This window comes from Rahnella sp. P4_A8, from assembly GCF_056402435.1.
This window is the reverse complement of the sequence record NZ_JBFUHK010000028.1, coordinates 1-52427: the sequence shown is the minus strand read 5'-3', so window position 1 is coordinate 52427 and position 52427 is coordinate 1. Positions and strand designations below refer to the sequence as shown.

Sequence of the window (52427 nt, the reverse complement as noted above, 5' to 3'; positions counted from 1 at the left end):
ATATTACGGTTGTTAATCGGGCTGCCGTGGGCATCAGCGGGAGCCATCCCGGGTCATCTGAAGCATTTTTACAGCAACGCAGCGATGCTAAAGCTGCCCTCGAGGCGTGAGCGTGAATATGCGAGGGAAGTGAGAGAAAAAAGGTCAAAATATCCCTTAAAAAACAATGCCGGTCACCTTAAGTGACCGGCATTAACCTTCGGGTCGCTTTTTTTATGACTGAAAATCCGCGCGGGCAGGCTGTGCTCAGGATTTTTTCCAGACATTGCCTTCACGTACAAAACCGCAGGCCAGCATAAATGCATCCAGCACGGGTTCCGGATCCGCTTTCATCGTCCAGCTTTCCACCTGCGGCAGTTGCGCCTGCACATCTTCCATCAGATACAATCCGACACCGCGACGGCGCGTGATTTCGCGCACCAGCAAATCACTCAGTTCAGCCTGATTACCGTCGAGCCTGATTTTCACTGCGCCCAGAATGCGTTCATTAAACACCGCAGCGAACAGCGCGCGGTTATTTTGCAGGCTGGCTTGCCAGTCACTTTCAGTTTGCTCCGGCCAGATTTTTGCCAGGTCGATCAGGTCCTGCACGCTGAGCGACGTCAGTTTTTGGATAGTTAATTTCATGATGCGCAAGGTCAGAAAAAGGGAGCGTCAGTGTAGCGGAATCCACCAGAAATCGGGCGTAACTTTTTTTGTACAGTAACAGGTCGAAAAGTTTTTTAGTGATCTCTGCATAAGCGATAAATGTTGGCTTTAATCAATAAAGCCAGTGTTAACGACTGATTGTTTAAATCTACACCGCCTTTTCAGCCAAATAAAATTCTGTTTACACCTCATATTTCTGATTGTGCTATTTGATTTGCAGAAGAAAATTCCTGTTTAATGATATGAATTATAAAGTCTTATTCGAAAATAAGACGAAATAAGCCGGTAACTCGTTATTACTTATACTAAATTTCCTAAGTGATGATGTTTTGAACAGGCAACAAAGAGCAAACCACAACACACACATGAACGGGGTAATCGGATGAAAGTAACAAAGGGTAAGATCTGGCTGGCAGGGTGTATTGCATTAGCAATGAGTCAGGCGGCGTTCGCAAAAGACATCAAAGTCGCCATTGTCGGTGCTATGTCAGGTCCGGTCGCCCAGTACGGTGACATGGAGTTTACGGGGGCAAAACAAGCGATCGCTGATATCAATGCCAAAGGCGGCGTGAAGGGCGACAAACTGGTTGGCGTGGAATATGACGATGCCTGTGATCCGAAACAAGCCGTTGCGGTTGCCAACAAAGTGATCAACGACGGTATTCGTTACGTGATCGGTCACCTGTGTTCTTCTTCCACTCAGCCCGCTTCCGACATCTATGAAGATGAAGGCGTGCTGATGATCACCCCGGCGGCGACTAACGCTGACCTGACCACCCGTGGTTATAAAATGGTGATGCGCACTACTGGCCTGGATTCTGATCAAGGCCCGACCGCAGCGAAATACATCCTCGACACTATCAAACCAAAACGTATCGCCGTGGTGCATGATAAACAGCAATACGGTGAAGGCCTGGCCCGTTCTGTACAGGATGCGCTGAAAAAAGGCGGCGGCAACGTTGTCCTGTTTGAAGGYGTGACCGCAGGCGACAAAGACTTCTCCACACTGGTGGCGCGTCTGAAGAAAGAAAACGTCGATTTCGTTTATTTCGGCGGCTATTACCCGGAAATGGGGCAGATCCTGCGTCAGTCAAAACAAGCCGGTCTGGCAGCTAAATTCATGGGCCCGGAAGGTGTGGGCAACTCCTCACTGTCTAACATTGCCGGTGATGCTTCTGAAGGCATGCTGGTGACCCTGCCAAAACGTTATGATCAGGTACCGGCTAACCAGCCAATTGTGGATGCCCTGAAAGCCAAGAAACTGGATCCAACCGGTCCGTTCGTCTGGACGACTTACGCCGCATTGCAGGCGCTGACTACCGGTATGGAACGCAGCGGCAGCATGGAACCGGCAGATATCGCCAAAAACCTGAAATCAGCGCCAGTGGATACCGTGATGGGCCCGCTGAGCTGGGATGCAAAAGGTGACCTGAAAGGATTCGAATTCGGTATTTTCGAATGGCATAAAGACGGCACGTCTACCCCAATCAAATAAAACCGCACCAAAGTGGTTCTCCGCTCCCTCCCCTGCGAAGGGGAGGGCTGGGGTGGGGTATTAATGGCAACGGCGTTGTTTGCAAAACCCCCTCCCAACCTCCCCCTTCGCAGGGGGAGGAGTAGCACAAGTTATCAAACCCTTGATTAATAAGGATAGGGTATGTCAGAGCAGTTCCTCTATTTCATTCAGCAGATGTTCAACGGTGTCACGTTGGGCAGTACTTATGCGCTGATCGCCATTGGTTACACCATGGTTTACGGCATTATCGGCATGATCAACTTCGCCCACGGCGAGGTGTATATGATCGGCAGTTATGTCTCCTTTATTGTTATCGCCGCCCTGATGATGATGGGTATCGACGCCAGCTGGTTGCTGATCGGTGCCGGTTTTATCGCCGCGATTGTAATTTCCAGTGCCTATGGCTGGAGTATTGAACGCGTGGCGTATAAGCCGGTGCGTAACTCCAAGCGGTTGATTGCACTGATTTCTGCCATCGGGATGTCAATTTTTCTGCAAAACTACGTCAGCCTCACGCAGGGCTCACGCGATCTCGCCTTACCGAGTCTGGTGACCGGCCAGTGGAAACTGGGTGAAACCAACGGCTTTGCGGCGACCATCAGCACCATGCAGCTGATTATCTGGGTCGTCACGTTTGTCGCGATGCTGGCGCTGACGCTGTTCATCCGTTATTCGCGTATGGGTCGCGCCTGTCGTGCCTGCGCCGAAGACCTCAAAATGGCCAGCCTGCTGGGGATCAGCACTGACCGCGTGATTTCGCTAACCTTCGTCATTGGCGCGTTAATGGCGGCCGTAGCGGGCGTTCTGCTCGGTCAGTTCTACGGCGTAATCAATCCGTATATCGGCTTCATGGCCGGTATGAAAGCTTTCACCGCCGCGGTTCTTGGTGGGATCGGCAGTATTCCGGGGGCGATGATCGGCGGCCTGATTCTGGGCGTGGCTGAAGCGCTGACCTCAGCGTATCTGAGCACCGAATACAAAGACGTGGTTTCCTTTGCACTGCTGATCGTCGTGTTGCTGGTGCTGCCGACCGGTATTCTGGGTCGTCCGGAGGTTGAGAAAGTATGAAGCGCCTGAATCTGTTAAATGCGCTGGTCTCCGCTTTCGTCCTGCTGGTGCTGGCCGCATTCATCATGGGATTGCAGCTGAGCCTCGACGGCACAAAACTGGTGGTCAACGGCGCCGGTGAAGTGCGCTGGACGTGGATTGCCATCGGCTGCGCCATCGTGTTCGTATTCCAGCTATTCCGCCCGATGGTCAGCAGCGGCCTGAAAAAAGTCTCAGGTCCGGGCTGGGTTTTGCCCAGCTTTGATGGCTCGACGCCGAAACAAAAACTGCTGGCGCTGGTGCTGATTATCGCCGCTATCGCCTGGCCGTTTATCGTCTCGCGCGGCACGGTGGATATCGCCACGCTGACGCTCATCTACATCATGCTCGGCCTCGGTCTGAACGTGGTGGTCGGATTGTCCGGCCTGCTGGTGCTGGGTTACGGCGGCTTTTATGCCATCGGCGCTTACACCTACGCGCTGCTCAATCACTATTACGGCATCGGATTCTGGGAGGCCTTACCGCTGGCTGGTCTGGTATCGGCGGCGTTTGGTTTCCTGCTTGGATTCCCGGTTCTGCGATTGCGGGGTGACTATCTGGCGATTGTGACGCTGGGTTTTGGGGAAATCGTCCGCATCCTGCTGCTCAATAATACCGAACTGACCGGCGGACCGAACGGCATCAGCCAGATCCCGAAACCCACGCTGTTCGGGCTGGAATTCAGCCGGACACCGCGCGACGGCGGCTGGGATACCTTCAGCAACTTCTTTAATGTTACGTATGATCCCAGCGACCGCATTATTTTCCTGTACATGGTGGCGCTGTTGCTGGTGCTCGCCACATTGTTCATCATCAACCGTTTGCTACGTATGCCGCTCGGCCGTGCATGGGAAGCCTTGCGTGAAGATGAAATTGCCTGCCGTTCACTGGGCCTGAACCCGACCCGCATCAAACTGACCGCGTTCACCATCAGCGCTGCGTTTGCCGGTTTTGCCGGTACGCTGTTTGCGGCGCGTCAGGGCTTTGTCAGCCCGGAATCCTTCACCTTTGCGGAATCCGCCTTCGTGCTGGCTATCGTCGTGCTCGGCGGGATGGGCTCGCAGTTTGCAGTCATTCTGGCGGCTATTTTGCTGGTGGTTTCCCGCGAACTGATGCGTGATCTCAACGAGTACAGCATGTTGCTGCTCGGCGCATTAATGGTGCTGATGATGATCTGGCGTCCGCAGGGCTTACTGCCGATGAAGCGCCCGCAACTGAAACTGAAGCTGTCTAAGCAACAAATCGCGGATCAGGGGGAAAAGGCATGAGTACGCAACCTCTGTTAGCGGTTGAAGGGTTGATGATGCGTTTTGGCGGCCTGCTGGCGGTCAACAATGTGGCGCTGAACCTCAATCAGGGCGAAATTGTTTCGCTGATCGGCCCGAACGGTGCCGGTAAAACCACGGTATTTAACTGCCTGACCGGTTTCTACAAACCGAGCGGCGGCACCATTAAACTGCGTGATCAGCATCTGGAAGGTTTACCGGGGCAGAAAATTGCCCGCATGGGCGTGGTACGTACTTTCCAGCACGTGCGTCTGTTCCGTGAAATGACGGTGATCGAAAACCTGCTGGTCGCGCAGCATCAGCACCTGAAAAGCGGCGTGCTGGCTGGGCTGTTCAAAACGCCGGGCTTTCGTCGCGCTGAAGCCGATGCTTTGGATCGCGCTGCTGACTGGCTGGAACGTGTCGGATTGCTCGAGCTGGCAAACCGTCAGGCGGGTAATCTGGCTTACGGCCAGCAACGCCGTCTGGAAATTGTCCGCTGCATGGTGACGCGTCCTGAAATCCTGATGCTCGACGAACCGGCTGCCGGTCTTAACCCGCGTGAAACCGAAGAGCTGAACCAGCTGATTGCCGAATTGCGTAACCAGCACAACGTGTCTGTTCTGCTGATTGAGCACGACATGAAACTCGTAATGGGTATTTCCGACCGCATCTACGTAGTGAATCAGGGCACGCCGCTGGCACAAGGCACACCGGCTGAAATTCGTAATAATCCTGACGTGATCCGCGCCTATTTAGGCGAAGGTTAATGGGCGAAGGCTAAGGGACAGAACAAGATGTTGTCATTTAATCAGGTATCCGCCCATTACGGCAAAATTCAGGCGCTGCATGAAGTCAGCCTGAGTATTAATAAAGGGGAAATCGTCACGCTGATCGGCGCGAACGGCGCGGGTAAAACCACACTACTTGGCAGTTTATGTGGCGAACCACGTGCGACGAATGGCTCGATTATTTTCGAAGGGAAAGACATCACGCAGTGGCAGACCGCCAAAATCATGCGTGGCGATATCGCGATTGTGCCGGAAGGCCGCCGCGTGTTCTCACGCATGACGGTGGAAGAGAATCTGGCGATGGGCGGTTTCTTTGCCACACGCGATCAGTATCAGGAACGGCTGGAGCGCGTGTTTACGTTGTTCCCGCGCCTGAAAGAGCGTCGTGTGCAGCGGTCAGGCACCATGTCCGGCGGTGAGCAACAGATGCTGGCGATTGGCCGTGCGCTGATGAGCCAGCCACGTTTGCTGCTGCTCGATGAGCCGTCGCTGGGGCTGGCACCCATCATCATCCAGCAGATTTTCGACACTATCCAGCAATTGCGCGAAGAAGGAATGACCATCTTCCTGGTCGAGCAAAACGCCAATCAGGCGCTGAAACTCGCTGATCGTGGTTACGTTCTGGAGAATGGCCATGTGGTGCTGGAAGATACCGGTGCGGCATTGCTGGCGAACGAAGCGGTGCGTGCGGCCTATCTTGGCGCATAAATTGGCATCGGATTTTAAAAATCTGTGTTAAATCTAACAAACCGCACGGCAAGCGCTTTGCGGTTTTTATTTTGTCTATAAATTAACATCTCTTACATTCGTATAACTTTGCACATCATCAGGAACATGTCATGAACACAGAAGGTTTACTCGCCGCCCGTATGGTCAGGCTTAAAAGTTCAGCCATCCGGGAATTGCTGAAACATAGCAAGATGGAAGGCGTTATTTCGCTGGCGGGTGGTATTCCTTCTTCGGCGCTTTTTGATTTCGACGGCCTGCGTGAAGCCACACATCTGGCCATTACTGAACAGCCGGAACATGCGTTCCAGTATGGTCTGACTGAAGGCAGTTATACGCTGCGTGAGCGTATTGCTGAGCTTTGTCAGGAGCGTGGTGTGGTTGCGCAGCCTGAAGATATCGTGGTCACTGCAGGCTCCCAGCAGGCGCTGGATCTGGTGATGCGCGCCGTGGTGAACCCCGATGATGTTTTCGTGGTGGAGCGCCCGACCTATCTGGCGGCGTTACAGACCCTGGAACTGGCCGAAGCTAAACTGCTGTCCGTCGGTTCTGATGGCGACGGCATGATTGTTGATGAGCTGGCGGAACGCCTAAAAACGCAGAAGATTAAAGGCGTGTATCTGGTGCCAACGTTCGGAAACCCGAGCGGCGTAACCCTGAGCCGTGCCCGTCGTGAGCAACTGGTGAAACTGGCAGCACAGCACGAATTCCTGATTGTAGAAGATGACCCGTACGGCGAACTGCGTTTCACCGACGAACGCCAGCCGACGCTGTTTGAGCTGTCGAAAGCGATGTTTGGTCACGCGGATAACATCATCTATACCTCAACGTTTTCCAAAATTCTGGCGCCGGGCCTGCGTCTGGGCTGGGTCATTATGCCAGACTGGTTGCTGCATAAAGTCGCCATCATCAAACAGGCCGCAGATCTGCATGCCAGCGCGCTGTCGCAGACCATTGCGGAATATTATCTCGGTCTGGGTCGTCTGCCGAAGCAGATCGAAACCATCCGTGCGGCGTATAAAAATAAATGCCAGATCATGGCCGGACTGCTGGAACGCGAGCTGGGCGATGTGCTGACGTTTGAATATCCGAAAGGCGGCATGTTCCTGTGGGCGCGTTTCCGCGAGCCGCGTAACTGCGCTGACTGGATGAAAAAGACGCTGGAGCAGGGCGTGGTGTTTGTCCCGGGGGAATTCTTCTATGCCGATAATCCGGATCACTCGACCTTCCGTCTGTCATTCGCCACCGCGACCGAAGAGCAAATGTACGAGGCAGTCGCCCGTTTGAAACGCGCCCTGTAATCCCTCTTTTTTCGTATTCCCTGAGGCGCATTGTTAACCCGATGCGCCTTATTTTTTGCCATCTGTCCGTCACCTGCATTTAACGCTGCTGTAACTTCATTGTCATTTAACGGTTATTTTTCTGTCACTTAACCGTGTCATTTTACCTCCCGACTCTACCCGGCTTACTTCAGGCTGCACTTGCAGCACACCAGCAGAATTCAGGAGACAGGCATGTTCATCAACCTCAAAAAAACGGTCATTGGCACCGCGCTGACGCTGGCTTTCAGCGCCAATGCTTTCGCTGTGACAGAAATCCCTTTCTGGCACTCTATGGACGGCGAGTTAGGCAAAGAAGTGAACTCGCTGGCGGACCGTTTTAACCAGACGCACCCTGATGTCAAAATCATGCCTGTCTACAAAGGCAAATACGATGAAAGCCTGGCGGCCGGTATTGCCGCGTACCGCACCGGTAATGCGCCGGCGATTTTGCAGGTTTACGAAGTGGGCACCGCGACCATGATGGCCAGCAAAGCCATCAAACCGGTTTACGAAGTGTTCAGCGATGCGGGCATTAAAGAAGACGTTTCCCAGTTCGTGCCGACCGTTTCCGGTTATTACTCCGATTCCAAAGGCCGTCTGCTGTCTCAGCCTTTCAACAGCTCCACGCCGGTGCTGTATTACAACAAAGATGCCTTTAAGAAAGCCGGTCTGAACCCGGATCAGCCGCCGAAAACCTGGCAGGATATGGCTGCGTACACCGAGAAATTGCGTGAAGCGGGCATGAAATGTGGTTACGCCAGCGGCTGGCAGGGTTGGATCCAGATTGAGAACTTCAGTGCCTGGCACGGTCTGCCAATCGCCACCAAAAACAACGGCTTCGATGGCACCGATGCGGTTCTGGAATTCAACAAACCAGAGCAAATCAAACACATCCAGATGCTTGAAGATATGAACAAGAAAGGTGATTTCACCTATTTTGGTCGTAAAGACGAATCCACCGCCAAGTTCTATAACGGCGATTGCGCGATGACTACCGCGTCTTCCGGTTCACTGGCTGACATCCGTCAGTATTCTAAATTCAACTACGGCGTAGGCATGATGCCTTACGACGCAGATATCAAAGGCGCACCACAAAACGCCATCATCGGCGGTGCAAGCCTGTGGGTGATGAACGGCAAAGACAAAGACACCTACAAAGGCGTTGCCGAATTCCTGCAATTCCTGACCACGCCGGAAATCGCAGCCGAATGGCATCAGAAAACCGGTTATCTGCCGGTGACGACTGCCGCGTATGAGCTGACCAGGAAAGAAGGCTTCTACGAGAAGAACCCGGGTTCTGACGTCGCCACCCGCCAGATGCTGAACAAGCCACCGTTGCCGTTCACCAAAGGTCTGCGTCTGGGCAACATGCCTCAGATCCGTACCATCCTGGATGAAGAACTGGAAAGCGTGTGGAGCGGCAAGAAAACGGCCAAAGAAGCGTTAGACACTGCAGTACAGCGCGGGAACTTACTGTTACGTCGCTTCGAAGCTTCTACTAAGTAATCCAGTTTTGCTCCCTCCCCTGCGAAGGGGAGGGCTGGGGTGGGGTATTAAAGACAACTCAGTCGCTTGCCAAAMCCCCTCCCAACCTCCCCCTTCGCAGGGGGAGGAGCCAAAAGCCAAATTCAAAACCAACCTGGTTTGCTCCCTTTCGGGGAGTCTTTTATATCAACGAGTAAACCATCATGAGTTCACACCGTCCCGGTTTTGGTTGCAGCTGGTTGCCCTACGCGCTGGTTTTGCCGCAGCTGTTAATCACCGCGATATTCTTCCTGTGGCCTGCCGGTCAGGCGCTGTGGTATTCGGTGCAGACGCTGGATCCGTTCGGCTTATCCAGTACCTTTGCCGGTCTGACTAACTTCGTGCAGCTTTTTCAGGACTCGTACTATCTCGATTCTTTCTACACCACGCTGAAATTCAGTTTTATGGTGGCATTTATCGGGCTGGCCGTTTCGCTGTTTTTCGCGGCGCTGGTCGATCACGTTGTGCGCGGCAGCCGGATTTATCAGACGCTGATGATCCTGCCATACGCCGTTGCGCCTGCGGTGGCCGCCGTCTTGTGGATGTTCTTGTTCAGCCCCGGTCTGGGCCTGATTACTCATTTCCTCGGCTCGATAGGCTACAACTGGAACCACGCGCAAAACAGCGGTCAGGCGATGTTCCTGGTGGTACTGGCATCGGTCTGGAAGCAAGTCAGCTACAACTTCCTGTTCTTCCTGGCGGCGTTGCAGTCGATTCCTAAATCGCTGGTGGAAGCAGCGGCTATCGATGGCGCAGGCCCGGTTCGCCGTTTCTTCAATCTGGTATTGCCGCTGATTTCGCCGGTCAGTTTCTTCCTGCTGGTGGTCAATCTGGTGTACGCCTTCTTCGATACTTTCCCGGTGATTGATGCTGCGACGGCCGGTGGCCCGATGCAGGCGACCACCACCCTGATTTACAAAGTGTATCGCGAAGGTTTCTCCGGTCTGGACTTGTCCAGTTCTGCCGCCCAGTCCGTGATTCTTATGCTGCTGGTTTGCGGCCTGACGTTCATTCAGTTTCGCTTTGTCGAGCGTAAGGTGCGTTATCAATGATTGAAAACCGCAGAGGGCTGGATATCTTCAGCCACATCATGCTGCTGCTCGGCGTGCTGGTGATCCTCTTTCCGCTGTACGTCGCGTTTGTGGCAGCGTCGCTGGACAACAAACAGATTTTTGACGTGCCGATGACGCTGATCCCGGGCACGCACTTGTGGGAAAACATCACCACGATCTGGACGCAGGGGGCGGGTAACAGCAGTCCGGCATTCGGACGGATGCTGATCAACAGCTTCATCATGGCGATGGTCATCACCGTCGGTAAAATTTCGGTGTCGATGCTCTCGGCTTACGCCATTGTCTACTTCCGCTTTCCGCTGCGTAACCTGTTCTTCTGGCTGATTTTCATGACGCTGATGCTGCCGGTGGAAGTGCGTATTTTCCCGACCGTCCAGGTGATCGCCAATCTGCATATGCTCGACAGTTACACCGGCCTGACGTTGCCGCTGATGGCCTCGGCGACCGCCACCTTCCTGTTCCGCCAGTTCTTTATGACCTTACCGGATGAGCTGCTGGAGGCGGCGCGTATCGACGGCGCGGGCGCGATGCGCTTCTTCTGGGACATTGTGCTGCCGCTGTCGAAAACCAATCTTGCGGCACTGTTCGTCATTACCTTCATCTATGGCTGGAACCAATATTTGTGGCCGATCCTGATCACCAGCGATGTCTCGATGGGCACGGCGGTGGCGGGGATTAAAAGCATGATTTCCTCCGGCGACGGCTCGACCCAATGGAATCAGGTGATGGCGGCCATGATCCTGACCTTATTGCCACCGCTGGCGGTGGTGCTCCTGATGCAGCGCTGGTTTGTGCGCGGTCTGGTAGACAGTGAGAAGTAAACTGAAATGGCAAATTTGAAATTACAGGCAGTGACCAAATCCTACGACGGCAAAAACCAGATTATCCAGAGTATTGATCTGGATGTCGCCGACGGCGAATTCATCGTGATGGTCGGGCCGTCGGGCTGCGGAAAATCCACCCTGCTGCGTATGGTGGCCGGGCTGGAGCGCACTACCTCCGGTGATATCTATATCAACGACCAGCGCGTCACCGAACTGGAACCGAAAGATCGCGGTATTGCGATGGTGTTCCAGAACTATGCGCTGTATCCGCATATGAGCGTGTTCGACAACATGGCATATGGCCTGAAAATTCGCGGCTTCGGTAAAGCGCAGATCCTCGCCCGCGTCGAGGAAGCGGCCCGTATTCTTGAACTCGGCCCGTTGCTGAAACGCAAACCGCGTGAGCTTTCCGGCGGGCAGCGTCAGCGTGTAGCGATGGGACGCGCTATCGTGCGTGAACCGGCGGTATTCCTGTTTGATGAACCGCTGTCCAATCTCGACGCTAAACTGCGTGTGCAGATGCGCCTTGAACTGCAACAGCTTCACCGCCGTTTGCGTACCACCAGTTTGTACGTCACGCACGATCAGGTCGAAGCCATGACGCTGGCGGAACGTGTGATCGTGATGAACAAAGGCATTGCCGAACAAATCGGTACGCCGTCTGAAGTTTACCGCCGTCCGGCAAGTCTGTTTGTCGCCAGCTTTATCGGTTCTCCGGCCATGAATTTGTTGCCGGGCCAGCTGACCACTGACGGTACATCGCTGGTAATGGAAGACGGATTCGAACTGCCGCTGCCGGTTCCACGCCCGGAATGGGGAGGCCGCGAACTGACAGTGGGCATCCGTCCTGAACATATTCATCTGACTGATGATTCGCAGAAGGGGATCCCGATGGTGCTGAATACGCTGGAACTGCTGGGCGCGGATAATCTGGCGCACGGCAAACTGGCGGACAGCGGTGTCGTGGTGCGTTTATCCCATGAAGTGTTCCCGACAGCAGGCTCGCTGTTGCGCTTGGATTTCCCGGCGAAAGCGTTACACTTTTTCGATACTCACAGCGGATTACGGATGGAATAAACATGAAAGCCTGGCCATATCCTCGCATTGTGGCACATCGTGGTGGCGGCGCACTGGCACCGGAAAATACACTGGCAGCCATCGACACGGGCGCCAGATACGGTCACACCATGATCGAATTTGACGCCAAACTGGCGCAAGGCGGGGAAATCTTCCTGTTGCATGACGATACCCTGAACCGCACCAGCAACGGCTGGGGCGTGGCCGGTGAATTGCCGTGGGAAAAACTCGAAAAGCTCGATGCCGGTAACTGGTACAGCGCCGCTTTTAAAGGCGAGAAATTACCGCTGCTGGCGCAGGTAGCCGAACGCTGTGCGCGCCATCACATGATGGTGAATATTGAGATCAAACCCACCACCGGAACCGATGAGAAAACCGGCACCGACGTCGCGCTGGCCGCCCGGGAGTTGTGGAAAGATCAGGCCGTTCCGCCGTTGCTTTCCTCGTTTGAATTCGACGCGCTGGTTGCCGCCAAAAAAGCCGCACCGGAATTACCGCGTGGCTTGCTGATCGACGAATGGCACGAAAACTGGAAAGCGCTGACTGACGAACTGGAATGCGTTTCCCTGCATCTTAATCACAAATTGCTTAACGAAGAACGCGTTAAAGCCATCAAAGACGCCGGGCTGCATATTCTGGTGTACACGGTGAATAATCCGGCGCGTGCCCGCGAATTGCTGGGCTGGGGCGTGGACTGTATTTGTACCGATAAGATTGATGTGATCGGGCCGGATTTTATCTGACAGGAATAAGGCGCGGATCCCGCGCCTTAATTATTTTACCGCTGAGAATACTCAGTGTTTGAGCAGGCGCGGGAGTTGGTTATCCAGTTCCAGCAGGCAGGAATCCATATATTTCTCTGTGGTTTTGGTGACCAGCGCATAGTTATTTGCCTGCCAGTCAGCAAGCGGGGCGGTCACGACAGTTGGCGTACATTCTGCAATAACCCATGCGGAGAACATATTCGCATCTTCAGGCTTTTTATAGAATTTAATGGTGTAACGCAACTCGTAGTCCGAGTTGGCGCTGGAGAGGTCTTTATAAACCAGTAACCACTGTGCAGCCACAATATTCAGATTGTTTTTATACTGATAGCCGTTGCCATTTTTTTGCAGCCAGTTTGTGATGAGCGGCCTGGCCCGGGGTGTCAGATAGTTTTTCGTCGGTTCAGGCAGGGTTTTGATTTCAGACCCTTTCAGGTTTTCCTTACTGAAGGTATTCACGGCGATACCGCCGGCAAGCACAGAAGTCAGGACATTAAGTCCAACGCCCGCAGCGGTGTAAGAGGGCGTGACTTCACGCAAATACACATCAGGCGAGCGGTTATTATTCATATCTGCCGAGGCAAAGCCTGAGTACAGGCCAATAGTGCTGCCATTGGCGGCAGAGATCTTTTCAGATTGGGTCGTCGCACAGGCGGATAATAATAAACTGGCAGCAACTACGGTAATCCCTGTTGAAACTTTCATGCAATAATTTCCCTTTTAATTTTATAAAACACTATTAATGCGTCTTCAGGTGCGGATCCTGTTTTATTAGCCGCGCTGATTCAGGGGCAGAAAGACTTTATTCTTATCGGTCGGGAATAATAAAAGCATTAATAATAAATGCAAGGGGAGGGATATTTTTATTGTTTCTGGTGGTGATATTACCGGAGGTAAATAGTCAGTACAGCATTACGGCGATGAGGAATTTAAGAGGCACTGAGTGCCTCCCGGAATATTAAGGTGTCTGATTCAGCTTCTGCCCCAGCGTTTGATTATTCTGCTGGATCTGCAATCGTTGCTGATTGCTCTGGATTTGCGACTTCAGCTTGAGCTGCTGTTGTTGCTGGCTGGTGCGTAAATCCTGCTCCTGCTGACGTTTCTGCATTTGCTGATTGTTTTGCTGTTGTTGTTGCATGCGCTGTTGCGACGGATTGGTCAGCAACGGATCGTTAGGGTTCGGCACCTTTTCGACTGCACTGGCGGTCTGAACCGCAAACAGCAGCGGCAGCGCGGCGAGCATTCCATATAAACATTTCATCAGTTCATCCTCCGTTTCCAGTCATACGTTAAGTGTATGCCATCATGCCCCCGGACGGGGTATTTGAGCGCACGTTTCCCTCAAAGCGTGGTATTGCTCTCGTTTGCTCTATAATTGAACAGATGTAAACCACCTTCGCACTTCGTGGTTTTCCCCATTCCGTTACAATCGTGCATCTTTCACACTTATCACTGACAACAGGGCTCAATTGCCGTGCCTTTACTCATAATCACCACTATTTTGTGGGCTTTTTCCTTCAGCCTGATTGGCGTGTATCTGGCCGGACAGGTCGACAGCGTATTTTCTGTGTTAGTCCGTTTAGGGCTGGCGGCGCTGGTTTTCCTGCCGTTCCTGCGCTGGAAAGGCCATCAGCTTACGACCATTCTGTTGTATATGGCGGTGGGGGCAATGCAGCTCGGGATCATGTATCTCATCAGCTTCGAGGCGTACCTGTATCTGTCTGTGCCGGAATTCCTGCTGTTTACGGTCATGACGCCGCTGTACGTCACGCTGATTTATGACCTGATCAGTGGCCGCAAAATCCGCATCGGTTATGCGCTCAGTGCGTTACTGGCGGTGGCGGGTGCAGCGATTATCCGTTACGACCACATCAGCGAACATTTCATTATTGGCTTATTACTGGTGCAGGCGGCGAATATCTGTTTTGCCATCGGACAGGTGGGCTATAAACGCCTGATGGAAACCCGGCCGATGCCACAGCACACGGCGTTTTCCTGGTTCTATATCGGCGCGTTGCTTTGCGCGGTGGTGGCGTGGTTCCTGTGGGGCAATCCGCAAAAACTGCCGACCACTGACCTGCAATGGGGCATTCTGGTGTGGCTGGGGATCGGCGCTTCAGGGCTGGGATATTTCATGTGGAACTACGGTGCGACGCAGGTCGATGCGGGAACGCTGGGGATTATGAACAACTTTCACGTCCCGGCCGGGCTGCTGGTTAACCTGGCCATCTGGCAACAGCAGCCGCACTGGCCGAGCTTTATTATCGGTGCCGCTGTGATTATGTCCTCACTGTGGGTACACCGGCGTTGGGTCGTGCCGCGTCGCGCACAAACGGCAGATGATCGCACGCGTGCTGCCGCGCCGAACGAATAAAGGCTTCCGTCACCGGCTGGCGCTGTTCGCCGTCACGTACGGCGGCGTACAGGCGGCTCCATAAGCCATCGCCCAGGGTTTTGGTCACCACCAGACCCTGGCGCTCAAAACTCTCTACTACCCAGTGCGGTAACGCTGCAATTCCCATTCTCGCCGACACCATCTGAATTAATAACAACGTGTTATCGACACTTTTCAGTGACGGGCTGACGCCTGCCGGTTGCAGGAAATGACGCCAGATATCCAGACGCTGGCGTTGCACCGGATAAATCATCAGCGTTTCAGTGCTGAGATCTTCCGGCGTGATCACCGTTTTGGTCGCCAGCGGATGATCCGGTGCCAGCACCAGACGCACTTCAAAATCGAACATCGGGGAATAGTGCAAACCGCTGCGCGGCAGGATGTCAGAGGTTAATACGATGTCCAGCTCGCCCTGTTGCAGGGCGGGCTGCGGGTCGAACGTCACGCCGGATTTGAAATCCATTAACACCTGCGGCCAGTTCTGATGGAAGTTATCCAGTGCAGGCGTCAGCCACTGAATACAACTGTGGCATTCAATCGCGATACGCAGTGAAGTCTGGTGCGGCTCATTGCATGCCTGCAATGCCTGTTGAATTTGCGGCAGCACCTGTTCTGCCAGATTCAGCATGATTTCGCCCTGCGGGGTAAAACGCAGAGGCTGGCTTTTTCGCACGAACAATCTGAAACCGAGGCGTTGCTCAAGGTCACTGAACTGGTGCGACAGGGCCGATTGGGTCTGATGAAGCTGCGAGGCGGCTGCGGCCAGTGACCCGGTGTTGCGCAGTGCTTGCAACGTTCGCAGGTGTTTCAGTTCGATCATGAGAGTCCTTCACTGTGTCATGAATAATTTGCGCTTGTGGAATATACACTACCTGCGGATTATGGATGTGTAAACATCTGGATGGCTAAACAGGAATTTAAAAGATGACGATACTGAATCACACTCTGGGTTTTCCACGCGTTGGTCTGCGTCGTGAACTTAAAAAAGCACAAGAAAGCTACTGGGCAGGCAATTCCACTCAGGAAGAACTGCTGGCAACCGGACGTGAACTGCGCGCCCGTCACTGGAAGCAACAAGCTGAAGCAGGCGTGGATTTGGTGCCGGTGGGCGATTTCGCCTGGTACGATCACGTATTGACCACCAGCCTGTTGCTGGGTAACGTACCGGCCCGTCATCAGAATGCCGATGGCTCTGTTGATCTCGATACTTTATTCCGCCTTGGCCGTGGCCGTGCGCCGACCGGTAAACCGGCTGCCGCGGCGGAAATGACCAAATGGTTTAACACCAACTATCACTACATGGTGCCGGAGTTCGTGAAAGGTCAGAAATTCAAACTGGCCTGGACACAACTGCTGGAAGAAGTGGACGAAGCGCTGGCGCTCGGCCACAAAGTGAAACCTGTTCTGCTGGGGCCGCTGACTTATCTCTGGCTCGGCAAAGTGAAGGGCGAACAGTTTGACCGTCTTTCCCTGCTCAACGATATTCTGCCTGTTTATCAGCAGGTTCTGGCTGAACTGGCAAAACGCGACATCGAATGGGTACAGATCGACGAACCGGCTCTGGTTCTGGAACTGCCGCAGGAATGGCTGGATGCGTACAAACCGGCTTACACCGCGCTGGAACAGAGTAAAACTAAACTGCTGCTGACCACTTATTTCGACAGCGTCGGGCACAACCTCGACACCATTCGCCAGTTACCGGTTCAGGGTCTGCATATTGATGCCGTCGCCGGTCGTGACGATCTGCAAACCGTCATCAACGCGCTACCAAAAGACTGGCTGATTTCTCTGGGGGTCATCAATGGCCGTAACGTCTGGCGCGCGGATCTCAGTACCTGGTTTGACCGTCTGAAGCCACTGGTTGAAGACCGTAAAATCTGGATCGGCAGCTCCTGTTCACTGCTGCACAGCCCGATCGACTTAAGCGTCGAAAGCCGTCTGGATGAAGAAGTGAAAAGCTGGTTCGCCTTCGCCCTGCAAAAATGTGCCGAACTGGCGTTGCTGACCGCTGCCCTGAACAATCCCACCGCCGAAGCGCAGCAAAAACTGGCGGAATACAGCGCGCCAATCCGCGCCCGTCGTGAATCCACCCGAGTAAACAATGCGGCCGTCGGTAAACGTGTTGCCGCGATTACTGCTGCGGATATTGAGCGTCAGCATGTTTACACCGAACGCGCCAAAGCGCAGCGTGCCCGTTTCAACCTGCCGGCATGGCCGACCACAACCATCGGTTCATTCCCGCAAACCACTGAAATCCGCGGCCTGCGTCTGGACTTTAAACAAGGCCGTCTGGATAACACTAAATACCGTACCGGTATCAGTGAGCATATTAAGCAAGCCATCAAAGAACAGGAACGTCTGGGTATCGACGTGCTGGTTCACGGCGAAGCTGAACGTAATGACATGGTGGAATACTTCGGTGAACATCTGGACGGTTTTGTGTTCACGCAAAACGGCTGGGTACAGAGCTACGGTTCACGTTGTGTGAAACCTCCGGTCATTATCGGCGACGTCAGCCGCCCGCAAGCGATCACCGTAGAGTGGGCGAAGTACGCGCAGTCTCTGACCGAAAAACCGGTGAAAGGCATGCTGACCGGCCCGCTTACGATCCTGTGCTGGTCGTTCCCGCGTGAAGATGTCAGCCGCGAAACGATCGCCAAACAAATCGCGCTGGCACTGCGTGATGAAGTCGAAGATCTGGAAAAAGCCGGTATCGGCATCATCCAGATTGACGAACCGGCACTGCGGGAAGGCCTGCCATTGCGCCAGTCTGAATGGAATGCGTACCTGCGCTGGGCGGTGGATGCGTTCAAACTGAATGCCGCAATTGCCCGTGACGACACGCAGATCCATACCCATATGTGTTACTGCGAGTTCAACGACATCATGGATTCCATTGCCGCACTGGATGCTGACGTGATCACTATCGAAACCTCACGTTCCGATATGGACTTGCTGGAATCGTTTAAAGACTTCGAATATCCGAACGAAATCGGGCCGGGCGTTTACGACATTCACTCGCCAAATGTGCCCAGTGTGGAATGGATTGAAGACCTGCTGCGTAAAGCTGCAGATCGTATTCCGGCAGAACGCCTGTGGGTCAACCCGGACTGCGGCCTGAAAACCCGTGGCTGGCCGGAAACCCGCGAGTCGCTGGAAAACATGGTGAAAGCCGCCAGGCGTCTGCGTGCTGAGAAAGCCTGAGTGAACGCTCTCTAGATTTACGTTGTGTTGTTGCTGAAACGTTTGGGGCACTCCGGTGCCCCCTTTTTATTTCAGTTTTTTGCGTCCCCGTGCCATTGCCGCATCAGTCCGCCCTCTGAAAGTGACACATGCCCGTGACGCTTTACAGGTGGAACCCTTCCGCCTGAAGGCTGCACCGGATGTGCAACGCCTGGCGGGGCGGAATTTCCATCTTCTTCCGCAAATTTTGGTCTTGTTTTTCTTTCTCCGGCGCAGATTCGCTATCATGGTGTGATTCTGCTGAAAGGTAGCCTGACCATGACCCATCTGCTTTTTCCCCTTTTAACGCCAGTACTTGAACATCCGCACGGTATCCGCCAGGTGTATTTTGCCGGTGCTCAGCATTCCGTGCCTGAACTGTCCTATCAGGTCGATTTCCCCCGGCTGGAACTGATTCTGGAAGGGGAGCAGATGATGAAATGCGAGGACGAACAGGGGAACAATCAGGATGTCCGCATGCTGGCGGGCGATGTGTTGTTCGTTCCCGCTAAAGGCTGGAACAGCCCGCAATGGCAGGAACCGGTACGCACGCTGACTCTGTTATTTGGCAAGCAGCAACTGGGCTTTAGTCTGCTGAACTGGGATGGCGCGCAGTTTACGTCCGGCGAAAAAGGCAATGTGGGCAGGCGCGGGCCGCGCGTGGGGGCGTTTATGTTGCAGGCATTAAACGAACTGGCCTGGCACCGCAGCGATCAGACTACGGCGCAGTTTCTGGTGAAAGGGTTGTTGAGCCACGCGCTGGACTTGTTCAGTTCCTTTGTGAAAACTGCCTCGCGCAGTCAGGCGCTTTTTGAGGCCGTTCGCCAGTATATCGAAGAACATTACCGCGAGCCGCTGACCCGCGATTCTGTCGCTAAGGCTTTCTATATTTCGCCAAATTACCTGTCGCATTTATTCCAGAAAAGCGGCGGTATCGGGCTGAACGAATACCTGAATTATGTCCGCCTTGAACAGGCGAAGAACTTGTTGAAAGGCTACGACATGAAAGTGAGGGAAGTGGCGCACGCCTGTGGCTTTGTCGACAGTAACTATTTTTGCCGCCAGTTCAGGAAAAGCACTGAGCGTTCTCCGTCAGAATACCGGCGGCAATACCGTAGCCAGTTGGAAAATAGGACGTCGTAATCGTCAGGGCAGAACGATTTTCGTTCCCTGAGGCGAGGTGGCGAGTTTCTTTACGGCAGCCATCACTTTCTCCGGCGTGCGTAAAAAGGTGTGGATGCCGGTTTGGACGCAACGGCTGTGCGCAAATCGCTCACCGTTTTCCAGTTGAATTTCAGTGACTAAAAGCACAACATCGGCCTGAGCAATGTCGGTTTCTGACAGTGCATTTTCGAGGCCCAGCGCACCCTGAGTTTCAACTTTTACCGGCCATTTTTCGTGCTGACACAGTTTTTCCAGCTTTTCTGCCGCCATATAAGTATGCGCCACACCGCTGATACAGGCGGTTACTGCGACCAGTTTGAGCGACATAGTGTTTCCCCTGATTAAGAAAATTTATCCACCGAGCGTCACGGTATAACCGTATTTTTCGGCCATCGCATAAAACGGCGCAATAGCTGCGGCATCCGGTGCCGTCGTCTTATACATTGAATACGCTTTATCCAGTAACGGATACTTCGCTTCGCCGTATTTGTGAAAGGGCAGCAGATGGATTTCAGTTAAATTGAAGGGCTGCAGGAAATCCAGAATTTGTTGCATATTTTCAAGTGTTAACGTGAAACCGGGGATCAACGGCAGGCGGGGCAGCAGCTTAACGCCGCGTCGTGCCAGCGCCGTGAAATTCTGCAACACACGCGGCTGATCCATATTGAGCACTGCTCGTGCCTGAGCGGGATCCATTATCTTGAAGTCATACAATACCTGATCGCAGTGATCGGCGAGCGCCAACAGGTGGCCCAGCGGTGCATCGCCCGCCGTTTCGATCGCTGTCGGAATGCCTAAGGCCTGCAATTCCCTGAGCAACTCACCGGCAAATGTGTATTGCATCAGCACTTCGCCGCCGGAAAGCGTGACACCACCGCCCGACGAGCGGAAAAAAATCTCATCCTTGAGCAGGCGCGTCATTAAGTCCGGCAGCGTAATATCTTCGCCGACATACTCCATTGCACCACTCGGACATTCGTTCGGATCCTGCAAACAGGTGCGGCAGTTCAGGCATTTTGCCTGCCTTTTGATGACCTGAATGCGTGGTGACATCGATTCAGGGTTGGCGCACCACGGACAGCGGTGGGGGCAACCTTTGAAGAAAACCAGGGTACGGATACCCTGGCCATCATTGAGTGAAAAACGCTGAATGTTGAAGATGCGCCCGCGTCTTTCCGTTGCTTCCATAACAGGGATCCGCAGGTCAGAGCTGGTGCGCGGTGCGGCCGATAATGTCATCCTGGATCTCCTTTGACAGCTCAACAAAGAACGCGCTGTATCCCGCCACCCTGACGACCAGCCCCGCAAAATCCTGTGGACGTTTTTGCGCTTCACGAAGCTGCTCAGCATTCACCACGTTGAACTGCACATGCTGCAACTTCAGACGGGTGAACGCGCCGAGGAAATCGGCCAGTTTATTCAGCCCCTGCTGGCCTTCAAGCGTTGATGGCGTGAACTTCACATTCAGCAGCGTACCGTTGGAGAGCAGTGTATTGTCGAGTTTACTGACGGATTTCAATACCGCCGTTGGTCCCTGATGATCCTGGCCCAACATTGGCGAAAGTCCGCCATCTGCCAGTTGTTCACCGGCAAAACGGCCATCCGGCGTTGCACCGACTACCGCACCTAAAGGTACGTGTGCGGAAACGGTATAAGAACCCGGCGTAAACTGACCACCGCGTGGATTACGATACTGCTCGACTTCCTTACAGTAAAAACGCAGCAAATCTGCACTGATCAAATCGACTTCATCAATGTCGTTGCCATACTTCTCAAAGCGGTTGATCAGGCGGGCGCGAATGGCGCGGCCTTCCTCGCTGGCAAAATTCTCTTTCAGCGAAGCCAGTAATTCATCAAAGGTCAGGCGTTGCTGATCAAACACCATGCCTTTCAGCGCATACAGGGAATCGCTGAGGTTGGCGATGCCGATACCCTGAACACCGGAAAAATTATAACGTGCGCCGCCAGCGGTAATGTCTTTGCCGCTGTCCAGACAACCTGTAATAAAGGAGGACAGCAGCGGAACCGGTGCCCAGTCGCGGTGGCCGATATCACAGATATTGCTGCCCTGCGCCATCAGCCTGACGTAATGGCTGATTTTCCGGCGGATCTGTTCCACCAGCTCAGGATAAGTAATCGCGGTGTTTCCTTCATTTTCATGCAGCGTCAGTTCCATGACTTTCAACAGGTTAAACATGGCAATATCATGCAGCCCGTAGGTTTTGCCAGGGATGGATAATTCCACGCAGCCTACTACCGCATAATCCCGCGCATCCTCAAGGCGCACGCCACGATTGAGAAATGCCGGAACCACCACTTCATCATTAAAGATTTGTGGAATGCCGGTGCCGAGGCGGATTGTTTCGGCGGTTTTCAGCAGGAACGGGCGGTCGATCAGTTCATTGACTCTCACGCCAAGGTTAGGCTGTGGCAGACAAATACTCTGATAGGCATCCAGGCACAGGAACGACAACACATTGACGGCGCTGCGTCCGGTGTCGGTCAGACCGCCGAGTAAAATGGTGTAACCCGTCGGGAATCCGGCGAAGTAACGTGCGCTGGACGACGAACGCAGCAGCACGATGTCGTTGCATTTCACCCACAGGCTTTCCAGCAGTTCTTTAAGAAACGCCGGGGATTCGCCGTGGGACAGCGAGTGCTGATAGAACGGCAGCATGTACTGATCGAAGCGCCCGAGGGACAGCGAACTGGCATTGGATTCGTATTGCAAAATGATATTCATATACCAGAACAGCTGGCAGGCCTGATAGAAATCCTGTGGCTTATGGCCGGAAATATATCGCGAAATGCGGGCAATACGCGCCAGTTCTTGTTTTCTTGAGTTGTCCTGACAGGCTTCTGCTAACTCTTCTGCCAGCGCGGCGTAGCGCAAAATATGCCGCTGTGCTGCCTGCAGTGTAATCAGCGCTGCCTGATAAAAGGCATTATCCGGCGCGCCGGCAACGTGTTGCTGAAGTTCTGAAACTAAGTTATCCAGGCCCGAATTCAGCAGACGGGGATAATCGATAATGATGTGCCCCTGACCTTTGTCAGTCTGGTTGATACTAAAAATCTGCGTCTGAGTGGCCGCTTTCACTTCTTCCGGCATCTGGCTGTTAATGAAATCCTTCATCGAATGCGATTCCCAGTAAGGGAAAAGCTGCCTGCGGTAAATCTGTTTATCCTGCTCAGAAATGTTGAAACGGTCCTGCGGACGGGTGGGAAACGTGTCCAGCTCTTTCAGCAGCCAGCAGGGGTCCATTTCAGGGGAGATGATCCCCGCACGTGGTTTGACCGTACGGTTACCGACAATCAGCTCGTCTTCACGCAAGGCAATCTCAATGTTATCCAGAATGTATGCCGTGGCTTTCGCGCGGCGCAAAAGCGTGGGTTCGCCTTCTGTGCTGCGGTGACTTTCGGTATACAGCAGGGCACGTTCCAGCGAGATTTCACGCGGGCTGGCGAAAAGTGCGGCTTTAAGACGTTCTGTGCGGGAAGTCATCTCGTTCTCCTTGGGATCAATCCGTGACAGCAGCTTTGGCGAGATGCGCTGCGATTTTTTCCATGATGGCATCTGCGCGTTTTACGGCATCGCTGATGGCCACGCGCACCGTCACTTTGCCTTTGAAACGCTCTTCCTGTTTGATACCGATGTCTTTGGTCAGGATCACGATGTCGGCGGCCGCCACATCTTCCGGCGTCAGTTCGTTTTCCAGACCGATTGAACCCTGCGTTTCAACTTTGCATTCCCAGCCTTTAGCTTTTGCCGCACGTTCAATCGCTTCAGCCGCCATATAAGTATGAGCAACACCGGACGGGCACGCGGTGACAGCAATAATGTGAGTCATGATGTTTTCCTTTGGGTTCAGTTAATTTCGAAGTCCAGATCAAGGTCAGATTCCTGACGCGTTTTTGCCGACTGCTTTTTGGCGGCCAGATATTTCAGCGTGTTGACGCACAGTGCAGTGACAACCATGCCGACCAGCAGCGCGCCGATATACCCCAGTTTTCCCTGCACGACCGGCAGTACAATCAGCCCGCCCCAGCCGGCATAGCATTGCGCGCCAACCAGGGCGGCAGTCACCGCCGCACAAGCAGAACCGAACATGATGGAAGGAATGACACGCAACGGATCAGCGGCGGCAAAAGGTATGGCGCCTTCGGTGATACCGACACAGCCCATCAGCATGGCGGCTTTGCCCGCTTCGCGCTCTTCGGTGGAATAGTATTTACGGCCAATCAGCGTGGCAAAGCCCAGCCCCAGCGGCGGTGTCGCGATAGCCACGGCGGCAATCGCCACCACGGTATACACGCCCTGTGCCACGCAAATCAGCATGAAAGCGTAGGCCACTTTATTAACAGGTCCGCCCATGTCGAAGGCCAGCATCAGCCCAATGATGATGGCGAGCACAATAATGCTGCCCTGCTGCATGCCTTGTAGCCAGTGAGTCAGGGAGGTGGTCAACAAACCAACCGGTTCGCCCAGTCCCCACATCATGACGCCCGCAGTCAGCAGGGTGCCGATAATCGGGATCACGAAGATCGGCATCACCGAGCGCAGGATCTTCGGTACGCGGATCTTCTTAAGATAGAAAACGATAATGCCGCCCAGCAAACCGGCGATGATCGCGCCAAAAAATCCTGCGCCGAATGAGGCGCCGACCCAGGCGCCGATTGCCGAAGGGGCGAGCGCGGAACGGTCAGAGATGGAATAACCGATATAAGCCGCCAGAAAAGGCACCATCAGGGTTAAACCGGCGACGCCGATATCAAATAACTTTTTCAGGTTCGGATCGGTTGCCGCGTCCGGTACGGCACCTTTGCCATACAGCATCACCGAGACCGCCAGCAAAATGCCACCCGCGACCACAAAGGGGATCATATGAGACACGCCAGTCATCAGATGCTGGCGGGTATTTTTTAGAATATTGAGTAAGTCTTTCATGATGAACTCCACGAAAACCGGTGTCGGGCTGAAAATCGCAAATATCAGGGTTTCATTTCAAAAACCGCAGATACAGAAAGGCTATCGACCTCAACAATAGGCTGCTGGCTGTGGCGCTCATAGTGGACAAATTTGTGTTTTACTGGACTTTTGTAATGTCCTCACAAAAATGCGAGCCGGTTCAAATAACCCGAGACAATACGCGGTTTAGTGACGGTAGTGGCGCGTGAGCTGGCTCGCAAAAAACGATACACATTACATTTATCCAGTGTTTGTCATTTTTGTCTGGTAGCTATCGGATCCGCCTGACTCTTATGCTGCAAGGAGCCGGTGCATTACACCGGAATTTGGGATGAGGATTCAGAAATGGCCAAGAAGTTGAGCTTCACCTGCATGTTGGTAAATGGTGTTCACGCCCGCCCGGCCAGCCATATTGAAACGCTGTGCAACAGTTTCGGGTCTGTATTTAAGTGGCACAATGGGCGTACTGACCGCATTGCAGATGGTAAAAGTGTCCTTTCACTGATTGGTGCCGATATTCTGTTTAACGATGAATGTCACGTGACCATTGAAGGGAATGACGAAGATGCTGCGCATGCTGCGCTGGCACATTTCATTAAACATCAGCTGCCTCATTGCGATGAAGCCCTGCCTGAGCATGATGAAAATGCTGAATTTGAGCCGCTTCCTGAATCCCTGATGCATCTTTCTCCGCTGGTTTTCCGCGCCCGTTCAGTCAGTGAAGGCTGTGCGCTGGGGAAACTGGTCAGCCTGTCGAATGTGAATCTGGCGACACTCAGGGATTTACCGGAATCTCAGGGTAAAGATAAAGAACAAAGTCTGCTTTCCACCGGACTGGCACAGCTTGAAAAATCACTCGAATTACAGCTGATGGCGGACAACGGGACGATCACGGCAGTGCTGGAAGCGCACCGTTCTTTGCTGCGTGATAACAGCCTGCGGGAAGCCTTGCTGAGCCGCGTGGCGCAAGGCCGGAGCTGTGCGCAAAGCATTGTCGACACCGCCGCGCATTTCAGCTTGCAGCTCGCACAATCGTCCAGCGCCTATTTGCGTGAACGCGAGCTGGATATTCGTGATGTCAGCTTCCAGCTTTTACAGCAAATCTATGGCGAGGAGCGTTTTCCTTCCCAGCAGGCACTGAGCGAAGCCAGTATTTGTCTGGCAGATGAACTGACGCCAAGTCAATTTCTCGAACTGGATAAAACACATCTGAAGGGGCTGTTGCTCGGCAGCGGAGGCAGTACGTCGCATACTGTGATCCTTGCCCGATCGTTCAATATTCCTGCACTCGTTGGCGTTGATCCACAGCCACTTCAGGCTTATTTGCAGCAGAATGTGCAGATCGACGGCGATCTCGGGCTGATTGTCTGTGCGCTCAGCGAACCGGTGCGCCGTTATTATCGTCAGGAACAGGCGGTGCATCAGGCGCTGCGTGAACAGCAAAGTGAATATCTCAATAAACCGGGGTATACCGCTGACGGTGTGCGCCTTGAAGTGGCGGCCAATATTGCCCACTCGGTCGAAGCCAGCGCGGCGTTTGGCAATGGGGCAGAAGCTGTCGGACTGTTCCGTACAGAAATGCTGTATATGGATCGCGCCAGCGCTCCTTCCGAAGATGAGTTGTACAACATTTATTGTCAGGCTACGGATGCGGCCAACGGCAAAACCATCATTGTCCGCACCATGGATATCGGTGGCGATAAACCAGTTCATTATCTGAACATTCCTGCCGAAAACAACCCGTTCCTCGGTTATCGCGCCGTGCGTATTTATCAGGAATACCTGCCGTTATTCCATACGCAGTTGCGCGCGATCCTGCGCGCCTCGGCGCACGGATCGCTGAAAATCATGATCCCGATGATCTCCTCTATGGAAGAGATCTTATGGGTGAAAGATCAACTGGCTGAAGTCAGGCAGTCGTTGCGCAGTGAGCAAGTGCCGTTTGATGAAAAAATTCAGCTTGGGATCATGCTGGAAGTGCCGTCGGTGATGTTCATCATCGATCAGTGTTGCGAAGAGATTGATTTCTTTAGCATCGGCAGTAATGACCTGACGCAGTATCTGCTGGCGGTCGACCGTGATAACGCGAAAGTGACACGCCATTACAACAGCCTGAATCCGGCCTTCCTGCGCGGCCTCGACCACGTTGTGCGCGAAGTGCATCGCCACGGTAAATGGATTGGTTTATGCGGTGAACTTGGCGCGAAAGGCTCGGTATTGCCGCTGCTGGTCGGGCTGGGGCTTGATGAAATCAGCATGAGTGCACCGTCGGTTCCTGTGACCAAAGCACGGCTGGCCAAACTCGACAGCCGCGAATGTCGCCTGCTGCTGAACCGCGCCATGCAGTGTCGCACGTCGCTGGAAGTCGAACACCTGCTGGCGCAGTTCAGGATGGCGGTCAACGATGCCCCGTTGATTACGGCGGAATGTGTGGCGCTTAATGCTGACTGGCGCAGTAAAGAAGAAGTGATTAAAGGCATGGTGGATAACCTGATGCTGGCAGGGCGTTGCCGTTATCCGCGCAAACTCGCCGCCGATGTCTGGGCGCGCGAAGCCGTATTTTCCACCGGCCTCGGGTTTGGCTTTGCGATACCGCACACCAAATCAGAACACATTGAGCAATCGACTATCAGCGTCGCGAAACTCCCGCAACCGGTGCGGTGGGGCGATGAAGAAGCGCAGTTTGTCATCATGCTGACTCTCAATAAACACGCTGCAGGCGATCAGCATATGCGGATTTTCTCAAAGCTGGCGCGACGGATTATGCATGACAGTTTCCGTGATGTGCTGATGCATTCCACCACCGCAGCACAGATTGAAGCGCTGCTTAAACAAGAACTGGAACTCTGACAGGAGAGAATATGGAACTTTATCTGGATACGGCTGATATCAGTGCAGTAAAACGTTTATCGCGGATTTTACCGTTACAGGGTGTGACCACCAATCCGAGCATTGTGGCTAAATCGCAGACTTCCGTGTGGGAGGTTTTGCCCGGGCTTCGTGATGCATTAGGTGGTGAAGGGAAACTGTTTGCACAAGTGCTGGCGAATCAGACCGAACAGATAGTGGAAGAAGCTGAACTGCTGCATTCCCGCGTGCCGGGGCTGGTGGTCAAAGTGCCGGTCACCGCCGCCGGTCTGGCAGCGATTAAGATCTTACGTACCCGCAAAATTCCAACGCTGGGAACCGCGGTGTATGGTGCCGGGCAGGGACTCCTGTCGGCGCTGGCCGGAGCAGAATATGTCGCGCCGTATGTTAACCGGCTGGATGCCCAGGGGGGAGATGGCATTGCGATGGTGACGGAGTTGCAGCAATTGCTGTCCCTGCATGCGCCGCATGCCAAAGTGCTGGCCGCCAGTTTTAAAACGCCGCGTCAGGTTCTGGCCTGTCTGCTGGCAGGTTGTCAGTCGGTCACTATCCCGGTGGACGTAGCGGAGCAATTTATCAGTGCGCCTGCGGTACAGGCGGCTGTCGATAAATTTGAACAAGACTGGCAGGGTGCCTTTGGGCAGTTGTCGCTGTAATGGGTTAACTTCCCGTAAAAAGCCCGGCAGGAAAAACCTGTCGGGCTTTTGTCATTCTGGTCGGTGTCCTTTTACTGCACACCATACTTTTTATTACTTAACCCCATACTGCGCAAAGAAATCCAGCATCCGTTGCCAGCCGTCGGCGGCGGCTTCAGCGTGGTAACTCGGGCGATAATCGGCGTTAAACGCGTGGCCCGCTTCCGGATATACCACGATTTCCGCCGTAGCATTGGCTGCGCGAATGGCCTGACGCATGGTTTCAATGGTATCCAGAGGAATGCTGGAATCTTCTGCGCCGTATAAACCCAGAACCGGTGCATCCAGCGCGGCGGCGCGGTCAACCGGATTTGACGGGCTGGTCAGCGTTTTATCGCCGACCAGTTTGCCGTACCACGCCACGCCCGCTTTCAGCTGCGGATTGTGCGCCGCGTACAGCCAGGTAATGCGCCCGCCCCAGCAGAAACCTGTGATGCCTAATTTAGAAATGTCCCCGCCATGTTGTGATGCCCAGTGTGCAGTGTGATCGAGATCTGCAAGCACCTGCTGATCCGGCACTTTACTGACCAGTTTAGCAAAAAGCTCACTGATTTCAGTGTAGTCACGCGGGTCGCCCTGACGGAAGTACAACTCCGGCGCGATGGCCATATAACCCTGTTTCGCCAGACGGCGGCAGATATCCTGAATGTGTTCGTGTACACCAAAAATTTCCTGCACCACCAGCACGATCGGCAATTTACCGGTGAACTGTTCCGGACGGGCGAGGTAGGCGGGCATATCTTCGCCCTGCGAGGGTATGGTGGTCTGGCCTGCGTGCAGCCCGTCAGTATCGGTATGGATAGTGGTGCTGGCGACGGGAGTGACGGCAGGGGCAAAGCTGGTCGGAGCCTGTTTCAGGGTAAGCAATTCTTCTTTTTTCATTGGGGTCTCCAGGCAAGTGTCCATACGAAAATCTGTGGCTATGGATTAAAACTATAGCCGGAAAGCATGAACAGCAAGGCGCAAGAGATGTTCTATAGTTAAAAGTTAATCAGGAAAGTCATCATGGAAGATTTACAGAACGTCTACAGAACACCCGAAACCTTTGTCGAGGAGCTATGTTCAATGTCAAAATCACCCTCTAAAGTGACCAAGAAAAGCGAGTCAAAATCGGTAAGCCGCGCCCCCGCCACGGGCATTGAATCTTCACAGCCAGGCCTGGGGGATCTTGCGCCCGGCGATCGTATTTATCAGCCTTCGCCACAACCGACACCGCCAGGAAAAGAACCGACAGCGTCCGGCAGTGCGAAGAGTCCGGAAAATACCAATGCTAAACTCGATGCATTAGAACGCCACCGCAAAAATGGTGAAAAACAGCCGCTGACCACCAATCAGGGCACCAAAATCTCTGATGATCAGAACTCGCTGAAAGCCGGAAATCGTGGCCCGACACTGCTTGAAGATTTCATTCTCCGTGAAAAAATTACTCACTTCGACCATGAGCGCATTCCCGAACGTATCGTTCATGCGCGGGGCGCTGCGGCGCACGGTTATTTCCAGCCCTATCGCAGTATGAAGGCGGTGACCAAAGCCAGCTTCCTGTCTGATCCTGAAAAGAAAACGCCGGTATTTGTGCGTTTCTCTACCGTTCAGGGTTCCCGTGGTTCGGCAGATACCGTGCGTGATATCCGCGGCTGGGCGACCAAGTTTTATACCGATGAAGGCATTTACGACCTGGTCGGTAACAATACACCGGTGTTCTTTATTCAGGATGCCCATAAATTCCCTGATTTTGTGCATGCGGTAAAACCCGAACCGCATAACGAAATCCCGCAGGGAGCGAGTGCGCACGATTCCTTCTGGGATTACGTGTCCCTGCAACCGGAAACCCTGCATAACGTGTTCTGGGCGATGTCTGACCGGGGCATTCCGCGCAGTTACCGCACGATGGAAGGTTTTGGCATCCATACTTTCCGTTTCGTGAATGCAAAAGGCAAAGCCACTTTTGTGCGTTTCCACTGGAAACCGCTGGCCGGAAAAGCCTCTCTGTTATGGGATGAAGCGCAGAAACTGGCCGGGAAAGATGCCGATTTCCACCGCCGTGATTTGTGGGAAGCCATCGAAGCCGGAGATTATCCGGAATACGAACTGGGTGTGCAGTTGATCCCTGAAGAAGATGAATTCAAATTTGATTTCGACCTGCTCGACCCGACCAAACTCATCCCTGAAAAACTGGTGCCGGTAGAACTGATCGGCAAAATGGTGCTCAACCGTAACCCCGATAATTTCTTTGCTGAAACCGAGCAAGCCGCGTTCCACCCGGGGCACATTGTGCCGGGCATAGATTTCACCAATGATCCGCTGTTGCAGGGGCGACTGTTCTCTTACACCGACACGCAAATCAGTCGTCTGGGCGGGCCTAATTTCCATGAAATTCCGATTAACCGGCCGACGTGCCCTTTCCATAACTTCCAGCGTGACGGCATGCACCGTCAGGACATTGATACGAATCCGGCGAACTACGAGCCGAATTCCATCAACAATAACTGGCCGAGGGAAACACCTCCGGCAGCGTCCGGCGGTGGCTTTGAAAGTTATCCTGAACGGGTTGATGCAGAAAAAATCCGTCAGCGCAGTCCGTCATTTGCCGAATATTATGCCCATCCGCGCCTGTTCTGGCTGAGCCAGACAACAGCGGAGCAGGATCATATTATCGGCGCTTTCTCATTTGAATTATCGAAGGTGGCGCGGCCGTATATCCGCGAGCGGGTCGTGGATCTGTTAGCGCATGTTGATCAGACGCTGGCGCAGAAAGTGGCGAAAAATCTGGGTATTACCCTTTCCGCTGACACCCTGAAGATCAAGCCGCCGAAGCCCGTGAATGGGCTGAAAAATGATCCGTCGCTGAGTTTGTATGCCAGCGGTAAAGGCACGATCAAAGGGCGGCAGGTGGCGATATTGCTGGGTGAAGGTGTGAATGCGGCGGATGTTCTGGAAACCTTACAGGCACTTCAGGCCGCTGGCGTTCACCCTAAGCTGCTGGCCAGTCACTTAGGGAGTGTGACTGCCGATGATGGTTCTACGTTGCCGGTTGATGCTACGTTTGCCGGATCGCCTTCCATCACCGTTGATGCAGTGATTGTTCCGCATGGGCATATCGACGCACTGCTGATGAATGGCGATGCACGGCATTATGTGCTCGAAGCCTACAAACACCTGAAAGTGGTGGGGCTAAGTGGCGATGCACGCCGCTTCAAATCGCTGCTGGGGCTGACGGATGATGTGCCGGAAGAGGGCGTTGTGGAAGGTGAAAAAGCAGAAGGAGCGTTGCTGAAGGCGTTTCTGAAAGACATGCTCAAACACCGGATCTGGTCGCGCAGTGCGGCGGCAGATGCCGTTCCTGCCTGATTAACTGTAACTGATAAACAGGCAATCCCCGGCAGCGGAGATTGCCTGTTTAAAATTCCCTCACCCCTCCTTATTTTGTGACTTGAATCACAAAATAAATGTATGTGAAATTCCTGTTGTTACATCATAGTGACGACCGTCACGAAATAACGTCACAATGTTCAGTACAGTTGCCGGGTGTTCCTCCTGCCAATAAATGACCTTACACACAGAGGAGTTTGTTATGTCTCAGCCTGAAGTTTTCCATCTTGGCCTGGCCAAAAAAGATTTAAACGGCGCGACGCTGGCGATTGTTCCCGGCGACCCTGAGCGCGTGGAAAAAATTGCCAAATTGATGGAGAACCCGGTTCGTCTGGCTTCCCACCGCGAATTTACCTCATGGCGTGCTGAGCTTGATGGCAAATCTGTGATTGTTTGCTCAACCGGTATTGGTGGCCCTTCGACCTCTATTGCGGTTGAAGAACTGGCGCAACTGGGGATCCGTACTTTCCTGCGAGTCGGCACAACTGGTGCTATCCAGCCACACATCAATGTCGGTGACGTTCTGGTCACGACCGCTGCCGTTCGCCTTGATGGCGCGAGCCTGCACTTTGCGCCGATGGAATTCCCTGCAGTAGCCGATTTTGCCTGCACCACCGCGCTGGTTGCGGCGGCAGAAGCCGTGGGTGCCGCGACGCACATTGGCGTTACCGCCTCTTCTGACACCTTCTATCCGGGTCAGGAACGTTATGACACTTACTCTGGCCGTGTTGTCCGTCGCTTCAAAGAATCGATGAAAGAGTGGCAGGAAATGGGCGTCATGAACTACGAAATGGAATCCGCGACTCTGCTGACCATGTGTGCAAGCCAGGGCCTGCGCGCGGGGATGGTGGCGGGTGTTATCGTGAACCGCACGCAGCAGGAAATCCCTAATGCGGAAACCATGAAAAAGACTGAAAGTCATGCGGTGAAGATTGTTGTAGAAGCAGCCCGCAGGCTTATTTAGTCCCTATAAAACTAAAACAACCACATCACATCATCACATCAATGGGCTGCCTCTGGCGGCCCATTTTTTTGCCCTGCTAAGCAGATCTGTTAAGGTCATGTTAGTAATCCATCTGGAATAATTGATGAACCTCCTCCCGAATCTCTGACAAAAGGAACTGCATTTTTGACTGTTCACGACCTTCTTGAGTACACCACTACCTTCATCCGCGCCCATCAGGTGTGGGCTGCACCGATCGTTTTCTTTCTGGCTTTTGGTGAGTCTCTGGCATTCCTTTCCCTGCTGCTACCGGCAACGTTTATCTTGCTGGGACTCGGCGCGCTGATTGGCGAAACCGGTATTCCGTTCTGGCCCATCTGGGCCGCCGCCGCCGCAGGCGCTTTCCTGGGAGACTGGCTTTCTTACTGGATTGGTGCCCGTTATCAGGATCGGGTTGGCAATTTCTGGCCTTTCTCCCGCCATCCGCAAATGCTGGTTCGTGGACATGCTTTCTTTGAAAAATGGGGCATGCCCGGGGCTTTTATCGGCCGCTTCTTTGGCCCGCTTCGTGCCGTTGTGCCACTGGTTGCCGGTATCTGCGGTATGCCGCAAAAATATTTCCAGATTGCGAATGTGACGTCTGCACTCATCTGGGCTTTCGGCATCCTGGCGCCAGGTGCTTTCGGCATTCAGTGGCTGAGCCGCTGGTTTTGAATGCTGCTCTCTGTGGCTGGCTATCGCAAGGGGGCAAATACAGAGAAATTCCTTTTTGGAAGACGTCTCGCAAAGGCTCAATGCAACAGAAAATAGACTGGACATCCATACAGCCTGACATTACCTTGGCCGCAAGAGACTTTAAGAGGGAAATCGCGTGGATATCAGCATCCTGACAGCCCTGGGGGCGGGGTTAATGGGCTTACTCGTAGGTTGGCTTATCGCCAGCCTGCGCCAACAGCAACAGCAGACGGAGTATGAAACGCAGCGCCGTTTGCTGGAACAATCGCTGGAACAGGCTAAAGCGGAAAATGATACGCACAAAAGCGAGCGGCAATCAGGGCAGCAGCAACTGCGTGAGGCTGAACTTGAGCTGCGAAAACTGCATAGCCTGCAGGCGGCCAGTCAGGAAAAATTACAACTGCTTGCCCACTGGCAAAACGAGTGTGAGCAACTGAATCAGGAACTGCGTGCGCAGCGGGAAATCAACAGCGCGCAGGAAGCAGAGTTGCGTGAGGTTTCAACCCGTCTGGATGAAACCCGCATGGCGGCTGAGGAAAAGCAGCGTCTGCTGATTAACAGCGAACAGCGCCTGAGCAGCCAGTTTGAAAATCTGGCTAACCGGATTTTCGAACAAAATGGCCGCCGTGCCGACGAACAGAACAAGCAAAGTCTCGACAAGTTACTGTTGCCGTTGCGCGAGCAACTGGATGGTTTCCGTCGTCAGGTGCAGGACAGCTTTGGGCAGGAAGCCCGTGAACGCCATACGCTGGCGCATGAGATCCGCAATCTGCAGCAACTGAATGTGGAGATGGCCCGTGAAGCCGTCAACCTGACCAAGGCACTGAAAGGTGACAACAAAACGCAGGGCAACTGGGGGGAAGTGGTGCTGAGCCGCGTGCTCGAGGCTTCCGGTTTACGTGAAGGGCATGAGTACCAGACTCAGGTCAGCGTGCAGGTTGACAGCAACAGCCGGATGCAACCTGATGTGGTCGTCAGGTTACCGCAGAATAAAGACGTAGTGATTGATGCCAAAATGACCCTGGTCGCGTATGAGCGCTATTTCAACAGCGAGGATGACAGCGAGCGGGAAGCGGCACTCAATGAACATATTGCCTCGGTGCGCGGACATATCCGCCTGCTCGGGCGCAAAGATTACCAGCAACTTCCCGGTCTGCGCAGCCTCGATTATGTGCTGATGTTTATCCCTGTTGAGCCCGCTTTTCTGCTGGCTATCGACCGTGAGCCAGAATTGATTAGCGAAGCGCTCCGGCACAATATTATGCTGGTCAGCCCGACGACCCTGCTGGTGGCGCTGCGAACGATCAGTAACTTGTGGCGCTATGAGCATCAGAGTCAGAACGCCAAACGTATCGCCGACCGCGCGGCACGTCTTTACGACAAACTGCGGCTGTTTGTGGATGACATGGAGTCGATGGGACAAAGTCTCGACAAAGCGCAGGGAAGTTATCGATCCGCGATGAATAAACTCTCGCAAGGCCGTGGTAATCTTATCGGACAGGTGGAAAGTTTCCGCGCGCTGGGTGTTGAAGTTAAACGGCCTATCAGTCCGTCTCTGGCTGAAATAGCGAAAGCGGAAAATGAACCTGAAGACACCGCATCTCTGCCCGATACCTCTGATGCGGAAGAAGAACAGACGCTGAACCCGGGTGAGTTAACTCCCCACCAGCAGACATAGCGGGTCAGAGGGCCTGCACTGTATTTGTGATTCAATGCATGAATTTTTGCAATATGTTGAATCACCATCGGTGATGGGGCTTTCGAACGGGTTCTGATACACTTCTCCCCAAGAGTTCGACTGAAAAAGCAGGCATAAATAATGGAAAAGCAGACGCCGGAAACCACCCATTTTGGTTTTCGTACAGTAGCCAAAGATGAAAAACAGGAAATGGTGGCAGAAGTCTTCCATTCCGTTGCGGCAAAATATGATTTGATGAATGATCTGATGTCTTTCGGTATTCATCGCATCTGGAAACGCTTCACTATTGATTGCAGCGGTGTCCGTCAGGGACAACGTGTGCTGGATCTGGCCGGTGGTACGGGCGATCTGACCGCAAAATTTTCCCGTCTGGTGGGTGAGAAAGGCGAAGTCGTGCTGGCGGATATCAATGATTCCATGCTGAAGATGGGCCGCGAAAAGCTGCGCAATCTTGGCATCGTCGGCAACGTCAGCTACGTTCAGGCGAATGCCGAGGCTCTGCCGTTCCCGGACAACTATTTTGACTGTATCACCATCTCTTTCGGTCTGCGTAACGTGACTGAAAAAGAGAAGGCGCTGCGTTCCATGTTCCGCGTACTCAAGCCGGGCGGGCGTCTGCTGGTACTGGAATTCTCCAAACCGGTGCTGAAGCCGCTGAGCAAAGCTTACGACACCTATTCCTTCCATATTTTACCGCGTATTGGTGAGCTGGTTGCGCACGATGCTGAAAGCTACCGGTATCTGGCTGAATCAATCCGTATGCATCCGGATCAGGAAACACTGAAAGGAATGATGGCGGACGCAGGTTTTGAAAATGTGACTTATCACAACCTGACTGGCGGCATTGTGGCGTTACATCGGGGTTTCAAATTCTGATATGAGTATGCCGATGTTGTTAACGCCGTTACTGACTGCCGCTATCGAGACGCCGCTTAATTACCTGCTTTTCAGAGATCGCAGCATGAAGGCGGCGCGGACACGTCTGGCCGGTAAAGTTCTGCGTGTGGAATTGCAGGAACTGAGTACACCACTGACGTTTGTGTTCAGTGAACAGAAAATTGATGTGCTCGGGCAATGGGACGGCGCGGCAGATTGCACCGTCACCTCGAAACTGTCAGTGCTGCATAAGTTACGTGATCGCCAGCAGTTGTCGCCCATGATGCGCAGTGGCGAGCTGGTAGTTGATGGCGATATCGCCCTGGTTCAGCAGTTCTCTGCATTGCTGGATATGGCGGAAATTGAGCCTGCGGAATTTCTGGCACCCTATATCGGTGACATTGCGGCACAGGGGCTGAGTCAGACCGTGCAGGGCGTTTTCAGCTTTTTGCAAAAAGGGTTGAAACACCAGCAGAGCTATGTGGCGCAAACGCTGACTGAAGAGTGGAAAATGGCACCCGGTCCGCTGGAAGTTGTCTGGTTTAGTGATGAGGTTTCCGCACTGGTGTGTGAGCTGGATGCGCTGGATAAACGTATCAAAAAACTGGAGGACAAACCGTGACGCCTAGGGAAATGCGACGTTTATATCTGATTATCCGCATGTTTCTGATCTACGGCCTTGACGAACTGATCCCTAAAATCCGCTTAACGTTACCACTGAGAATTGGTCGTTATCTTTTTTTCTGGTTACCAAATCGTCATAAAGAAAAGCCGTTAGGTGAGCGCATGCGCCTGGCACTGGAACAGCTTGGGCCGGTTTGGATCAAGTTCGGTCAGATGATGTCTACACGCCGCGATCTTTTCCCCCCGCACATAGCCGATCAGCTGGCTTTGCTTCAGGACCATGTTCCGCCGTTTGATGGTGCGAAAGCCCGTCAGCAAATTGATGCCGCGCTGGGTGGCCCGCTGGAAACCTGGTTTGATGAGTTCGATCAGACGCCGCTGGCGTCTGCGTCTATTGCTCAGGTGCACACGGCGATCCTGAAAGAAAACGGCAAACCGGTGGTGCTCAAAGTTATCCGTCCGGATATTTTACCGACCATTGTTGCTGATATCCGTTTGATGTCGCGTCTTGCTGGCTGGCTACCGATTTTGTTACCGGATGGTCGCCGTTTGCGTCCGCGTGAAGTGGTACGTGAGTATGAGAAAACGCTGCTTGATGAACTGAATCTGTTACGTGAAGCCGCGAATGCCATTCAGCTTCGCCGTAACTTTGAAGGTAGCCCGATGCTGTATGTGCCGGAAGTGTACCCGGACTATTGCAGCGAACAATTGATGGTGATGGAACGTATTTACGGGATCCCYGTTTCTGATATTGAGGCGCTGAAAAAACAGGGCACCAATATGAAATTGCTGGCGGAGCGCGGTGTACAGGTCTTCTTCACTCAGGTTTTTCGCGACAGTTYCTTCCATGCGGATATGCATCCGGGCAATATTTTTGTGAGCTACGAAACGCCTGAAGATCCTTGCTACATAGGCATTGATTGCGGCATAGTTGGTTCGCTCAATAAGGAAGACAAGCGCTATCTGGCGGAGAATTTCATCGCGTTCTTTAACCGTGATTACCGCAAAGTAGCTGAATTGCATGTCGATTCCGGCTGGGTCCCGCGAGATACCAACGTTGAAGAATTCGAATTTGCAATTCGGACAGTGTGTGAACCGATTTTTGAGAAACCGCTGGCGGATATTTCCTTCGGTAACGTATTGTTAAATCTGTTTAATACGGCTCGCCGTTTTAATATGGAAGTCCAGCCTCAGTTGGTGTTGCTGCAAAAGACACTGTTGTATGTCGAAGGCCTCGGGCGTCAGCTTTATCCTCAACTGGATTTGTGGACAACGGCGAAACCTTTCCTCGAAAGCTGGGTTCGTGATCAGGTGGGTCTGCCGGCGATGATCCGCGCACTGAAAGAGCGTGCGCCGTTCTGGATTGAGAAAATGCCTGAACTGCCAGATTTGGTTTATCAGAGCCTGCATCAGCACAAGCTGTTGCAATACAACATTGAGAAGCTTTCCTCCCAGATCCATAACCAGAGTTCCCGTCAGGGGCAGTCTCGTTATTTGTTGGGAATGGGTGCGACGCTGTTACTGAGCGGAACCCTCTTACTGTTGGGTGGTGTTACGGTTTACCCCGCCTGCCTGATGGCAGCCGGTGTTGTTTCCTGGTTAATCGGATGGAAGCGCGCCAGCTGAGCAAATTGTTTTAAATCGAATGCCGTTTGCGGACGGCAATAAATGTCGTTCCTTCCTGTTTGAGGTGAAAATAATGGGTGGTATTAGTATTACAAAAATCCTGATCCTCGTTGTTCTTGTGGTACTGCTGTTCGGTACGAAGAAACTGCGTGGTCTGGGTTCTGATCTGGGTGCTTCCATCAAAGGCTTCAAAAAAGCCATGAGTGACGACGACAGCCAGTCAAAAACTAAAGACGCTGACGTTTCTCCCACTGATGCTGATTTCGTAGCAAAGTCTGTTGAAAGCAAGCCAGAAGCGAAAGCAGAAGACACCAAGAGCCAAAACAAAGAGCAGGTATAAGCCGTGTTCGATATTGGATTTAGTGAACTGCTGCTGGTATTGGTGATTGGCCTGGTTGTCCTCGGGCCCGAGCGTTTACCTGTAGCAGTCAGAACAGTAGCAGGCTGGATCCGTACGCTTCGTGCCATGGCTGCTTCAGTTCAAAGCGAATTGTCGCAGGAACTGAAACTCCAGGAATTGCAGGATAGCCTGAAGAAAGCGGAAGAAGCCGGTCTGAAGAATCTCACGCCAGAAATCAAAGCATCTATGGACGAGTTGAAAGAAGCCGCAGAATCTATGAAGCAGTCGATCAATTCAGGATTGAATCCTGCAGAGAAAGCTGTGGAAGAAGCCAAAGCGGAAGGCAACACCATCCACAACCCTGTTCTGGATGAAGCTGAAGCGCACCATGATGCGGGTGTGTCTCCTGCTGCTGCCGACAATGTGGTTTCTGCACCGGCAACGGCACCACAAAGTGCTGTTGATGCCGCTCTGGCCTCAAATAAAACGGCGCATGTTGCGGCTGAAAAGCTGACGGCCTCGGCGGAACACGCGGCTGACGCTTCTGTTGACGTTTCACCGGTTGTGAAAACTGCTGCTGAAGCCCCTGTGGCTGAACCCGCAGCACCGGCTAAACCGGCTTCATCAACTCAAACGACAGGCGAGCGTTAAACATGGCAGTTGAAGATACACAACCCCTTATCAGTCATCTGATTGAGCTGCGTAAGCGCCTGTTAAATGCCATTATCTGCATTATTGTGGTGTTTTTAGCGCTGGTTTATTTCGCAAATGACATCTATCAGTTGGTGGCTTCACCGCTGATCAAACAAATGCCGCTGGGCGCGAGCATGATTGCGACTGACGTCGCGTCGCCGTTCTTTACGCCTATCAAACTGACCATGATTGTCTCGGTGTTTGTCTCTGCACCGTTCATTTTGTATCAGGTCTGGGCATTTGTGGCTCCGGCGCTCTACAAACACGAACGCCGTCTCATGATGCCGCTGCTGTTTTCAAGCTCCGCGTTATTTTATCTCGGTGTGGCGTTTGCTTATTTCGTCGTGTTTCCGCTGGCGTTTGCTTTCTTTGCGAAAACTGCACCGGCTGGCGTGCAGATAGCCACCGACATTAACAACTATCTCGATTTCGTGATGGCGTTGTTTATGGCGTTTGGCGTCTCCTTCGAAGTGCCTATCGCGATTGTGTTGCTTTGCTGGAGTGGTGTAACGACACCCGAAGACTTGAAAAAGAAACGTCCGTATGTGCTGGTCGGGGCTTTTGTGGTCGGGATGTTGTTAACACCGCCGGATGTGTTCTCGCAAACATTGCTGGCCATTCCAATGTACCTGTTGTTTGAAATCGGCGTGTTCTTTGCCCGTTTCTATGTCGGAGGCCGTCGCCGGTCGGACGTCGACAACGAGACCGATCCGGATCAGCCTGCTTAAAGTTTCTTTCGTTATACATAGAAACCGCCCTGTTGGGCGGTTTCTGTTTCAGGACTCCCCATGTTTGAAATCGGTATAAATCTCACCAGCAGTCAGTTTGATAAAGATCGGCTGCAGGTAGTGGAAAGAGCCAGAACTGCCGGTCTGAGCGGCATGTTGATCACCGGAACGTCAGCGCAGGAAAGTGTCGAAGCGCAGAAAATGGCGGATGAGCATCCTGATTTTTGCTGGTCGACGGCGGGCGTGCATCCGCATCAGGCAAGTCACTGGAATGCGCAGGTTGAAGCCGGTATCCGTGAGCTTGCAGTGTTACCCAATGTTGTGGCTATCGGTGAGTGCGGGCTGGATTTCAATCGCAACTTTTCTCCGGCAGATCGACAGGAAGCGGCTTTCACGGCACAGCTGGCGCTGGCGAAAGAATTACAGTTGCCGGTGTTTCTGCATTGTCGTGATGCTGGTGAGCGCTTCGCCACGTTGCTGAAACCCTGGCTGTCCGATTTGCCGGGCGGCGTGGTTCATTGTTTCACCGGCACCCGTCAGGAGCTTGAGTTGTATTTATCTCTCGGACTGTCGATTGGTATCACCGGTTGGGTGTGCGATGAGCGTCGCGGGCTGGAATTACGTGACATGCTGCCGCTGATCCCTGCGGACAGGTTAATGCTTGAAACCGATGCACCGTATTTACTGCCGCGTGATATGGAAAACAAGCCGAAAAACCGCCGCAATGAACCGGCTTTCCTGCCGCATATTGTTAAACAGGTCGCGCTGTGGCGCGGGGAAGATCCTCAGTGGCTGGCAGATATCACGGATGACAATGCACGTAAACTTTTTGCATTGTCCGCGTGCCGCTGAACCCAATGATAAAGGCACCTTTAACGGTGCCTTTATCATTTGTACTGGGCGGAGATGCCGGTCAGATTTTTTGGAAGTGCGTATTTTCGATGCTCTGACGAACCGGCTGGTTGATGAGGTTAAGCATCAGCAGTGAACGTGCTTCGCCGTCCGGTTCAGTATAAATCGCTTCGATACCGGCAAAAATCCCGTCGGTAATCACCACCTGATCGCCTTCATATGGCGTATCAGGATCACGAATTTCAATTGTTGGTGGCTCCATCAACTGTTTGATGACATCAGGCTGGACGGTGGCCAGTTTCGCACCAAAGCGGATGAAGTGGCTGACGCCACGCGTTGCATTGATCGTCGTGGTATGGATCCGCTCAGGGTCGAACTCGATGAACATGTAATTTGGAAACAGTGGCTCGCTGACCGCAGTGCGGCGTCCGCGCACCAGTTTTTCCAGTGTGATCATCGGCGTCAGGCAGTTAACGTTCTGGCGTTCAAGATGTTCTTTTGCGCGAAGAAGCTGACCACGTTTGCAATAGAGTAAATACCAGGATTCCATAGTTTCCCACATAAAAGCGTTGAGCGGGGCAGCATACCAAAAGCCGCTCATGAGATACAGACAGTGCAAGTCTATGCAGACGTTTGCTGATTGTCGGCCCGTTATCTTTTATTATCGGAGAAAAGCGCGTTCTTATCCCCTCTATTAATCCTATTTTATCAGGAGAAATCTCATGGAGCTGTTTTTACTGAGTAACGGCAAGCTTTCAGGTGAATCTGAGTTACTGGGTTACGCTAAAACGCGCATCCAGACTATGTTTGAGGCACACAATATCACCTCTGCCGTGCTGGTCCCCTACGCCCTGATCCGCAGTGATTACGATGCCCGCGCCTTGGAACTTTCTGATACGTTGGGCATTCGCGTCAGTAGCATTCATCATGCAGAAAATCCTGCTGAAGCTATTGCCGGCGCACAATGCATTTTGATCAGCGGCGGGAATACCTGGATGCTTAATCAGATGCTGCATGAACATAGCCTGATCGTACCAATTCAGCGGGCAGTGCGTGAGCGCAATGTGCCTTATGTTGGCTGGAGTGCGGGTTGTAATGTCGCCACGCCAAGCATCCGCACCACCAATGATATGCCTGTTCGCAACTCTGTGGTTCTGCCTGCTCTCGGCCTGTTCCCGGTGCAAATCAATCCGCATTACATCGATGCCCATTTAAGCGGTCATATGGGCGAAACCCGTGATGAGCGCATTGCGGAATTCTGCGCGGTTAACCCGTCTGAATCAGTGATTGCGTTGCGTGAAGGCAGCCTGTTGCAGGTGTCCGGCAATGATCTGAGTTACTTCAGTGCTAAAAATCAGGGGTTTAAGGTTTTCCGCCACGGGCAAGACACACAGGAATATCAGGATACTCAGGCGCTCCAGCCTCTGGTGTCTTTTAACTGCGTGTGATTGTCGTCGCGATATAACTTCCGCACCGTCAGACCAAAAATACCCGGGCTGACGGTTATACTGCTTTTTCGTTATCAGACTTTACTTACCAATAAGAAATTTACTGATAACAAACTTGCTGATAACAAAAAAGCAGCAACAACTCTGGAGAGGCTCTATAATGCTCTCCTTCAACCTGGCGACTCAGAATCAGCATGAAATACCGTGATTTACGTGACTTCCTCTCGTTACTCGAAAAGAGAGGCCAACTGAAACGCATTAGCCAGTCAGTTGACCCTTATCTGGAAATGACCGAAATTGCCGATCGTACCCTGCGTGCAGGTGGTCCGGCGCTTTTGTTCGAAAATCCTAAAGGCTACGACATGCCGGTTTTGTGCAATTTATTCGGCACACCTCAGCGTGTGGCGATGGGCATGGGCAAAGAAGATGTCAGTGCGTTGCGGGAAGTCGGTGAATTACTGGCGTTTCTGAAAGAACCTGAGCCGCCACGCGGTTTTCGTGATTTATACGACAAAGCGCCGAAGTTTAAACAAGTGCTGAACATGCCGACCAAAATGCTGCATTCGGCACCTTGTCAGCAGCAGATTTGGGAAGGCGATGCGGTCGATATCACCAAAATTCCGGTGATGCAGTGCTGGCCGGAAGATGCGGCCCCGCTCATCACCTGGGGCCTGACTGTGACTCGTGGCCCGAACAAGCCGCGTCAAAATCTGGGCATTTATCGTCAGCAGGTGTTGGGTAAAAATAAAGTGATCATGCGCTGGTTGTCCCATCGGGGCGGCGCGCTCGATTTCCAGGAATGGTGCCAGCAGAATCCGGGCCAGCGTTTTCCGGTTTCCGTGGCGCTGGGTGCCGATCCGGCAACGATTCTTGGCGCTGTGACGCCGGTGCCCGATACGCTGTCTGAATATGCCTTTGCCGGGTTGTTGCGTGGTAACAAAACGGAAGTGGTGAAATGTATTTCCAACGATCTGGAAGTGCCTGCCAGCGCCGAGATTGTGCTTGAAGGGTATATCGAGCCGGGTGAAATGGCACCGGAAGGCCCTTATGGCGACCACACCGGCTACTATAATGAAGTGGATAGCTTCCCGGTGTTTACCATTACGCACATGACGCAGCGAAAAGATGCCATCTATCATTCGACCTACACCGGCCGTCCGCCGGATGAACCTGCGGTTCTGGGTGTGGCGTTGAATGAAGTGTTTGTGCCAATCCTGAAAAAACAGTTTCCGGAAATTGTTGATTTCTATCTGCCGCCTGAGGGTTGCTCCTACCGTCTGGCTGTCGTTACCATGAAGAAGCAATACGCCGGTCATGCTAAACGCGTGATGATGGGGGTCTGGTCATTCCTGCGTCAGTTTATGTACACCAAGTTTGTGATTGTGTGCGACGACGATGTGAATGCCCGCGACTGGAACGACGTTATTTGGGCGATCACCACCCGGATGGATCCCGCGCGGGATACGGTTCTGGTGGAAAATACCCCGATTGATTATCTCGATTTTGCCTCCCCGGTGTCGGGCCTTGGCTCGAAAATGGGGATGGACGCGACCAACAAATGGCCGGGTGAAACGCAGCGTGAATGGGGACGTCCGATTGTGAAAGACCCGGAAGTCACCGCGCGTATTGACGCTATTTGGGATGAACTCGCTATTCTTAATGATAAAGACGATGTGAAAAAATAATCGAATCTTTGTCCTACGCTTTGCTTTGACGACCCACAGAGGGAACGCATGACAACATTGAGCTGTAAAGTGACCTCGGTTGAGGCGATAACCGATACGGTGTATCGCGTCCGGCTGGTTCCGGAAGCGCCTTTCTCGTTCCGCGCGGGTCAGTATCTTATGGTGGTAATGGATGAGCGTGACAAGCGCCCGTTCTCGCTGGCCTCGACGCCGGCTCAACACAATGTGATTGAGCTGCACATCGGCGCGTCTGAACTGAATTTGTACGCGATGGCCGTGATGGATCGCATTTTGAAAGAACAGGCAATCACCGTTGATATTCCGCACGGCGATGCCTGGCTACGTGAAGACGGCGAGCGTCCTCTGGTGCTGATTGCCGGTGGCACCGGCTTCTCCTACGTCCGTTCGATTCTTATCACCGCACTTGAGCAGCAACCGCACCGCGATATCTCCATTTACTGGGGCGGGCGTGAACTGAAGCATCTGTACGATCTTGGTGAGCTGGAAGCGATGAGCATTAATCATCCGAACCTGAAGGTGATCCCGGTAGTTGAACAGCCGGAAGAGGGCTGGCAGGGCAGAAGCGGTACCGTGCTGAGCGCGGTTTTACAGGATTTCTCTTCACTGGCTGAGTACGACATTTATATCGCCGGTCGTTTTGAGATGGCTAAAATCGCCCGTGAACGTTTTGTCGCCGAGCGCGGTGCGCAGGAAGACCGTCTGTTTGGTGATGCTTTCTCTTTCATCTGATTGAACAATGAAAAAGCCCGCCCCTGACAGGCGGGAAAACGGCAACTAAAACAGGCAGAACACATTGATGAAAGCGGGCTAAATGCCCGCTTTTTTGCTTTTGCACAAAGAGAGAATCAGATGCGTTCGAAAACGGTCGCAATGCCCTGACCTAAACCGATACACATGGTCGCAACGCCAAACTGGACGTCGCGGCGCTCCATCAGGTTCAGCAGTGTGGTGGAAATACGTGAGCCGGAGCAGCCGAGCGGGTGACCGAGCGCAATGGCACCGCCGTTCAGGTTGACGCGATCCTCCATAGTTTCCAGCAGTCCCAAATCTTTCACACACGGCAAGGCTTGTGCGGCGAAGGCTTCGTTCAGTTCGAACAGACCGATGTCCTGCACGCTCAGTCCGGCGCGTTTCAGAGCCAGACGCGTTGCTGGCACCGGGCCATAACCCATAATGGACGGGTCGCAGCCCACCACCGCCATGGCGCGGATGCGGGCACGGGCTTTCAGACCTAAAGATTTGGCACGGGATTCACTCATCAGCAACATTGCCGATGCGCCGTCGGAGAGGGCAGAAGAAGTTCCCGCCGTGACAGTGCCATTCACCGGATCGAACGCCGGGCGTAAAGCTGCCAGTGTGGCGACCGTCGTTTCCGGGCGGATCACTTCGTCGAAATCATAACGGGTCAGAACGCCATCGGCGTTATGGCCTTCGGTCGGCACAATTTCGTTAGCGAAATGCCCGGCTACGGTGGCTGCATGAGCACGCTGATGTGAACGTGCGGCAAATTCATCCTGCATTTCACGGCTGATCTGGTGCATTTTTGCCAGCATTTCCGCCGTCAGTCCCATCATCCCTGCGGCTTTCGCTACGGTTTTGCTCAGCCCCGGATGGAAATCCACACCATGATTCATCGGCACATGACCCATATGTTCCACACCGCCGATCAGGCTGACCTGTGCGTCACCGACCATAATGGCGCGGGCGGCGTCATGCAGCGCCTGCATGGAAGAACCGCACAGACGGTTGACCGTAGTCGCGGGAACACTGTGCGGTATTTCCGCCAGCAGCGCCGCGTTACGGGCAATGTTGAAGCCTTGTTCCAGCGTCTGCTGGACGCAGCCCCAGTAAATATCATCAATATCTTTGGCGTTCAGCGCCGGATTACGGGCCAGTACGGCACGCATCAGATGCGCGGAGAGATCTTCAGCCCTGACATGGCGGAATGCGCCGCCTTTTGAACGGCCCATTGGCGTGCGGACTGCGTCAACAATGACTACGTTTTCCATGATTTCGGTCCTTATGCCTGATTACCGGTGCTGAAGTTTTCCAGCGGAGCGGCAACCGGATAGTAACTTTCATTGGTTTGCGCTTTGGCGCGTAGCCCTTCCGGTGCCTGATACATCGGCCCCAGATGTGCATACTGTTCAGTCATTTTCAGATACTCAGTGGTACCGAGGGTATCGAGATAACGGAACGGGCCGCCGTGGAAAGGAGGGAATCCGATGCCGTAGACCAGCGCCATGTCGGCTTCGGCCGGGCTGGCAATAATGCCTTCCTCAAAGCAGCGCACCACTTCGTTAATCATCGGAATCATCATGCGGGCGATGATGTCCTGTGGTGAGAAGTCAGTGTGTGCTGGTTTCAGGTTGTCGGCCAGCAGACTGATCGCCTGTTCGTCAACTTCCTTGCGCGGCTTGCCTTTGCTGTCTTCGCTGTAACGGTAGAAACCGAGTTGATTTTTCTGCCCAAAACGACGGTTATCAAACAGCACATCAACAGCGTCACGGTAATCCCGCGCCATGCGCTCAGGGAAACCGGCGGCCATCACGGCCTGGGCGTGATGCGCGGTGTCGATGCCGACCACATCCAGCAGATAAGCCGGACCCATCGGCCAGCCGAACTGTTTTTCCATCACTTTGTCGATCTGGCGGAAATCAGCGCCATCACGCAGTAACAGACTGAAACCGGAGAAATACGGGAACAGTACGCGGTTGACGAAGAATCCCGGGCAGTCGTTGACCACGATAGGCGTTTTACCCATCGCCAGTGCGTAAGAAACGATGCGCGAAATCGTTTTGTCTGAGGTTTTCTCACCACGCACGATTTCGACCAGCGGCATACGATGCACCGGGTTGAAGAAGTGCATACCACAGAAGTTTTCCGGGCGTTTGAGCGAAGACGCCAACAGATCGATAGGAATGGTCGAGGTATTCGAGGCCAGAACGGTATCGGTGCCGAGCAGAGATTCCGCTTCCGCCAGCACCGCGGCCTTCACTTTAGGATTCTCGACCACGGCTTCAACGACCACAGAGGCACGTTCGATGCCGCTGTAATCCAGCGTCGGATGAATGGTCGACAGCACTTTAGCCATTTTCAGACCGTCGAGTTTACCGCGCTCCAGTTGCTTGTTCAGCAACTTGGCAGCCTCGTTCATGCCGAGCGTCAGGGACTGGTCGTTGATATCTTTCATCACAACCGGCACGCCTTTCAGCGCAGACTGGTAGGCGATCCCGCCGCCCATAATGCCCGCGCCCAATACGGCGGCCTGTTTTGGTTTTTCGCTGTCTTGCGCCAGTTTTTTGGCTTTGCTTTTCACAAACTGATCGTTAAGGAAAATACTGACCAGTGCGCGGGCTTCTTTTGATTGTGCGAGCGGCACAAAGCTGGCGGTTTCCAGCTGCAACGCTTCATCGCGACCCAGACGGGCCGCGGCTTCTATGGTTTTCACCGCGCTCATGGGCGCCGGATAGTGTTTACCGGCATTTTGCATGACCATACTTTTGGCGACGCTGAAGCTCATCGCCGCTTCAATCTGGCTGAGTTTCAACGGCAGACGTTTAGGATCACGACGGTTATGCCATTCCAGTTTGCCGTCAACGGCGTTTCTCAGCATGCTGATGCCAGCGTCGCGCAGTTTATCGGCTTCAACCACCGCATCGACCAGCCCGACTTTCAGGGCCTCTTTTCCACTGATATTTTTACCGGCGGCGATAATTTCCAGCGCACTGTCAGTACCAATCAGACGTGGCAGACGTACGGAACCGCCGAAGCCCGGCATAATTCCTAAACTGGTTTCCGGCAGGCCAATCCGGGCATCGGCAGTGCTGATACGAAAATCTGTCGCCAGCACGCATTCGCAACCACCGCCCAGCGCATAACCGCTGATGGCAGAAATTGTCGGTACCGGCAGGTCTTCCAGCCGGTTAAAAATGCTGTTGGCGAAATCCAGCCATTCATGCAGTTTTTCGGCTGGCGCGTTGAACAGGGATAAAAATTCGGTGATATCCGCGCCCACGATAAACGCTGGTTTGGCCGAACTGAGCAGCAGACCTTTCAGGTCAGACTGTTTTTCAAGTACTGCAATGGCTTCGCCCAGGCTGGCGACAGTTTGGGTGTCGAGCTTGTTAACCGAGCCTGGAGCATCAAACACCAGCTCCGCGATACCGCCGTCGAGCCAGTGCAGGTGTAGTGTTTCGCCTTGGTAGAGCATGTGTCTCTCCTGAATCATCTGGGATGATCTGGTATGACCAGATGTTTTGGAGTGTGGTTTTTATGTTAATAATTTGCAAATGAGATGTGTTTTATTTGCAGGCAAGATCACAAACCTTCCGGGACTATGGTCGCGGTGAGGCTGTGGTAAGATGCTGCATCGTCATTCAGGTGAAAAAAGGACAGTTGGATGGAATCGCTTACTACGCTTTATAAAGAACATATCGCCACGCTGCAGACGCGTGCCCGTGAAATTCTGCAACGTTCTCAGCTTGATGCGTTACTGATTCACTCCGGTGAGTTGCTGACGACCTTCCTTGATGACCACAGTTATCCCTTCAAAGTCAATCCGCAGTTCAAAGCCTGGGTGCCGGTCACCAAAGTGCCGAACTGCTGGTTGTGGGTGGATGGCGTGAATGCGCCGAAGCTGTGGTTCTATTCTCCGGTGGATTACTGGCACAGCCATGAGCCGCTGCCGGAGTCCTTCTGGACGAAAGAGATTTCCCTGACGCCGCTGGCCAACGCTGACGATATCAAAGGCCAGTTGCCGGTTGATCTCAAACGTGTGGGTTACATCGGTTACAGTCAGGAACGTGCGATCAGCATGGGTATCCCTGCGGCGAACGTGAATCCGAAAGTGGTACTGGATTTCCTGCATTATCATCGCGCTTACAAAACAGACTATGAACTGGCCTGTATGCGTGAAGCGCAGAAAGTCGCGGTCAGTGGCCATCGCGCGGCGAAAGAAGCGTTCCTTTCCGGCATGAGCGAATTTGATATCAATCTGGCGTATCTCACTGCTACCGGTCATCGTGATACCGATGTGCCTTACAGCAACATTGTCGCGCTCAATGAACACGCTTCCGTACTGCATTACACTACGCTCGATAATCAGCCGCCTGCCGAAATGCACAGCTTCCTGCTTGATGCCGGTGCAGAATATAACGGTTATGCCGCCGATCTGACGCGTACCTATGCCGCAAAACCGGACAGTGATTTCGCAGCACTCGTGAAAGATCTCAATACGGAAGAACTTGCGTTAATTGATACGATTAAAGCCGGTGTGCGCTATACCGACTATCATGTTCAGATGCATCACCGTATCGCCAAATTGTTGAAAGCGCATAAGCTGGTGGTGGATATTAGTGAAGACGCCATGGTGGAACAGAACCTGACCGGGCCTTTCCTGCCGCATGGTCTGGGGCATCCGCTGGGGTTACAGGTTCACGATGTCGCCGGGTTTATGCAGGATGATACCGGCACGCATCTGGCCGCGCCTTCGCAATATCCCTACCTGCGTTGTACCCGTGTGATTGAGCCAGGCATGGTGCTGACTATCGAGCCGGGTTTGTATTTCATCGATTCGTTGCTGTTACCGTGGCGCGAAGGGCAGTTTAGCAAACACTTTGCCTGGGATCGCATCAATGCCATGAAGTCATTTGGCGGCATTCGTATCGAAGACAACATTGTCATCCACGATAATCGTATCGAAAATATGACACGTGATCTGAAGCTGGCCTGATGCAGCCTTATCCCGTCCCCGCTGAGCCTGTCAGTTTCAGCGAAGAAATAAAGAAGAGTCGCTTCATCACCCTGCTGGCGAGAACTGAGGGAGTTGAAGTGGCAAAGGCTTTTATTCAGGAGGTCAGAAACCAGCATCCGGCAGCGCGTCATCACTGCTGGGCGTTTGTAGCTGGCGCGCCTGCTGATTCTCAGCAACTGGGCTTTTCTGATGATGGCGAACCGGCGGGCACAGCCGGTAAACCGATCTTAAGTCAGCTGATGGGAAGCGGAGTCGGGGAGATCACCGCCGTCGTGGTGCGTTATTACGGTGGCATAATGCTGGGTACTGGCGGGTTAGTGAAAGCCTACGGCGGCGGTGTTCAGCAGGCATTGAAACAACTTATCGTGCAGCAAAAGGTTCCGCTGGCGGAGTTCGCGGTGCAGTGTGATTACAGCCAGTTACAGCTGGTGGAAACGCTGCTTTTGCAGGTTGGCGGCCATATTTTACGCAGTGAATACGGCGCGGCGGTGGATCTCGTTCTGGCGTTGCCTGCCGCAGATGCACCGGCAACCGTCAGCCATTTGTTSGATATCAGCCGTGGCACGCTAATCCTGCGTCCGGTTTCTTAAATTTTTCTATGGTTAATTCGCTGAGGAACGCACCAGCATGCATTTTCGTGCCATAACACGCATTGTGGGGGTGCTCGTCATCCTTTTCTCGGGAACGATGATTATTCCCGGTCTGGTCGCTTTAATTTACCGCGATGGTGCGGGGCGTGCGTTCAGTCAGACCTTCTTTGTCGCCCTGGCGATTGGGTTATTTCTCTGGCTGCCAAACCGGAAGCAGAAAAGTGAGCTGAAGCCACGGGAAGGTTTCCTGATTGTGGTGCTGTTCTGGACGGTGCTGGGCAGCGTCGGGGCATTGCCTTTTCTGTTCTCCGAGCGGCCGAATCTTTCCCTTACCGATGCTTTCTTTGAATCTTTCTCCGGCCTGACGACGACGGGCGCGACCACACTGGTCGGGCTGGATTCTTTGCCGAAAGCGATTCTCTTCTACCGGCAGATGCTGCAATGGTTTGGTGGTATGGGGATCATTGTGCTCGCGGTAGCCATTCTGCCGATATTGGGGGTCGGCGGAATGCAGTTGTATCGCGCCGAAATGCCGGGGCCGCTGAAAGATAACAAGATGCGCCCGCGTATCGCCGAAACAGCAAAAACGCTGTGGCTTATCTATGTGCTGCTGACCATCGCCTGTGCGCTGGCATTATGGGGCGCGGGTATGCCGGTCTTTGATGCCATCAGCCATAGTTTCTCGACTATCGCCATCGGTGGCTTCTCGACGCATGATGCCAGCATCGGCTATTTCCATAGCGGAACGATTAATACCATTGTGGCGGTATTCCTGTTGATCTCCGGCTGTAACTACGGCCTGCACTTTGCGGTGCTGAGCGGGCGAAACCTCAAGGTATACTGGCGTGATCCGGAATTTCGCATGTTTATCGGCGTGCAGTTCACGCTGGTCGTGATCTGCACGGTGATTCTGTGGATCCACAATACCTACGGCTCGCCGCTGGAAACGCTCAATCAGGCATTCTTCCAGGTGGTATCAATGGCCACCACAGCAGGCTATACCACGGACAGTATTTCCAAATGGCCGCTGTTCCTGCCGCTTCTATTATTGTGCTCTGCTTTTATCGGTGGTTGTGCCGGTTCAACGGGCGGCGGTCTTAAAGTGATCCGTATTCTTTTGCTTTATTTACAGGGTTCGCGCGAGCTGAAAAGGCTGGTTCACCCGAATGCGGTTTACACCATCAAATTGGGTAACCGCGCGTTGCCTGAACGTATCATAGAAGCGGTATGGGGTTTCTTCTCCGCTTACGCGCTGGTATTTATTGTCAGCATGCTGGCGATTGTTGCCACCGGTGTGGATAACTTCTCCGCCTTTGCTGCGGTTACCGCCACACTCAATAACCTTGGCCCGGGGCTGGGGGTGGTGGCTGATAACTTTGCTTCGATGAATTCCGTGGCGAAATGGATCCTGATCGTCACCATGTTGTTTGGTCGTCTGGAAGTCTTCACATTATTAGTGCTGTTCACGCCGACGTTCTGGCGGGAATGAGTTTTAAGAAAGGGAAACAAGTATGAAAGCGTTGATACTCTATTCAAGTCGTGACGGGCAGACACATGCTATCGCTTCTTATATAGCAAGTGAGCTGAAAGAAAAGTGCAACTGCGATGTTGTTGATCTGGTACATGCGGAACATGTCGATTTGAAAAGCTATGACCAGGTGATGATCGGCGCTTCTATACGTTACGGTCACTTTAACCCGGTGCTGGATAAGTTCGTTAAAAAACACGCCGAAACCTTGAATCACATGCCGTCGGCTTTTTTCGGCGTCAACCTGACAGCGCGCAAACCCGAAAAACGAACGCCACAGACTAATGCCTATGTACGTAAATTCCTGCTGGCATCCCCGTGGGAACCGGCAATGTGCGGTGTCTTTGCTGGCGCATTACGTTATCCGCGATATCGCTGGTTCGATAAGGTCATGATCCAACTGATTATGCGGATGACAGGTGGTGAAACAGATACCCGTAAAGAAGTGGAATATACCGACTGGCAGCAGGTGGCCAAATTCGCTGAAGATTTTGGGCAAATATCGTATAAAAAATCGCAATAATGCGGGCTTAATAGACGTTCAGGCCAAAAAGAAAGCATTCAGAAAGTTTTTTGAAATTAGGGGTTGCGGCCTTCTGAGAACTCCCTATAATGCGCCTCCACTGACCGGGAACAACGACTCCTCTAACAAGAACCAAGTCGCCCAGTCAGGAAGAATCAACCCGGTGAAAACACCGCATCTTGTAAAAGAAAATGGTTGACTCTTCAGGGAGAAAGAGTATTATCTGCCTCCCACGTTGCTGAGTTAATTCTCGCAGCGTACGCTCTTTAACAATTTATCAGACAATCTGTGTGGGCACTCACAAGACGATATCAGCCACCTCGGTGGCAAAAAATATCAAGTCTTAGAGTGACCAAGCAGTAATTCATTTAGTTGAATTATTACGAAGTAATCTCTGAGCACCGCTTCACTTGTTGAAGCAAATCGAACTTTTAATTGAAGAGTTTGATCATGGCTCAGATTGAAC

General features: G+C 53.2%; 47 protein-coding genes and 1 pseudogene. 35 read left to right on the top strand and 13 right to left on the bottom strand.

Annotation, left to right across the window (positions count from 1 at the left end; all coding sequences use genetic code 11):
• Positions 1-186: pseudogene (locus AC1DUO_RS14995) on the top strand (IS4 family transposase); the annotation flags it as partial.
• 60 nt (positions 187-246) lie between these two features.
• Here the strand turns inward: AC1DUO_RS14995 and panM are convergent.
• Positions 247-627: an aspartate 1-decarboxylase autocleavage activator PanM gene (gene panM, locus AC1DUO_RS14990; protein WP_119262173.1), complete on the bottom strand. Its 381-nt coding sequence runs from the start codon at positions 625-627 to the stop codon at positions 247-249.
• A gap of 403 nt (positions 628-1030) precedes the next feature.
• Between panM and AC1DUO_RS14985 the strand changes: the two genes are divergently transcribed.
• The 11 genes from AC1DUO_RS14985 (at position 1031) to ugpQ (ending at position 12595) form a co-directional block, all read left to right on the top strand.
• Positions 1031-2143: a branched-chain amino acid ABC transporter substrate-binding protein gene (locus AC1DUO_RS14985; RefSeq protein ID WP_013577468.1), complete on the top strand. Its 1113-nt coding sequence runs from the start codon at positions 1031-1033 to the stop codon at positions 2141-2143.
• 162 nt (positions 2144-2305) lie between these two features.
• Positions 2306-3232, top strand: a complete 927-nt coding sequence (livH, locus tag AC1DUO_RS14980) for a high-affinity branched-chain amino acid ABC transporter permease LivH (RefSeq protein ID WP_013577467.1) — start codon at positions 2306-2308, stop codon at positions 3230-3232.
• On the top strand, positions 3229-4518 hold the full coding sequence (locus AC1DUO_RS14975) for a high-affinity branched-chain amino acid ABC transporter permease LivM (protein WP_112152570.1): 1290 nt from the start codon (positions 3229-3231) through the stop codon (positions 4516-4518). Before livH ends, AC1DUO_RS14975 begins: the two co-directional genes overlap by 4 nt.
• Positions 4515-5285: a high-affinity branched-chain amino acid ABC transporter ATP-binding protein LivG gene (gene livG / locus AC1DUO_RS14970; protein WP_013577465.1), complete on the top strand. Its 771-nt coding sequence runs from the start codon at positions 4515-4517 to the stop codon at positions 5283-5285. The genes AC1DUO_RS14975 and livG overlap by 4 nt, the downstream gene beginning before the upstream one ends.
• 27 nt (positions 5286-5312) lie before the next feature.
• Positions 5313-6014 carry a high-affinity branched-chain amino acid ABC transporter ATP-binding protein LivF gene (gene livF / locus AC1DUO_RS14965; RefSeq protein WP_013577464.1) on the top strand — a complete coding sequence of 234 codons (702 nt, stop codon included), beginning with the start codon at positions 5313-5315 and terminating at the stop codon, positions 6012-6014.
• Between the two features lie 131 nt (positions 6015-6145).
• Positions 6146-7333 carry an aminotransferase-like domain-containing protein gene (locus tag AC1DUO_RS14960; RefSeq protein ID WP_119262172.1) on the top strand — a complete coding sequence of 396 codons (1188 nt, stop codon included), beginning with the start codon at positions 6146-6148 and terminating at the stop codon, positions 7331-7333.
• Between the two features lie 213 nt (positions 7334-7546).
• The gene (gene ugpB, locus AC1DUO_RS14955) at positions 7547-8860 is read left to right on the top strand and encodes a sn-glycerol-3-phosphate ABC transporter substrate-binding protein UgpB (protein ID WP_013577459.1); all 1314 of its coding nucleotides are present in this window, start codon (positions 7547-7549) and stop codon (positions 8858-8860) included.
• Positions 8861-9042: 182 nt separating this feature from the next.
• Positions 9043-9930, top strand: a complete 888-nt coding sequence (gene ugpA / locus AC1DUO_RS14950; protein WP_013577458.1) for a sn-glycerol-3-phosphate ABC transporter permease UgpA — start codon at positions 9043-9045, stop codon at positions 9928-9930.
• Entirely contained in the window at positions 9927-10772 is an 846-nt protein-coding gene (ugpE, locus tag AC1DUO_RS14945) for a sn-glycerol-3-phosphate ABC transporter permease UgpE (RefSeq protein WP_013577457.1), read from the top strand. Before ugpA ends, ugpE begins: the two co-directional genes overlap by 4 nt.
• A gap of 6 nt (positions 10773-10778) precedes the next feature.
• Entirely contained in the window at positions 10779-11852 is a 1074-nt protein-coding gene (locus AC1DUO_RS14940) for a sn-glycerol-3-phosphate import ATP-binding protein UgpC (protein ID WP_047607693.1), read from the top strand.
• Between the two features lie 2 nt (positions 11853-11854).
• Positions 11855-12595: a glycerophosphodiester phosphodiesterase gene (gene ugpQ, locus AC1DUO_RS14935; protein WP_013577455.1), complete on the top strand. Its 741-nt coding sequence runs from the start codon at positions 11855-11857 to the stop codon at positions 12593-12595.
• A gap of 51 nt (positions 12596-12646) precedes the next feature.
• Here the strand turns inward: ugpQ and AC1DUO_RS14930 are convergent, their stop codons facing one another.
• Both AC1DUO_RS14930 and AC1DUO_RS14925 read right to left on the bottom strand, forming a co-directional pair.
• On the bottom strand, positions 12647-13321 hold the full coding sequence (locus AC1DUO_RS14930) for a hypothetical protein (protein WP_013577454.1): 675 nt from the start codon (positions 13319-13321) through the stop codon (positions 12647-12649).
• A 253-nt stretch (positions 13322-13574) separates the two neighbouring features.
• Positions 13575-13877, bottom strand: coding sequence for a DUF2756 domain-containing protein (locus tag AC1DUO_RS14925; protein ID WP_013577453.1), 303 nt, complete (start codon positions 13875-13877; stop codon positions 13575-13577).
• Positions 13878-14090: 213 nt separating this feature from the next.
• On the opposite strand from AC1DUO_RS14925, the gene AC1DUO_RS14920 reads away from it, so the two are divergent.
• Positions 14091-14990, top strand: a complete 900-nt coding sequence (locus AC1DUO_RS14920; RefSeq protein WP_013577452.1) for a carboxylate/amino acid/amine transporter — start codon at positions 14091-14093, stop codon at positions 14988-14990.
• Here the strand turns inward: AC1DUO_RS14920 and metR are convergent.
• Positions 14896-15831, bottom strand: a complete 936-nt coding sequence (metR, locus tag AC1DUO_RS14915) for an HTH-type transcriptional regulator MetR (RefSeq protein ID WP_013577451.1) — start codon at positions 15829-15831, stop codon at positions 14896-14898. The genes AC1DUO_RS14920 and metR overlap by 95 nt on opposite strands.
• Positions 15832-15935: 104 nt before the next feature.
• On the opposite strand from metR, the gene metE reads away from it, so the two are divergent.
• Entirely contained in the window at positions 15936-18215 is a 2280-nt protein-coding gene (metE, locus tag AC1DUO_RS14910; RefSeq protein WP_119262170.1) for a 5-methyltetrahydropteroyltriglutamate--homocysteine S-methyltransferase, read from the top strand.
• A 297-nt stretch (positions 18216-18512) separates the two neighbouring features.
• The gene (locus AC1DUO_RS14905) at positions 18513-19376 is read left to right on the top strand and encodes an AraC family transcriptional regulator (RefSeq protein WP_013577449.1); all 864 of its coding nucleotides are present in this window, start codon (positions 18513-18515) and stop codon (positions 19374-19376) included.
• A 3-nt stretch (positions 19377-19379) separates the two neighbouring features.
• On the opposite strand, the gene AC1DUO_RS14900 is transcribed toward AC1DUO_RS14905, so the two are convergent.
• Genes AC1DUO_RS14900 through AC1DUO_RS14880 form a run of 5 tightly spaced genes read right to left on the bottom strand, consistent with a single transcriptional unit; the run spans position 19380 to position 24342 of the window.
• A complete protein-coding gene (locus AC1DUO_RS14900) occupies positions 19380-19724 on the bottom strand; it encodes a PTS fructose-like transporter subunit IIB (protein WP_013577448.1) in 345 nt (114 codons plus the stop codon).
• A gap of 24 nt (positions 19725-19748) precedes the next feature.
• Positions 19749-20636 (bottom strand): [formate-C-acetyltransferase]-activating enzyme, encoded by an 888-nt coding sequence (locus tag AC1DUO_RS14895; protein ID WP_037035395.1) that lies wholly within the window; start codon positions 20634-20636, stop codon positions 19749-19751.
• Positions 20602-22899 (bottom strand): formate C-acetyltransferase, encoded by a 2298-nt coding sequence (locus tag AC1DUO_RS14890; RefSeq protein ID WP_112197619.1) that lies wholly within the window; start codon positions 22897-22899, stop codon positions 20602-20604. The genes AC1DUO_RS14895 and AC1DUO_RS14890 overlap by 35 nt, the downstream gene beginning before the upstream one ends.
• Positions 22900-22915: 16 nt before the next feature.
• A complete protein-coding gene (locus tag AC1DUO_RS14885) occupies positions 22916-23245 on the bottom strand; it encodes a PTS fructose-like transporter subunit IIB (RefSeq protein WP_013577445.1) in 330 nt (109 codons plus the stop codon).
• A gap of 17 nt (positions 23246-23262) precedes the next feature.
• Positions 23263-24342, bottom strand: a complete 1080-nt coding sequence (locus AC1DUO_RS14880) for a PTS fructose transporter subunit EIIC (RefSeq protein WP_119262169.1) — start codon at positions 24340-24342, stop codon at positions 23263-23265.
• A 366-nt stretch (positions 24343-24708) separates the two neighbouring features.
• Between AC1DUO_RS14880 and ptsP the strand changes: the two genes are divergently transcribed.
• Both ptsP and fsa read left to right on the top strand, forming a co-directional pair.
• Positions 24709-27213 carry a phosphoenolpyruvate--protein phosphotransferase gene (ptsP, locus tag AC1DUO_RS14875; RefSeq protein WP_015690571.1) on the top strand — a complete coding sequence of 835 codons (2505 nt, stop codon included), beginning with the start codon at positions 24709-24711 and terminating at the stop codon, positions 27211-27213.
• A gap of 11 nt (positions 27214-27224) precedes the next feature.
• The gene (gene fsa / locus AC1DUO_RS14870; protein WP_013577442.1) at positions 27225-27887 is read left to right on the top strand and encodes a fructose-6-phosphate aldolase; all 663 of its coding nucleotides are present in this window, start codon (positions 27225-27227) and stop codon (positions 27885-27887) included.
• A 93-nt stretch (positions 27888-27980) separates the two neighbouring features.
• Here fsa and AC1DUO_RS14865 read toward each other — a convergent pair whose 3' ends face one another.
• A complete protein-coding gene (locus AC1DUO_RS14865) occupies positions 27981-28808 on the bottom strand; it encodes a dienelactone hydrolase family protein (protein ID WP_013577441.1) in 828 nt (275 codons plus the stop codon).
• Positions 28809-28991: 183 nt separating this feature from the next.
• Here AC1DUO_RS14865 and katE point away from each other — a divergent pair, with 183 nt between their 5' ends.
• The 11 genes from katE (at position 28992) to tatD (ending at position 40411) form a co-directional block, all read left to right on the top strand.
• On the top strand, positions 28992-31274 hold the full coding sequence (gene katE / locus AC1DUO_RS14860; protein WP_015690570.1) for a catalase HPII: 2283 nt from the start codon (positions 28992-28994) through the stop codon (positions 31272-31274).
• Between the two features lie 223 nt (positions 31275-31497).
• On the top strand, positions 31498-32259 hold the full coding sequence (gene udp, locus AC1DUO_RS14855) for a uridine phosphorylase (RefSeq protein WP_013577439.1): 762 nt from the start codon (positions 31498-31500) through the stop codon (positions 32257-32259).
• Between the two features lie 165 nt (positions 32260-32424).
• Positions 32425-32952: a DedA family protein gene (locus tag AC1DUO_RS14850; RefSeq protein WP_013577438.1), complete on the top strand. Its 528-nt coding sequence runs from the start codon at positions 32425-32427 to the stop codon at positions 32950-32952.
• A gap of 157 nt (positions 32953-33109) precedes the next feature.
• Complete coding sequence (rmuC, locus tag AC1DUO_RS14845) at positions 33110-34651, top strand: DNA recombination protein RmuC (RefSeq protein WP_119262168.1); 1542 nt, start codon at positions 33110-33112, stop codon at positions 34649-34651.
• Positions 34652-34792: 141 nt separating this feature from the next.
• The gene (ubiE, locus tag AC1DUO_RS14840) at positions 34793-35548 is read left to right on the top strand and encodes a bifunctional demethylmenaquinone methyltransferase/2-methoxy-6-polyprenyl-1,4-benzoquinol methylase UbiE (protein ID WP_013577436.1); all 756 of its coding nucleotides are present in this window, start codon (positions 34793-34795) and stop codon (positions 35546-35548) included.
• A 13-nt stretch (positions 35549-35561) separates the two neighbouring features.
• Positions 35562-36170 (top strand): ubiquinone biosynthesis protein UbiJ, encoded by a 609-nt coding sequence (ubiJ, locus tag AC1DUO_RS14835; RefSeq protein ID WP_013577435.1) that lies wholly within the window; start codon positions 35562-35564, stop codon positions 36168-36170.
• On the top strand, positions 36167-37798 hold the full coding sequence (gene ubiB / locus AC1DUO_RS14830; protein ID WP_477987763.1) for a ubiquinone biosynthesis regulatory protein kinase UbiB: 1632 nt from the start codon (positions 36167-36169) through the stop codon (positions 37796-37798). Before ubiJ ends, ubiB begins: the two co-directional genes overlap by 4 nt.
• 73 nt (positions 37799-37871) lie before the next feature.
• Entirely contained in the window at positions 37872-38138 is a 267-nt protein-coding gene (tatE, locus tag AC1DUO_RS14825) for a twin-arginine translocase subunit TatE (RefSeq protein WP_013577433.1), read from the top strand.
• A 3-nt stretch (positions 38139-38141) separates the two neighbouring features.
• On the top strand, positions 38142-38789 hold the full coding sequence (gene tatB / locus AC1DUO_RS14820) for a Sec-independent protein translocase protein TatB (protein WP_013577432.1): 648 nt from the start codon (positions 38142-38144) through the stop codon (positions 38787-38789).
• 2 nt (positions 38790-38791) lie between these two features.
• Positions 38792-39559, top strand: coding sequence for a Sec-independent protein translocase subunit TatC (gene tatC, locus AC1DUO_RS14815; RefSeq protein WP_013577431.1), 768 nt, complete (start codon positions 38792-38794; stop codon positions 39557-39559).
• A gap of 60 nt (positions 39560-39619) precedes the next feature.
• A complete protein-coding gene (tatD, locus tag AC1DUO_RS14810; RefSeq protein ID WP_119262167.1) occupies positions 39620-40411 on the top strand; it encodes a 3'-5' ssDNA/RNA exonuclease TatD in 792 nt (263 codons plus the stop codon).
• A 61-nt stretch (positions 40412-40472) separates the two neighbouring features.
• Here tatD and rfaH read toward each other — a convergent pair whose 3' ends face one another.
• Positions 40473-40961, bottom strand: coding sequence for a transcription/translation regulatory transformer protein RfaH (gene rfaH, locus AC1DUO_RS14805; RefSeq protein WP_015690568.1), 489 nt, complete (start codon positions 40959-40961; stop codon positions 40473-40475).
• A gap of 172 nt (positions 40962-41133) precedes the next feature.
• Between rfaH and pepE the strand changes: the two genes are divergently transcribed.
• The 3 genes from pepE (at position 41134) to fre (ending at position 44294) form a co-directional block, all read left to right on the top strand.
• Positions 41134-41859 (top strand): dipeptidase PepE, encoded by a 726-nt coding sequence (gene pepE, locus AC1DUO_RS14800; RefSeq protein WP_013577428.1) that lies wholly within the window; start codon positions 41134-41136, stop codon positions 41857-41859.
• Between the two features lie 194 nt (positions 41860-42053).
• Complete coding sequence (gene ubiD, locus AC1DUO_RS14795) at positions 42054-43544, top strand: 4-hydroxy-3-polyprenylbenzoate decarboxylase (protein WP_013577427.1); 1491 nt, start codon at positions 42054-42056, stop codon at positions 43542-43544.
• A 48-nt stretch (positions 43545-43592) separates the two neighbouring features.
• Positions 43593-44294, top strand: a complete 702-nt coding sequence (gene fre / locus AC1DUO_RS14790; RefSeq protein ID WP_013577426.1) for an NAD(P)H-flavin reductase — start codon at positions 43593-43595, stop codon at positions 44292-44294.
• 116 nt (positions 44295-44410) lie between these two features.
• Here the strand turns inward: fre and fadA are convergent, their stop codons facing one another.
• Both fadA and fadB read right to left on the bottom strand, forming a co-directional pair.
• The gene (gene fadA / locus AC1DUO_RS14785) at positions 44411-45574 is read right to left on the bottom strand and encodes an acetyl-CoA C-acyltransferase FadA (RefSeq protein ID WP_119262166.1); all 1164 of its coding nucleotides are present in this window, start codon (positions 45572-45574) and stop codon (positions 44411-44413) included.
• A gap of 11 nt (positions 45575-45585) precedes the next feature.
• Positions 45586-47778, bottom strand: a complete 2193-nt coding sequence (gene fadB / locus AC1DUO_RS14780) for a fatty acid oxidation complex subunit alpha FadB (RefSeq protein ID WP_119262165.1) — start codon at positions 47776-47778, stop codon at positions 45586-45588.
• 189 nt (positions 47779-47967) lie between these two features.
• On the opposite strand from fadB, the gene pepQ reads away from it, so the two are divergent.
• Genes pepQ through hemG form a run of 4 tightly spaced genes read left to right on the top strand, consistent with a single transcriptional unit; the run spans position 47968 to position 51961 of the window.
• Positions 47968-49299: a Xaa-Pro dipeptidase gene (pepQ, locus tag AC1DUO_RS14775; RefSeq protein WP_013577423.1), complete on the top strand. Its 1332-nt coding sequence runs from the start codon at positions 47968-47970 to the stop codon at positions 49297-49299.
• Positions 49299-49910, top strand: coding sequence for an IMPACT family protein (locus AC1DUO_RS14770; RefSeq protein ID WP_477987758.1), 612 nt, complete (start codon positions 49299-49301; stop codon positions 49908-49910). Before pepQ ends, AC1DUO_RS14770 begins: the two co-directional genes overlap by 1 nt.
• A 37-nt stretch (positions 49911-49947) precedes the next feature.
• Positions 49948-51399 (top strand): Trk system potassium transporter TrkH, encoded by a 1452-nt coding sequence (trkH, locus tag AC1DUO_RS14765; RefSeq protein ID WP_013577421.1) that lies wholly within the window; start codon positions 49948-49950, stop codon positions 51397-51399.
• A gap of 22 nt (positions 51400-51421) precedes the next feature.
• On the top strand, positions 51422-51961 hold the full coding sequence (hemG, locus tag AC1DUO_RS14760; RefSeq protein ID WP_112197625.1) for a menaquinone-dependent protoporphyrinogen IX dehydrogenase: 540 nt from the start codon (positions 51422-51424) through the stop codon (positions 51959-51961).
• Positions 51962-52427: the final 466 nt, after the last annotated feature.

Excerpts from the sequence above, each read along its gene's own strand:
- panM (WP_119262173.1), bottom strand. The coding sequence starts at position 627 with ATGAAATTAACTATCCAAAAACTGACGTCGCTCAGCGTGCAGGACCTG.
- livH (WP_013577467.1), top strand. The coding sequence starts at position 2,306 with ATGTCAGAGCAGTTCCTCTATTTCATTCAGCAGATGTTCAACGGTGTC.
- AC1DUO_RS14975 (WP_112152570.1), top strand. The coding sequence starts at position 3,229 with ATGAAGCGCCTGAATCTGTTAAATGCGCTGGTCTCCGCTTTCGTCCTG.
- livG (WP_013577465.1), top strand. The coding sequence starts at position 4,515 with ATGAGTACGCAACCTCTGTTAGCGGTTGAAGGGTTGATGATGCGTTTT.
- livF (WP_013577464.1), top strand. The coding sequence starts at position 5,313 with ATGTTGTCATTTAATCAGGTATCCGCCCATTACGGCAAAATTCAGGCG.
- AC1DUO_RS14960 (WP_119262172.1), top strand. The coding sequence starts at position 6,146 with ATGAACACAGAAGGTTTACTCGCCGCCCGTATGGTCAGGCTTAAAAGT.
- ugpB (WP_013577459.1), top strand. The coding sequence starts at position 7,547 with ATGTTCATCAACCTCAAAAAAACGGTCATTGGCACCGCGCTGACGCTG.
- ugpA (WP_013577458.1), top strand. The coding sequence starts at position 9,043 with ATGAGTTCACACCGTCCCGGTTTTGGTTGCAGCTGGTTGCCCTACGCG.
- ugpE (WP_013577457.1), top strand. The coding sequence starts at position 9,927 with ATGATTGAAAACCGCAGAGGGCTGGATATCTTCAGCCACATCATGCTG.
- AC1DUO_RS14940 (WP_047607693.1), top strand. The coding sequence starts at position 10,779 with ATGGCAAATTTGAAATTACAGGCAGTGACCAAATCCTACGACGGCAAA.
- ugpQ (WP_013577455.1), top strand. The coding sequence starts at position 11,855 with ATGAAAGCCTGGCCATATCCTCGCATTGTGGCACATCGTGGTGGCGGC.
- AC1DUO_RS14930 (WP_013577454.1), bottom strand. The coding sequence starts at position 13,321 with ATGAAAGTTTCAACAGGGATTACCGTAGTTGCTGCCAGTTTATTATTA.
- AC1DUO_RS14925 (WP_013577453.1), bottom strand. The coding sequence starts at position 13,877 with ATGAAATGTTTATATGGAATGCTCGCCGCGCTGCCGCTGCTGTTTGCG.
- metR (WP_013577451.1), bottom strand. The coding sequence starts at position 15,831 with ATGATCGAACTGAAACACCTGCGAACGTTGCAAGCACTGCGCAACACC.
- metE (WP_119262170.1), top strand. The coding sequence starts at position 15,936 with ATGACGATACTGAATCACACTCTGGGTTTTCCACGCGTTGGTCTGCGT.
- AC1DUO_RS14905 (WP_013577449.1), top strand. The coding sequence starts at position 18,513 with ATGACCCATCTGCTTTTTCCCCTTTTAACGCCAGTACTTGAACATCCG.
- AC1DUO_RS14900 (WP_013577448.1), bottom strand. The coding sequence starts at position 19,724 with ATGTCGCTCAAACTGGTCGCAGTAACCGCCTGTATCAGCGGTGTGGCG.
- AC1DUO_RS14895 (WP_037035395.1), bottom strand. The coding sequence starts at position 20,636 with ATGACATTATCGGCCGCACCGCGCACCAGCTCTGACCTGCGGATCCCT.
- AC1DUO_RS14890 (WP_112197619.1), bottom strand. The coding sequence starts at position 22,899 with ATGACTTCCCGCACAGAACGTCTTAAAGCCGCACTTTTCGCCAGCCCG.
- AC1DUO_RS14885 (WP_013577445.1), bottom strand. The coding sequence starts at position 23,245 with ATGACTCACATTATTGCTGTCACCGCGTGCCCGTCCGGTGTTGCTCAT.
- AC1DUO_RS14880 (WP_119262169.1), bottom strand. The coding sequence starts at position 24,342 with ATGAAAGACTTACTCAATATTCTAAAAAATACCCGCCAGCATCTGATG.
- ptsP (WP_015690571.1), top strand. The coding sequence starts at position 24,709 with ATGGCCAAGAAGTTGAGCTTCACCTGCATGTTGGTAAATGGTGTTCAC.
- fsa (WP_013577442.1), top strand. The coding sequence starts at position 27,225 with ATGGAACTTTATCTGGATACGGCTGATATCAGTGCAGTAAAACGTTTA.
- AC1DUO_RS14865 (WP_013577441.1), bottom strand. The coding sequence starts at position 28,808 with ATGAAAAAAGAAGAATTGCTTACCCTGAAACAGGCTCCGACCAGCTTT.
- katE (WP_015690570.1), top strand. The coding sequence starts at position 28,992 with ATGTCAAAATCACCCTCTAAAGTGACCAAGAAAAGCGAGTCAAAATCG.
- udp (WP_013577439.1), top strand. The coding sequence starts at position 31,498 with ATGTCTCAGCCTGAAGTTTTCCATCTTGGCCTGGCCAAAAAAGATTTA.
- ubiE (WP_013577436.1), top strand. The coding sequence starts at position 34,793 with ATGGAAAAGCAGACGCCGGAAACCACCCATTTTGGTTTTCGTACAGTA.
- ubiJ (WP_013577435.1), top strand. The coding sequence starts at position 35,562 with ATGTTGTTAACGCCGTTACTGACTGCCGCTATCGAGACGCCGCTTAAT.
- tatE (WP_013577433.1), top strand. The coding sequence starts at position 37,872 with ATGGGTGGTATTAGTATTACAAAAATCCTGATCCTCGTTGTTCTTGTG.
- tatC (WP_013577431.1), top strand. The coding sequence starts at position 38,792 with ATGGCAGTTGAAGATACACAACCCCTTATCAGTCATCTGATTGAGCTG.
- tatD (WP_119262167.1), top strand. The coding sequence starts at position 39,620 with ATGTTTGAAATCGGTATAAATCTCACCAGCAGTCAGTTTGATAAAGAT.
- rfaH (WP_015690568.1), bottom strand. The coding sequence starts at position 40,961 with ATGGAATCCTGGTATTTACTCTATTGCAAACGTGGTCAGCTTCTTCGC.
- pepE (WP_013577428.1), top strand. The coding sequence starts at position 41,134 with ATGGAGCTGTTTTTACTGAGTAACGGCAAGCTTTCAGGTGAATCTGAG.
- ubiD (WP_013577427.1), top strand. The coding sequence starts at position 42,054 with ATGAAATACCGTGATTTACGTGACTTCCTCTCGTTACTCGAAAAGAGA.
- fre (WP_013577426.1), top strand. The coding sequence starts at position 43,593 with ATGACAACATTGAGCTGTAAAGTGACCTCGGTTGAGGCGATAACCGAT.
- fadA (WP_119262166.1), bottom strand. The coding sequence starts at position 45,574 with ATGGAAAACGTAGTCATTGTTGACGCAGTCCGCACGCCAATGGGCCGT.
- fadB (WP_119262165.1), bottom strand. The coding sequence starts at position 47,778 with ATGCTCTACCAAGGCGAAACACTACACCTGCACTGGCTCGACGGCGGT.
- pepQ (WP_013577423.1), top strand. The coding sequence starts at position 47,968 with ATGGAATCGCTTACTACGCTTTATAAAGAACATATCGCCACGCTGCAG.
- trkH (WP_013577421.1), top strand. The coding sequence starts at position 49,948 with ATGCATTTTCGTGCCATAACACGCATTGTGGGGGTGCTCGTCATCCTT.
- hemG (WP_112197625.1), top strand. The coding sequence starts at position 51,422 with ATGAAAGCGTTGATACTCTATTCAAGTCGTGACGGGCAGACACATGCT.